The 56,949-nt window shown below is 54.5% G+C and carries 57 protein-coding genes (1 of these 57 only partly in view); 26 read left to right on the plus strand and 31 right to left on the minus strand.

Annotated features, from left to right (window positions below; genetic code table 11):
• Positions 1–144: 144 nt before the first annotated feature.
• The 18 genes from EYY67_RS14415 to msrP all read right to left on the minus strand — a co-directional run bounded on the left by EYY67_RS14415 (position 145) and on the right by msrP (position 16,509).
• A complete protein-coding gene (locus EYY67_RS14415; RefSeq protein WP_013577309.1) occupies positions 145–906 on the minus strand; it encodes an amino acid ABC transporter ATP-binding protein in 762 nt (253 codons plus the stop codon).
• An 8-nt stretch (positions 907–914) separates the two neighbouring features.
• Positions 915–2,024 carry an amino acid ABC transporter permease gene (locus EYY67_RS14420; RefSeq protein WP_408637219.1) on the minus strand — a complete coding sequence of 370 codons (1,110 nt, stop codon included), beginning with the start codon at positions 2,022–2,024 and terminating at the stop codon, positions 915–917.
• 9 nt (positions 2,025–2,033) lie between these two features.
• On the minus strand, positions 2,034–3,212 hold the full coding sequence (locus EYY67_RS14425) for an amino acid ABC transporter permease (RefSeq protein WP_095924377.1): 1,179 nt from the start codon (positions 3,210–3,212) through the stop codon (positions 2,034–2,036).
• Between the two features lie 184 nt (positions 3,213–3,396).
• Positions 3,397–4,422, minus strand: a complete 1,026-nt coding sequence (locus EYY67_RS14430; protein WP_095924378.1) for an amino acid ABC transporter substrate-binding protein — start codon at positions 4,420–4,422, stop codon at positions 3,397–3,399.
• Positions 4,423–4,829: 407 nt separating this feature from the next.
• Positions 4,830–5,015: a hypothetical protein gene (locus EYY67_RS14435; RefSeq protein ID WP_119823090.1), complete on the minus strand. Its 186-nt coding sequence runs from the start codon at positions 5,013–5,015 to the stop codon at positions 4,830–4,832.
• Positions 5,016–5,102: 87 nt separating this feature from the next.
• Complete coding sequence (lpxP, locus tag EYY67_RS14440) at positions 5,103–6,023, minus strand: kdo(2)-lipid IV(A) palmitoleoyltransferase (RefSeq protein WP_095924380.1); 921 nt, start codon at positions 6,021–6,023, stop codon at positions 5,103–5,105.
• 423 nt (positions 6,024–6,446) lie between these two features.
• Positions 6,447–6,878, minus strand: a complete 432-nt coding sequence (locus EYY67_RS14445; RefSeq protein WP_408637229.1) for a DoxX family protein — start codon at positions 6,876–6,878, stop codon at positions 6,447–6,449.
• 197 nt (positions 6,879–7,075) lie between these two features.
• Positions 7,076–7,372: a DNA-binding transcriptional regulator Fis gene (gene fis, locus EYY67_RS14450; RefSeq protein WP_004097144.1), complete on the minus strand. Its 297-nt coding sequence runs from the start codon at positions 7,370–7,372 to the stop codon at positions 7,076–7,078.
• Between the two features lie 21 nt (positions 7,373–7,393).
• A complete protein-coding gene (dusB, locus tag EYY67_RS14455) occupies positions 7,394–8,359 on the minus strand; it encodes a tRNA dihydrouridine synthase DusB (protein WP_095924382.1) in 966 nt (321 codons plus the stop codon).
• 388 nt (positions 8,360–8,747) lie between these two features.
• Entirely contained in the window at positions 8,748–9,500 is a 753-nt protein-coding gene (locus EYY67_RS14460; RefSeq protein ID WP_119823088.1) for a carbonic anhydrase, read from the minus strand.
• Between the two features lie 147 nt (positions 9,501–9,647).
• Entirely contained in the window at positions 9,648–10,532 is an 885-nt protein-coding gene (gene prmA, locus EYY67_RS14465) for a 50S ribosomal protein L11 methyltransferase (RefSeq protein WP_095924384.1), read from the minus strand.
• A gap of 43 nt (positions 10,533–10,575) precedes the next feature.
• Positions 10,576–12,021, minus strand: coding sequence for a sodium/pantothenate symporter (panF, locus tag EYY67_RS14470; protein ID WP_131693779.1), 1,446 nt, complete (start codon positions 12,019–12,021; stop codon positions 10,576–10,578).
• Entirely contained in the window at positions 12,011–12,253 is a 243-nt protein-coding gene (locus tag EYY67_RS14475) for a YhdT family protein (protein WP_119823095.1), read from the minus strand. The genes panF and EYY67_RS14475 overlap by 11 nt, the downstream gene beginning before the upstream one ends.
• A gap of 84 nt (positions 12,254–12,337) precedes the next feature.
• Entirely contained in the window at positions 12,338–13,687 is a 1,350-nt protein-coding gene (accC, locus tag EYY67_RS14480) for an acetyl-CoA carboxylase biotin carboxylase subunit (protein WP_095924386.1), read from the minus strand.
• Positions 13,688–13,698: 11 nt separating this feature from the next.
• On the minus strand, positions 13,699–14,160 hold the full coding sequence (gene accB / locus EYY67_RS14485; RefSeq protein ID WP_095924387.1) for an acetyl-CoA carboxylase biotin carboxyl carrier protein: 462 nt from the start codon (positions 14,158–14,160) through the stop codon (positions 13,699–13,701).
• A 32-nt stretch (positions 14,161–14,192) separates the two neighbouring features.
• A complete protein-coding gene (aroQ, locus tag EYY67_RS14490) occupies positions 14,193–14,645 on the minus strand; it encodes a type II 3-dehydroquinate dehydratase (RefSeq protein WP_095924388.1) in 453 nt (150 codons plus the stop codon).
• Between the two features lie 241 nt (positions 14,646–14,886).
• Positions 14,887–15,489: a protein-methionine-sulfoxide reductase heme-binding subunit MsrQ gene (gene msrQ, locus EYY67_RS14495; RefSeq protein ID WP_095924389.1), complete on the minus strand. Its 603-nt coding sequence runs from the start codon at positions 15,487–15,489 to the stop codon at positions 14,887–14,889.
• A gap of 18 nt (positions 15,490–15,507) precedes the next feature.
• Positions 15,508–16,509, minus strand: coding sequence for a protein-methionine-sulfoxide reductase catalytic subunit MsrP (gene msrP, locus EYY67_RS14500; RefSeq protein WP_131693780.1), 1,002 nt, complete (start codon positions 16,507–16,509; stop codon positions 15,508–15,510).
• Between the two features lie 316 nt (positions 16,510–16,825).
• Between msrP and csrD the strand changes: the two genes are divergently transcribed.
• The 8 genes from csrD (at position 16,826) to tldD (ending at position 29,500) form a co-directional block, all read left to right on the plus strand.
• Positions 16,826–18,760 (plus strand): RNase E specificity factor CsrD, encoded by a 1,935-nt coding sequence (csrD, locus tag EYY67_RS14505; RefSeq protein ID WP_119823082.1) that lies wholly within the window; start codon positions 16,826–16,828, stop codon positions 18,758–18,760.
• A 354-nt stretch (positions 18,761–19,114) separates the two neighbouring features.
• Positions 19,115–20,158 (plus strand): rod shape-determining protein MreB, encoded by a 1,044-nt coding sequence (mreB, locus tag EYY67_RS14510; protein ID WP_013577291.1) that lies wholly within the window; start codon positions 19,115–19,117, stop codon positions 20,156–20,158.
• Positions 20,159–20,432: 274 nt separating this feature from the next.
• Positions 20,433–21,440 carry a rod shape-determining protein MreC gene (gene mreC / locus EYY67_RS14515; RefSeq protein ID WP_095924392.1) on the plus strand — a complete coding sequence of 336 codons (1,008 nt, stop codon included), beginning with the start codon at positions 20,433–20,435 and terminating at the stop codon, positions 21,438–21,440.
• Positions 21,437–21,925: a rod shape-determining protein MreD gene (gene mreD, locus EYY67_RS14520; protein ID WP_095924393.1), complete on the plus strand. Its 489-nt coding sequence runs from the start codon at positions 21,437–21,439 to the stop codon at positions 21,923–21,925. The genes mreC and mreD overlap by 4 nt, the downstream gene beginning before the upstream one ends.
• Before the next feature lie 7 nt (positions 21,926–21,932).
• Entirely contained in the window at positions 21,933–22,526 is a 594-nt protein-coding gene (locus EYY67_RS14525; RefSeq protein ID WP_131693781.1) for a Maf family protein, read from the plus strand.
• Positions 22,516–23,985 carry a ribonuclease G gene (rng, locus tag EYY67_RS14530; RefSeq protein WP_013577287.1) on the plus strand — a complete coding sequence of 490 codons (1,470 nt, stop codon included), beginning with the start codon at positions 22,516–22,518 and terminating at the stop codon, positions 23,983–23,985. The genes EYY67_RS14525 and rng overlap by 11 nt, the downstream gene beginning before the upstream one ends.
• 98 nt (positions 23,986–24,083) lie before the next feature.
• Positions 24,084–27,911, plus strand: a complete 3,828-nt coding sequence (gene yhdP, locus EYY67_RS14535) for an AsmA2 domain-containing protein YhdP (RefSeq protein WP_131693782.1) — start codon at positions 24,084–24,086, stop codon at positions 27,909–27,911.
• Positions 27,912–28,054: 143 nt separating this feature from the next.
• Positions 28,055–29,500, plus strand: a complete 1,446-nt coding sequence (gene tldD, locus EYY67_RS14540; RefSeq protein ID WP_095924396.1) for a metalloprotease TldD — start codon at positions 28,055–28,057, stop codon at positions 29,498–29,500.
• Between the two features lie 46 nt (positions 29,501–29,546).
• Here tldD and aaeR read toward each other — a convergent pair whose 3' ends face one another.
• Positions 29,547–30,485 (minus strand): HTH-type transcriptional activator AaeR, encoded by a 939-nt coding sequence (aaeR, locus tag EYY67_RS14545; protein WP_095924397.1) that lies wholly within the window; start codon positions 30,483–30,485, stop codon positions 29,547–29,549.
• Between the two features lie 274 nt (positions 30,486–30,759).
• On the opposite strand from aaeR, the gene aaeX reads away from it, so the two are divergent.
• The 3 genes from aaeX to aaeB are packed head-to-tail and all read left to right on the plus strand — an operon-like array spanning position 30,760 to position 33,874.
• A complete protein-coding gene (aaeX, locus tag EYY67_RS14550) occupies positions 30,760–30,963 on the plus strand; it encodes a p-hydroxybenzoic acid efflux pump operon protein AaeX (RefSeq protein ID WP_015698919.1) in 204 nt (67 codons plus the stop codon).
• Positions 30,964–30,970: 7 nt separating this feature from the next.
• Positions 30,971–31,906 carry a p-hydroxybenzoic acid efflux pump subunit AaeA gene (gene aaeA, locus EYY67_RS14555; RefSeq protein WP_095924398.1) on the plus strand — a complete coding sequence of 312 codons (936 nt, stop codon included), beginning with the start codon at positions 30,971–30,973 and terminating at the stop codon, positions 31,904–31,906.
• A 9-nt stretch (positions 31,907–31,915) separates the two neighbouring features.
• Positions 31,916–33,874 (plus strand): p-hydroxybenzoic acid efflux pump subunit AaeB, encoded by a 1,959-nt coding sequence (gene aaeB, locus EYY67_RS14560; protein ID WP_131693783.1) that lies wholly within the window; start codon positions 31,916–31,918, stop codon positions 33,872–33,874.
• A 7-nt stretch (positions 33,875–33,881) separates the two neighbouring features.
• Here aaeB and EYY67_RS14565 read toward each other — a convergent pair whose 3' ends face one another.
• Positions 33,882–34,463 carry a DapH/DapD/GlmU-related protein gene (locus EYY67_RS14565; RefSeq protein ID WP_131693784.1) on the minus strand — a complete coding sequence of 194 codons (582 nt, stop codon included), beginning with the start codon at positions 34,461–34,463 and terminating at the stop codon, positions 33,882–33,884.
• A 93-nt stretch (positions 34,464–34,556) separates the two neighbouring features.
• Positions 34,557–36,155: an APC family permease gene (locus EYY67_RS14570; RefSeq protein ID WP_015698916.1), complete on the minus strand. Its 1,599-nt coding sequence runs from the start codon at positions 36,153–36,155 to the stop codon at positions 34,557–34,559.
• 413 nt (positions 36,156–36,568) lie between these two features.
• Here EYY67_RS14570 and EYY67_RS14575 point away from each other — a divergent pair, with 413 nt between their 5' ends.
• The 3 genes from EYY67_RS14575 (at position 36,569) to EYY67_RS14585 (ending at position 38,855) form a co-directional block, all read left to right on the plus strand.
• Positions 36,569–38,029: an NAD-dependent succinate-semialdehyde dehydrogenase gene (locus EYY67_RS14575; RefSeq protein ID WP_131693785.1), complete on the plus strand. Its 1,461-nt coding sequence runs from the start codon at positions 36,569–36,571 to the stop codon at positions 38,027–38,029.
• 77 nt (positions 38,030–38,106) lie between these two features.
• On the plus strand, positions 38,107–38,556 hold the full coding sequence (locus EYY67_RS14580) for a ribonuclease domain-containing protein (protein ID WP_131693786.1): 450 nt from the start codon (positions 38,107–38,109) through the stop codon (positions 38,554–38,556).
• A 5-nt stretch (positions 38,557–38,561) separates the two neighbouring features.
• Complete coding sequence (locus EYY67_RS14585; RefSeq protein ID WP_131693787.1) at positions 38,562–38,855, plus strand: barstar family protein; 294 nt, start codon at positions 38,562–38,564, stop codon at positions 38,853–38,855.
• 37 nt (positions 38,856–38,892) lie between these two features.
• Here the strand turns inward: EYY67_RS14585 and yjgA are convergent, their stop codons facing one another.
• Positions 38,893–39,444, minus strand: coding sequence for a ribosome biogenesis factor YjgA (yjgA, locus tag EYY67_RS14590; protein WP_015698912.1), 552 nt, complete (start codon positions 39,442–39,444; stop codon positions 38,893–38,895).
• Positions 39,445–39,671: 227 nt separating this feature from the next.
• Here yjgA and pmbA point away from each other — a divergent pair, with 227 nt between their 5' ends.
• Together pmbA and cybC are read left to right on the plus strand one after the other, a co-directional pair.
• Positions 39,672–41,012: a metalloprotease PmbA gene (gene pmbA / locus EYY67_RS14595; protein WP_095924404.1), complete on the plus strand. Its 1,341-nt coding sequence runs from the start codon at positions 39,672–39,674 to the stop codon at positions 41,010–41,012.
• 159 nt (positions 41,013–41,171) lie between these two features.
• Positions 41,172–41,558, plus strand: a complete 387-nt coding sequence (gene cybC, locus EYY67_RS14600) for a cytochrome b562 (protein ID WP_131693788.1) — start codon at positions 41,172–41,174, stop codon at positions 41,556–41,558.
• A 274-nt stretch (positions 41,559–41,832) separates the two neighbouring features.
• On the opposite strand, the gene rnk is transcribed toward cybC, so the two are convergent.
• The gene (gene rnk / locus EYY67_RS14605) at positions 41,833–42,243 is read right to left on the minus strand and encodes a nucleoside diphosphate kinase regulator (protein ID WP_095924406.1); all 411 of its coding nucleotides are present in this window, start codon (positions 42,241–42,243) and stop codon (positions 41,833–41,835) included.
• 399 nt (positions 42,244–42,642) lie between these two features.
• On the opposite strand from rnk, the gene EYY67_RS14610 reads away from it, so the two are divergent.
• The 10 genes from EYY67_RS14610 (at position 42,643) to EYY67_RS14655 (ending at position 51,494) form a co-directional block, all read left to right on the plus strand.
• Positions 42,643–42,993: a PRD domain-containing protein gene (locus tag EYY67_RS14610; RefSeq protein WP_131693789.1), complete on the plus strand. Its 351-nt coding sequence runs from the start codon at positions 42,643–42,645 to the stop codon at positions 42,991–42,993.
• A gap of 46 nt (positions 42,994–43,039) precedes the next feature.
• Entirely contained in the window at positions 43,040–43,405 is a 366-nt protein-coding gene (locus EYY67_RS14615; protein WP_013577270.1) for an SFCGS family glycine-rich protein, read from the plus strand.
• Positions 43,405–43,704 (plus strand): DUF4312 family protein, encoded by a 300-nt coding sequence (locus tag EYY67_RS14620; RefSeq protein WP_047605601.1) that lies wholly within the window; start codon positions 43,405–43,407, stop codon positions 43,702–43,704. Before EYY67_RS14615 ends, EYY67_RS14620 begins: the two co-directional genes overlap by 1 nt.
• Before the next feature lie 32 nt (positions 43,705–43,736).
• Positions 43,737–44,513, plus strand: a complete 777-nt coding sequence (locus EYY67_RS14625; protein WP_013577268.1) for a DUF4311 domain-containing protein — start codon at positions 43,737–43,739, stop codon at positions 44,511–44,513.
• Positions 44,514–44,526: 13 nt separating this feature from the next.
• Positions 44,527–45,174, plus strand: coding sequence for a DUF4310 family protein (locus EYY67_RS14630; protein WP_047605604.1), 648 nt, complete (start codon positions 44,527–44,529; stop codon positions 45,172–45,174).
• A gap of 69 nt (positions 45,175–45,243) precedes the next feature.
• A complete protein-coding gene (locus EYY67_RS14635) occupies positions 45,244–46,377 on the plus strand; it encodes an amidohydrolase/deacetylase family metallohydrolase (RefSeq protein WP_131693790.1) in 1,134 nt (377 codons plus the stop codon).
• Complete coding sequence (locus EYY67_RS14640) at positions 46,367–47,494, plus strand: DgaE family pyridoxal phosphate-dependent ammonia lyase (RefSeq protein WP_131693791.1); 1,128 nt, start codon at positions 46,367–46,369, stop codon at positions 47,492–47,494. Before EYY67_RS14635 ends, EYY67_RS14640 begins: the two co-directional genes overlap by 11 nt.
• Positions 47,491–48,231 (plus strand): 2-dehydro-3-deoxy-phosphogluconate aldolase, encoded by a 741-nt coding sequence (gene dagF / locus EYY67_RS14645; RefSeq protein ID WP_119822415.1) that lies wholly within the window; start codon positions 47,491–47,493, stop codon positions 48,229–48,231. Before EYY67_RS14640 ends, dagF begins: the two co-directional genes overlap by 4 nt.
• Positions 48,232–48,353: 122 nt before the next feature.
• Entirely contained in the window at positions 48,354–49,562 is a 1,209-nt protein-coding gene (locus EYY67_RS14650) for a lactonase family protein (RefSeq protein WP_131693792.1), read from the plus strand.
• Positions 49,563–49,574: 12 nt separating this feature from the next.
• On the plus strand, positions 49,575–51,494 hold the full coding sequence (locus EYY67_RS14655; protein ID WP_165497966.1) for a BglG family transcription antiterminator: 1,920 nt from the start codon (positions 49,575–49,577) through the stop codon (positions 51,492–51,494).
• A gap of 86 nt (positions 51,495–51,580) precedes the next feature.
• Here EYY67_RS14655 and npr read toward each other — a convergent pair whose 3' ends face one another.
• The 8 genes from npr to lptC all read right to left on the minus strand — a co-directional run.
• Positions 51,581–51,853 carry a PTS phosphocarrier protein NPr gene (gene npr, locus EYY67_RS14660; protein WP_056776243.1) on the minus strand — a complete coding sequence of 91 codons (273 nt, stop codon included), beginning with the start codon at positions 51,851–51,853 and terminating at the stop codon, positions 51,581–51,583.
• Positions 51,850–52,701, minus strand: a complete 852-nt coding sequence (gene rapZ / locus EYY67_RS14665; RefSeq protein ID WP_095925264.1) for an RNase adapter RapZ — start codon at positions 52,699–52,701, stop codon at positions 51,850–51,852. Before rapZ ends, npr begins: the two co-directional genes overlap by 4 nt.
• Positions 52,702–52,767: 66 nt before the next feature.
• Positions 52,768–53,250 carry a PTS IIA-like nitrogen regulatory protein PtsN gene (gene ptsN / locus EYY67_RS14670; RefSeq protein WP_173362074.1) on the minus strand — a complete coding sequence of 161 codons (483 nt, stop codon included), beginning with the start codon at positions 53,248–53,250 and terminating at the stop codon, positions 52,768–52,770.
• 98 nt (positions 53,251–53,348) lie between these two features.
• A complete protein-coding gene (hpf, locus tag EYY67_RS14675; RefSeq protein ID WP_013577259.1) occupies positions 53,349–53,636 on the minus strand; it encodes a ribosome hibernation promoting factor in 288 nt (95 codons plus the stop codon).
• Between the two features lie 23 nt (positions 53,637–53,659).
• On the minus strand, positions 53,660–55,093 hold the full coding sequence (gene rpoN / locus EYY67_RS14680; RefSeq protein WP_131693793.1) for an RNA polymerase factor sigma-54: 1,434 nt from the start codon (positions 55,091–55,093) through the stop codon (positions 53,660–53,662).
• A 101-nt stretch (positions 55,094–55,194) separates the two neighbouring features.
• Positions 55,195–55,920 (minus strand): LPS export ABC transporter ATP-binding protein, encoded by a 726-nt coding sequence (gene lptB / locus EYY67_RS14685; protein ID WP_095924414.1) that lies wholly within the window; start codon positions 55,918–55,920, stop codon positions 55,195–55,197.
• A 6-nt stretch (positions 55,921–55,926) separates the two neighbouring features.
• Complete coding sequence (gene lptA / locus EYY67_RS14690) at positions 55,927–56,484, minus strand: lipopolysaccharide ABC transporter substrate-binding protein LptA (protein WP_095924415.1); 558 nt, start codon at positions 56,482–56,484, stop codon at positions 55,927–55,929.
• Positions 56,462–56,949: the 3' portion of an LPS export ABC transporter periplasmic protein LptC gene (lptC, locus tag EYY67_RS14695; RefSeq protein WP_095924416.1), read on the minus strand. The gene runs 82 nt beyond the window's last position; only the last 488 of its 570 coding nucleotides appear in the window; its start codon lies beyond the right edge, outside the window — the gene reads right to left on this strand; the stop codon is at positions 56,462–56,464. The genes lptA and lptC overlap by 23 nt, the downstream gene beginning before the upstream one ends.

Raw genomic sequence — 56,949 nt, forward strand, 5'->3', positions numbered from 1 at the left:
GTGTTAAGGTCAAAAACTACATTCAAAGTATGCTTTAACTTATTGTTTTGTATTTAAAACCCCCTCCCAGCCTCCCCCTTCGCAGGGGGAGGAGCAAAAGCCAAACCTTTAATGGTTCCCCTTTTGTGAAGGGGAGGAGCAAGCTCAATGAATCACCTGTGACAAGAACTCCCGCGTCCTGGCGGATTTCGGATTGGCAAAGAATTCCAGCGGCGGCGCCTGCTCGACGATTTCCCCGCGATCCATAAAGATCACCCGGTCGGCGACGGTTCTCGCAAAGCCCATTTCATGCGTTACACACAACATGGTCATGCCTTCTTCCGCCAGCGTGATCATGGTGTCCAGCACCTCTTTCACCATTTCCGGATCCAGCGCAGAAGTCGGTTCGTCGAACAGCATGATTTTCGGCTTCATACACAGCGAGCGGGCGATCGCCACACGCTGTTGCTGACCGCCGGAAAGCTGTCCGGGAAATTTATGCGCATGTTCGGCGATACGGACGCGTTTCAGATAATGCATCGCCAGTTCTTCTGCCTCTTTCTTCGGCATCTTGCGCACCCAGCACGGGGCCAGGGTGCAGTTCTGCAACACGGTCAGATGCGGGAACAGATTGAAGTGCTGGAACACCATGCCGACTTCAGTTCGCACGCGTTCGATGTTACGCAGATCGTCGTTCAGTTCGGTGCCGTCCACCACGATGCGCCCTTGCTGGTGCTCTTCAAGATGGTTGATGCAACGAATGGTCGTTGATTTCCCTGAGCCGGAAGGGCCGCACAGCACGATGCGCTCGCGCGGTTTGACGCTCAGATTAATGTCTTTCAATACGTGGAATTGTCCGTACCACTTATTCACGTTTTCCAGCGTGATCATCATATTTTGGTTTTCAGTGACTTGATGGTCGCTCATGGTTTACCTCAGTGTGCGGAACGTCCGGTGTGAAAGCGTCTTTCCAAATGCTGGCTATAACGCGACATGCTAAAACAGAAAATCCAGTAGACGGCGGCGGCGAAGACGTAGCCTTCGGTCGACATACCGAGCCATTCAGGATCGACGGTGGCTTGCTGGACGCTGCTGAACAGGTCGAACAGGCCGATGATGATCACCAGACTGGTGTCCTTGAACAGCGCGATGATGGTGTTCACCAGACCCGGTATCACCATTTTCAGCGCCTGCGGCAGAATGACTAATCCCTGCGTTTTCCAGTAACCGAGTGCCAGTGATTCGGCAGCTTCGGTCTGGCCCTTCGGCAGCGCCTGTAATCCGCCGCGCACCACTTCCGCAACATACGCTGACTGGAACAGCACCACCCCCACCAGCGCACGCACCAGTTTGTCGATACTTGTCCCTTCGGTCATAAACAGCGGCAGCATCACCGACGACATGAACAGCACGGTGATCAACGGCACGCCGCGCCAGAACTCGATGAAAATCACCGAGAGAATGCGCACGACAGGCAGACGTGAACGACGTGCCAGCGCCAGCATAATGCCCAGCGGTAACGCACCTGCGATGCCGACCGCAGCGATAATCAGGGTCAGCGTCAGGCCGCCCCACTGGCGGGTTTCGACACGGCTCAGACCGAAGAATCCACCGTACAACATGAACCAGGTGAAAATCGGGAAGAGCACCATCCAGCAGGCGATATAACGTCCGCGGTGTGGCGTGGCTTTAAAGAAGATCGGCGCAAGAGTCAGCAGGCCGACAATCAGCGTGACGTTGATGCGCCAGCGTTGATCGAACGGATACAACCCGTACATGAACTGGCCGAAACGTGCGTGGATAAACACCCAGCAGGCCCCGGCTTTGGTGCAGTCAGTGCGTGCGGTGCCTACCCAGTTGGCCTGAAAAATCACCCAGTTCAGCAGCGGAGGAATAATCAGCCACATCAGCCATACACAGAACAGCGTCAGCAGGCTGTTAAACCAGCTCGAGAACAGATTTTTACGCGCCCACAGCACGGCGGTACCCAGTGGCGTTCCGGGCTTCACGGCTCTGACTCCCGGAGGAAGTGTTGTCATTGTCATGGGGTTCCCTTAACGCTCGACCAGCGCAATACGCCGGTTGTAAATGTTCATCAGGAACGAAATGCCCAGGCTGATGATCAGGTAAACCGACATGGTGATGGCAATGGTTTCAATCGCCTGACCGGTCTGATTCAGCACCGTACCGGCGAACAGCGAAACCATATCCGGATAACCAATTGCGGCAGCCAGAGAGGAGTTTTTAACGATATTGAGATACTGACTGGTCAGCGGCGGAATGATCACCCGCATCGCCTGCGGCAAAATCACCTGACGCAGCGTGACCGGATTCGGCAAGCCTAACGAACGGGCGGCTTCATGCTGACCGTGCGAAACAGACTGAATACCGGAGCGGATCACTTCGGCGATAAACGTCGAGGTATACACCGATAACGCCAGCGTTAACGCCGCCAGTTCCGGGATCAGCACCATGCCGCCACGGAAGTTAAATCCACGCAATGCCGGTACATCCCAGTGCAGCGCTGGCCCGAAGAACAGATGCGCTATGGCCGGAAAGACCACCAGCATGGCAATCGCCCACGGCCAGATATGCCAGACGCGTCCGGTGTGGATCTGACGGAAATGGTTGTAGCGTTGCAGTGCGATGATGCCAAAAATCGCCAGCAGAACGGCGATAAATCCCGCCAGACTGCCCGGTGACAGTTCCGGCGACGGCAGATACAGACCACGGTTACTGACGAACGCCAGATCAAACGCATTCAGGCTCTGACGCGGTCCCGGCAGGTTGCGCAGTACGGCGAAGTACCAGAAAAAGATTTGCAGCAGCGGAGGAATATTACGGAACGTCTCGATATACACCGTCGAGACTTTACGGATCAGCCAGTTATCGGAGAGACGTCCTAAGCCGATAATGAAACCGAGAATGGAGGCAAAAACGATACACAGCGCGGAAACCAGCAGTGTATTCAGCAAACCGATAACAAATACGCGGGCGTAAGTGTCGCCTTCCTGGTAGTCGATAAGATGCTGAACAATGCCGAAACCGGCACCTTTCTCAAGAAACGCAAATCCCGAGGTGATCCCTCGTGTAGTCAGATTGGTAATGGTGTTGTGGAGCAGGTAACCCAGACAGGCTACCAGCAACACCACCGCGACAATTTGGTAAATCCAGGCGCGTACCGCTGGGTTGGTCAGCGAGAACGAAGCCTTTACGGTTGGGCGTTGCGACATAGTAATGACCTCGAAATCCCCGTCGTACTTGACGCCGCAGCTGCGTTGGCTGCACGTGCTCACCCGAATCACTTACCTGAGTAAGCTCATCGGGATTCACTTGTTTGCCGCCTTGCTGCAACGCCAATTACTTTGGGGATTTTGTATGCAATTTCTTAAACAAATCTTATTTTAAAAAACTGGATCAACGGACGGGTGGTGCGTACTGGATCCCGCCTTTATTCCACAATGCGTTCTGACCCCGTTTGATTTTCAATTCGCTGCCCTGACCGACGTTACGTTCGAAGCTTTCGCCGTAGTTGCCGACTTGTTTAACGATTTTAACCACCCAGTCGTTAGGCACTTTCAGGTCAGCACCGTAGGTACCGGTTTTGCCCAGCAGGTTGCTCATATCCGGTGTGGTCGGGCTGGCGGCCAGCTGATCGACGTTGGCAGAGGTCACGCCCATTTCTTCGGCGTTCAGCATGGCGAACAGTGACCAGCGGACGATCGCCAGCCAGTCTTCATCACCACGGCGAACCACCGGACCCAGAGGCTCTTTAGAGATCACTTCTGGCAGTACGATGAATTCGTTTGGTTTGCCCAGTTTGATACGCAGGGCATACAGCTGAGACTGGTCAGACGCCAGCGTATCGCAACGGCCTGAGTCCAGGGCTTTGGCACTTTCGTCTGAACGGTCGAAGGTCACCGGGGTGTAAGTCATTTTGTTGGCTTTGAAGTAGTCAGCGACGTTCAGCTCGGTATCCGTACCGGCCTGCAGACAGACGGTGGCGCCATCAAGTTCTTTGGCGCTTTTCAGGCCCGCTTTCTGGTGAGTCAGGAAGCCGATACCGTCGTAGTAGTTTACGCCGGCGAAAATCATCCCCATGCCTGCGTCGCGGGAAGAGGTCCAGGTGGTGTTACGGGACAGGATATCCACTTCGCCAGACTGCAGCGCGGTGAAACGCTCTTTCGCCGTCAGCGGGGTGTATTTCACTTTTTCAGAATCACCAAACACGGCTGCTGCCACCGCGCGGCAGACGTCAACGTCGATACCGGTGAATTTGCCTTTGGAGTCAGCGTAAGAGAAGCCCGGCAGGCCGTCGCTGATACCGCATTGAACAAATCCTTTCTTTTTAACTGCATCCAGAGTGGTACCTGCATGAGCCTGACCAGCCAGTGTCACGAAGCTTGCTGCGGCAATCAGCGTTGAGAGCAATATTTTTTTCATAAAGCGTCCTGTGAGACAAAACTGAAAATTATTATTGTATGAGTGCCGGAGCACCCTGTCTGTTTATGGGGCAACGCCCTCTGCACCTGTCTTTGCAAAGGGAGTGCCAACATCGAAAACGCCCCGTCAATCAAGTCACGTAGAGGAATTGCACAGTAACATTGACGGGGCTTATAAAATTTATTGCCCCGTTTCAGTGCGCGGTCAATGTGGCTGCTTTAAAAGAGTGCGGAATATTTCAATATTGGAGTGCAGATCGCGCAGTTTGCAGCGAAGTGAAATGTACGGTCATATTTGGAAAAAAATTGAGGCGAAACGATGAGTAAATCTCTCAGACCGGCGGGTCTGAGAGAGATATCGGTATGACGGGATCGGGAACAGGGACGTTATCAGTGCAGCGGGGCGACTTATTTGGTCTGGTCTTTACTGCCCTGGATCAGTTTGCGGGCGGCAGCAATCTGGTCGTTGTCCGGCGCTTTCGGTTTGGCTTTATTGAGTGCCGTGCTGAGGCCGGAACGGCCCCAAAGGTCAAAGCCGTCATCTTCTTTCAGATGATCAAAGATGGAAGGGGTCGCATCGGTTTTTTTAGCCATGAGGATTACCGGTCTCTTAGTGGAGGTTATGAAAAGAAAAAGCCCGACGCGGTGGCATCGGGCTGGGTGTTTTATCACATCGGGCGCTTATCGATAAAGCGAAGGCGCACCCGCCGGGCGGGTTTTAAAGCGGCGGTGCAGCCAGAGGTACTGATCCGGCGCGCGCATGATCTCTTTTTCGATCACGCGGTTCATGTAGGCCGCTGCGGCCATTTCGTCATCGATAGGGTAATCCTGCAATTGCGGCTGAATGACCAGCTCGTAACCTTTACCGCAGGCTTTACGCACCAGCACCACAGTCACCAGCGCCGGTTTTGCCAGACGGGCCAGCATGAACGTGCCGCTGGTGGTGGCGGCCTGATCAACGGCAAACAGCGGCGCAAAGACGCTGCCGCGCGGGCCGTAATCCTGATCCGGTGCAAACCAGACGGCTTCGCCCTTTTTCAGCGCGTGAACCATGCCGCGTAAATCTTTGCGATCCAGCATCGCTTTGTTGGAACGCATACGGCCCCAGGTCTGCACGAATTCCATCGCTTTATTGTTGTGCGGACGGTACATCGCCATCATCGGCTGGCACAGACCCATCGCGCGGCCTCCCAGTTCGAGAGACATAAAGTGCACGCCAATCACCAGCACGCCTTTATTGTTTTCCTGCGCCTTTTTCAGGTTGTGCAGGCCGCTGACATCAAACCAGCGTTTTACCCGGGCGTCCGACCAGAACCAGGCCATGCCGGTTTCCAGCAGACCCATACCGAGGGATTCAAAGTTGCTGATAATACGGGCTTCAACCTGATCGGCGCTCAGATCCGGGAAGCACAGTTGCAGGTTGCGACGTGTAATAGACACGCGGCGTTTCAGAAAACGCATCGACGTGCGGCCGAGCCAGTTCCCCAGACGGTATAACACCGGATAAGGAAGCTGAACCAGCAGGAACAAGACGCCAAGGCCAAACCAGGTCAGCCAGTAACGTGGATGTAAAAATGATGCGCGAAAACGAGGAGAGGTCATAAAAGCCTAATCATCTGCATTTAAAAAAACCGGGGTAACGCGTCAGGAGTTGGCTCAGTCGCGATACGGATTGTCTGTCAAAGAGTGGGACAACAGGGGTGTGTAAACGTTTTCGGTAACACACAAATTGACTCACTTTTACCTTATCGAGACACAATTAAAAGGCGGGATCGCGAAGCTGAAGGGCTGTCCGTAGGCGTTGAGCGAGGCGAATACGACTCTTGTCACAAGTATAACATGCAGCGTGATCGAACCGCAGAGGGTAATTGTCCGATAAACGCACTATTTACTGTTTATTTACGTGTGGGTTTGCACAAAAAAACGAAAAGGTTACGGAAAGAAGGGATTAGCTTTTGGAACCCGAAACCTCCCCAGTATGATATTTCAGCATGCTCCTTTCGCAAAGCATGCTGAACAGGCATATCAGCGGTAGAGCGGGTTGCTCATCACGGAATAGCGGCCACTGCCATACAGCGCAATCACGACGGCTGCCATAAAGTAGTAGATGATATCTTCAATCGCCCACGCCCCGACCGGAGACAGCGCGAAGGTATGATGAATACCCACCATCAGCCAGGCGACGATCATGGTCGCGGCCGCCGAAAGTGCCGCGAGACGGGTGAAAATGCCCAGCATCATCATAACCGGGGCGATGACTTCGCCGATAATCACGCCATAAGCGACAAACGCCGGAATGCCATAACCTGCCAGCATGCCCTGAATACCGCCCAGCCCGTCATGCAGTTTATGCCAGCCATGAAAAATCAGCAGGCCGTAGGTGAGCCGCAGCAGCAAAATGGCCAGATCCGGTTTGTTCAGCGCCGCGGTAAAACGGAGATAAAGTTGCTTCATCAGTGTGACTCCAGGAGACGTATTATTGTCTCTATAAGGTAATTCTTAATCACTGAATGCGGCGGATAATTATTCTCATTTGGGTTGATCTGCGTTAGGTTTTGCGCAAATTTTCGGCTAAAGGTTTGCGGGTAAAGCAGAAAACAAAAAGGCGCTCCCCTTGCGGAAAAGCGCCTTTTTAAGACATCGACTGATTAGTATCAGTTCATGCCGTATTTTTTCAATTTCTTACGCAGCGTACCGCGGTTGATACCCATCATCAGGGCCGCACGAGTCTGGTTGCCACGGGTGTACTGCATCACCATGTCTAACAGTGGCTGTTCAACTTCAGCCAATACCAACTCATACAGGTCATTCACGTCCTGACCATTCAATTGAGCAAAATAGCCCTTAAGTGCTTGTTTTACCGAGTCACGCAGGGGTTTTTGGGTTACCTGATCCTGAGAATTAACGGTAGAAACGGTCAGTACGTCAGAATTCACGCGTTGTTCGAACATAGTTCTGTCAGCTCTTTTTTGTTACGCAAGATTTTCGAAATATGCTTCCAACGCCTCCAGCTGTTCGCTGGCATCCTCTATGGCGTTGAAGGAGCGCCGAAACTGGTCATTTGGGGCATGCTCCTGGAGATACCAGGAAACGTGCTTACGGGCGATACGGAATCCCTTGCCTTGACCGTAAAAGTCGTGCAATTCCCGTACGTGCCCTAGTAACAAGCGCTGAACCTCACCCATAGGAGGTGGAGGTAACAGCTCCCCTGTGTCCAGATAATGCTGGATTTCCCGGAAGATCCAGGGTCTCCCCTGAGCGGCACGTCCTATCATCAGAGCATCAGCTCCGGTGTAGTCGAGCACCGCTCTGGCTTTATGCGGGTCAGTTATGTCGCCATTCGCGATAATCGGAATGGAAACACTCTGCTTAACTGTCCGAATACTGTCGTACTCTGCTTCTCCATTGAAGAGGCAGGCACGGGTTCGGCCATGAATCGTCAGGGCCTGAATTCCACAGTCTTCAGCCAATTGGGCAATTTGTACACAGTTACGGTGTTCCGGTGCCCATCCAGTACGAATTTTCAACGTGACTGGCACATCTACCGCATTCACAACGGTAGTCAGGATTTGTTTCACCAAATCCGGATACTGCAATAATGCAGAACCTGCCAGTTTGCGGTTCACTTTCTTGGCCGGGCAGCCCATATTGATATCAATGATTTGCGCACCGCTTTCCACGTTAATTCGTGCAGCAGCCGCCATATCGTCGGGGTCACAACCGGCAATTTGCACGGCGCGGATCCCCGGTTCATCGTTATGTACCATGCGCAAACGTGACTTATCCGTCCGCCACACCTCCGGATTGGAGGAGAGCATTTCAGATACTGCCATTCCAGCCCCCATCGCATGACATAAGGCACGAAATGGTCGGTCTGTGATACCGGCCATCGGGGCCGCAATCAGGCAATTTGTAAGCTGGTGGTGTCCGATGCGCATGAACTAGGAATGACCATACTGATGTCCGCAAGGGCGCGTATATTACGCATTTTCGCCACGATATGAAAGGCCAAACTTTGAGCAATTCATGAAGAAAAACCCTTGCCAGGGGTGAAATACAGCGGGATTTGTTTTTTTATCGAGGTTTTACATTGAGTTATGTGATGGCGGTCAAATTGTGCGCTTCAGCAAATTCCTAATATCTCTCTGAAACATCCTGTTATATCAGTTGATTCTAAGGGTAGATTTGTCGTTTTAAGCAGCAACAACCACAAAAATCCGTGATGCGGATCTCTTTTTGTTCAAAAAGTGACTCATTTTCAGAAAGCTTAACAAGCGGCAGAAAGAAGCGCAGAAAGGGTATCTGCGCCTCTTCACTCAGAGCAGATTATTCGGCGACAACCACGCGACCGTGCAGACCCTGTACAGGGCGGTTATTTGCATGATGCATCGCATGCCGGAATTTCTCCAGTTGCGCTTCAGACAGCGTCTGAGGCTGTTTAACGACCAGCCAGCGAACGCCTTCCGTGCAGGGAGGCGTGGTCAGCGAACCGCTGAACCGGTAATGGGTCAGATCTTTTGGCAGCAGGCCATCAAGACTGACTTTTTGTTTCAGCGCGACAGGCTCGCCCGCCTTTTCCGGCATCTGCTGCCAGATTTTTTCCAGTTCAGCATTGGCCTTGCCGGTTTCAAACATCACGGCAATCACCGCAATTTCACCGTCCGCATCCATATGAACAAAGTGCGCTTCCATCGGGAAGGATTTCCCGTTGAGGGTATTTTCGCTCGGGGAATGGAAGTGGAATTGCTGAAGGACGAATTTTTCGCCGTCGAGGGTGACGAAATCTCCCTCCCGGACGTTCACCTGCACGCTGTGGCCGTTATTGATGACGCCGACCGGCGGCAGCTGATAGCTGAGGTTCAGCGGGCGAGGGTGCACTTCCAGTGCATCTTTGATATCGATAGGTGACTGCGCTTTGCCTTGCTCACACAGATGGAAGTCGGGGCTGAGTTTCGACCAGTTTTGCGGGGCAGCCTCGCCATCATAGGACCAGTGTGGCGCTTCATTTGCGAAGACGGGCAGGGCGGTCACTGACAGCGTGAGGGCGGCCAGCGCGGCAGAGAGAATTGTTCCTTTCACGAGATATCCCTTTCATTTAATGAGTAATAAAACCTCGCGAAGTGTAAGGGTTTTGTGCGACAGGAGAAATATGAGAAAAGGCCGGAATTGGACTTTAGGGGAAAACCCGCTCTTTCTGCACAAGCAGAAAAAGCGGGAGACGATAAATCAGGCTTTTTTAACCCCGGTAATGCGGCACCATTCTTCTTTCTCGGCCACCGCATCCAGTTCAAATTTATCGTTGTAGGCATCCGCCACGCTTTGCGCCTGGCTGGCCAGTACGCCGGAAAGCCCCAGATGGCCGCCCGCGACCGGCAATACGCTGATAAGCGGTGCCAGTTCACGCAGAGGACCGGCCAGAATGTTAGCGACGACCACGTCGGCTGACAGGTTCTCTGGCTGATCTTTCGGCAGATACAGCGACAGACGCTCTGAAACGCCATTACGCTCTGCGTTATCACGGCTGGCCTGAATCGCCTGCGGATCGATGTCGATCCCGACCACGTGTTTTGCGCCGAGCTTCAGGGCCGCGATCGCCAGAATGCCGGAGCCGCAACCGAAGTCGATCACCGTTTTATCGGTCAGATCCAGACTGTCGAGCCATTGCAGGCACATCGCGGTGGTCGGATGGGTGCCGGTACCAAACGCCAGACCCGGATCCAGCATCACGTTCACCGCATCCGGATCCGGCACATCGCGCCAGCTCGGGCAAATCCACAGACGTTCGCCAAAACGCATCGGGTGGAAGTTATCCATCCATTCGCGTTCCCAGTCTTTGTCTTCGAGTTGCTCAATTTTGTGCACAAACCCTTTACCCAGCAGCGGTTCGTTTTCCAGCATGGCGACCACTTCGGCCATGTCGGTTTCTGCATCGTAAAGGCCGATAGCATCGGTATCGCCCCACAGCAGGGTTTCGCCCGGCAGGGGTTCGAAGACCGGATTATCGTGTGTGTCCTGGAAAGTCACGGACACGGCGCCACTTTCGATAAGCGCGTCGCTCAGCGTTTCCGCGTCGTTACCGGTGGTATTAATTTTCAGTTGGATCCAAGGCATAGCCATTCTCTTCTTAACAATCTGTAAAATCAGTGCCGCCCGGTCAGGACGGCTTGAATGCGGTTTCGCGTGGCGGTTTGCCAAAGGTATTGCCGACATAAAACGCCAGCAGACTCAGCAACAGCGACGGCACAATCGGGTGCAGACCGGCAATATGCAGGTCGATGCTGGCGAGCAGGGTATAACAAACCGCGCCAACAATCATTGAGCTGAGCGCGCCCGTGGCATTGGCCCGTTCCCAGTACAGACCGAGCACCAGCGGCCACAGGAACACCGCTTCCAGCCCGCCGAACGCCAGCAGGTTAAGCCAGATAATCATTTCCGGCGGGCGCCATGCGGCCAGCAGCACCAGTAAACCCAGCACAAAGGTTGCCCAGCTTGAGAAGCGTTTTAACTTGCGCTCGTTGGTCAGCTGTTCCGGTTTCACGCCGAGGTATAAGTCTTTAACGATAGTCGCAGATGACTGCAAAAGCTGTGCATTGATGGTCGACATAATGGCGGCCATCGGCGCGGCAAGGAAGATACCGGCGGCGTAAGGCGGCAGCACGGTGATCATCAGCGTCGGGATCACCTGATCGGGAATTTTCAGATCAGGCAAAACCGCGCGCCCGAGTGCCCCCGCCAGATGCATACCGAACATCAGCACCGCGACCACCAGCGTGCCGAGCACAATGCCCCGGTGCACAGCCTTGCTGTCTTTGTAGGAGATACAGCGCACGGCGGTATGCGGCAGGCCAATCACGCCAAAGCAAACCAATACCCAGAAAGACGCCATAAACGGCAGCGAAAGGACGTCACCTCCGCCATGCACGGACACCAGTTTAGGGTCGATTTGCTGGAGTTTATTCACTGCGCTGTGCAGGCCACCGGCGGCGTGGATCACCGCTACCAGCAGCAAAATGGTGCCCAGAAGCATCACCAGCCCCTGCATGGCGTCGTTCAGCACGCTGGCACGGAAGCCGCCAAACGCGGTATACAGCGCAATGCTGACACCGAAAATCAGCAGACCGGTGTCGTAAGGAATCCCCGCAGCGGTTTCCAGCAGGCGTGCGCCACCGATGAACTGTACGGTCATCGCCCCCAGAAACGCCACCAGCAGGCTCAGGCTGGCCAGCCAGACCAGCAGACGGCTCTGATAGCGGGCAAACAGCATGTCATTCAATGTGACCGCGTTGTAGCGGCGCGCCAGAATAGCGAATTTTTTACCCAGTACGCCCAGCGAAAGCCAGACAGCAGGCAGCTGGATCATCGCCAGTAATACCCAGCCCAGCCCAAATTTGTACGCTGCGCCGGGGCCGCCAATAAACGAGCTGGCGCTGATATAGGTTGCGGTCAGGGTCATGGCCAGCACGAAACCGCCCATCGACCGGTTACCGAGGAAATATTCGGTCAGGAAGTTGCCCTGTTCGCGGCGGGTATAGGCATAAACCGACAGCCCGAATACCAGCAGCAGATAGGCGATCAACGGTAATAAGACTTCAGTCTGCATCACTGTCCTCCAGCGGAATTTCGCGGTAAATCACGCGAACCATCAGCCAGCTTAAAAGAACGAATATCAGCGGAACCAGCAGGCAGGCCATTTCAAACCAGTGCGGCAGGCCGGTGATGCCCTGTTTATCGTCAGGAATATAAGCCGCACAGCCCCAGGCCAGCAGATAGGCGATTGTCAGCCCAAATGCCCAGCGGGCCTCGCGGTTAGCCTGTAAGAAACGTGTATCCAACGCCATTTACTTGTCTCCCCTCTGAACGTAAAAAAGGCCGGAATATCCGGCCTTGATAAGAGAGTACGCAACGGTACGGTCTTTTTATTTTTCCTGCAAACCGAGTTTTTTCTCGAGATAGTGGATGTTAGTCCCACCGTGCTCGAAGTTCTCGTCGTTCATAATGCGCATTTGCAGGTCAATGTTGGTTTTGATGCCGTCGATGATCAGTTCTGCCAGCGCATTTTTCATGCGGGCGATGGCCACTTCACGGGTTTCACCGTAAGTGATCAGTTTACCGATCATGGAATCGTAGTACGGAGGCACCGTGTAGCCTGCGTAAATGTGCGATTCCCAACGAACACCGAAGCCGCCAGGTGCGTGGAAGCGGGTGATTTTGCCCGGGCTTGGCAGGAAGGTGTTTGGGTCTTCCGCGTTAATACGGCATTCCACCGCGTGGCCTTTGACTTTCACTTCGCTTTGTTTGATCGACAGAGGCTGGCCGGACGCAATGCGCAGCTGTTCTTTGATCAAATCCACACCGGTGATCATCTCGGTAACCGGATGCTCAACCTGGATACGGGTGTTCATTTCGATGAAGAAGAACTCACCGTTTTCATACAGGAACTCGAAAGTCCCTGCACCACGGTAGCCGATATCCACACAGGCTTTGGCGCAACGTTCGCCGATGAAACGACGAAGTTCTTCCGTAATGCCCGGTGCCGGCGCTTCTTCCACGACTTTCTGGTGACGACGCTGCATGGAGCAGTCACGTTCTGCCAGATAAACCGCGTTGCCCTGACCATCGGCCAGTACCTGAATTTCCACGTGACGTGGGTTTTCCAGGTATTTTTCCATATAAACCATGTCGTTGTTGAAGGCCGCTTTGGCTTCAGCACGGGTCATGTTGATGGACTGCTCGAGATCTTTGTCGCTGCGCACCACACGCATACCACGACCACCGCCGCCGCCAGAGGCTTTGATGATGACCGGATAGCCGATGCGTTTTGCGAAGCCACGGTTTTGATCCATGTCGTCGCCCAGCGGGCCGTCAGAGCCAGGTACACAAGGTACGCCAGCCGCTTTCATCGCGTGGATCGCAGAAACTTTATCGCCCATCAGACGGATAGTTTCCGCTTTCGGGCCGATGAAGATAAAACCAGAACGCTCAACCTGCTCTGCAAAATCCGCATTCTCGGACAGGAAACCGTAGCCCGGGTGGATAGCCACCGCGCCAGTGATTTCCGCCGCAGCGATAATGGCAGGGATGTTCAGATAGCTTTTTACTGAAGGTGCAGGGCCGATACAGACGGTTTCGTCTGCCAGCAGCACGTGTTTCAGGTCACGGTCAGCGGTGGAGTGCACAGCAACGGTTTTGATGCCCATTTCTTTACAGGCACGCAAAATACGCAGGGCAATCTCGCCGCGGTTCGCGATAACAATTTTATCTACCATGGTACGCCTCGTTATTCGATGACGACCAGCGGCTCGTCGAATTCAACCGGTTGGCCGCTTTCTACCAGAATTGCTTTAACAACACCGGATTTGTCTGCTTCGATTTGGTTCATCATTTTCATCGCTTCAACGATACACAGGGTATCGCCGGCGTTCACTTTCTGACCCACTTCGATGAAGGCTTTTGCGTCCGGGCTTGGCGTACGGTAGAAGGTCCCTACCATCGGTGAACGGACGATATGACCGCTGATGGCAGCCGGTGCAGCTTCTGCGGGTGCAGCCGCTGGCGCAACCGCAGCAGCCAGACCTGGCTGTTGGACAGGCATAGCATAAGCCTGTTGCATCATAGGATAAGCCTGCGCAGGTGCAGCACGGCTGATACGAACTGACTCTTCACCTTCAGAAATTTCCAGTTCAGAAATACCTGATTCTTCAACCAGTTCGATCAGTTTTTTGATTTTACGAATATCCATGGGTGTGATTCCGTACTCTTTTTGCGTAGAAATTAGTGGGTTTTTGACAAGCGGTTAACCGCTGCCTGTAATGCAAAGTGGTAGCCATCTGCGCCAAGTCCGCAAATAACGCCCACTGCGATGTCGGAAAGATAAGAATGGTGCCGGAACGCTTCGCGGGCATGTACATTCGACAGATGGATCTCGATAAACGGAATCGATACCCCCAGTAATGCATCGCGCAGCGCCACGCTGGTATGGGTAAAGGCCGCGGGATTGATCAGAATAAAATCGACGTTTCCGCGTGCCTGATGAATACGTTCAATCAGGACATGTTCTGCGTTGGATTGCAGATGGCTCAGTGCCACACCGGCAGCGGCAGCCTGAACTTCCAAACCTTTAACAATATCGTTGAGCGTGGTGTGTCCGTACGTTTCAGGCTCACGGGTACCTAACAAATTCAGGTTAGGACCGTTCAGTAGCAAAATGTCAAACTTATGCGCCATTGTGAGCCTATCTCCGGCAATTAGACAAAGATTGTAGAAAATACCCTGATGTCACCGATTTGTCACCTATTTCGCGGCAAATCGACCCGTCTCTTCGGCATGAGGTCGGGCATTATAATGATATCGTGGCAATTCGCAGCTAAATACTGGTCTTATCAGCGAAGATAATCAACCCTCGGCCGGTGAATGCGCGCGCAATTGGCACTATTCTGAGAGGCAACGCCCGCCTGTTTCCCCCGGTTTATCGCAGCCACTGGCGGAATTTTTTATAGCGAAAGGCCAGCAGGATCACGGCAAGTGTTGCGTAGATGATCGGTTGCGGTGACAACACTTTGACCGACCAAAGGTAGTGGATCGGTGCCAGTATGGCGATCAGATAGATGAGATTATGTAACTTTTGCCAGCCAGCGCCCATTTTCCGCTGCGCCCACAATGTCGAGGTGCAGGCCAGCGCCAGCAGCAGGATCCAGCAAATAATGCCGAGCGTCAGATACGGGCGGGAAATCAGTTCATTGCCCAGCAGGCGAAGGTTGCTGATACCCAGTTCGAGGAACGAATAGCTGAGAAGATGCAGGGTTCCCCACGCAAAACACCATAAACCCAGCAGACGGCGGGTGCGGATCAGCAGCGGTTGTTTGCCATAGCGCGCAACCGGCGTCACCAGCAGCGTGACCAGCAGGAATTTCAGCGTCATCCGGCCGGTAAAATGCTGAATATCTTTTGCCGGATCGGCGCTGAACCAGCCCTGATCGACGGAAAGTATCAGCCAGAAGAAGGGCAGAATGGCGGCAAGGTAAATGATCACCTTCAGCCAGGTAATGTTGGCAGGGCTTAAACGACGCATAGCTGAGCGGCCTCTTCCTTAATAGAACTTACGTAAATCCATACCGTGATACAGCGAGGCCACCTGTTCCGCGTAGCCGTTGAACAGCAGTGTCGGCTGGCGTTGCACATCCAGCAAACCGCCGGAACCAATAAAGCGTTCCGTGGCCTGTGACCAGCGCGGGTGATCGACGTGCGGATTCACATTGGCGTAAAACCCGTATTCGTTGGCGGCAATCTGGTTCCAGGTGGTCGGCGGCTCATCATGGGTGAATTTAATGTTCACGATCGACTTGATGCCTTTGAAACCGTATTTCCACGGGATCGTCAGACGAATGGGCGCGCCGTTTTGCGGCGGCAGTGCTTTGCCATAAACACCGACCGTCAGCATCGCCAGCGGGTTCATCGCTTCATCTATACGCAGCCCTTCGACATAGGGATAATCCAGCCCGCCGCCGATAAACCGGTCTTTTTGCCCCGGCATATGTTCAGGGTCATATAAGGTGGTAAACGCCACATATCGCGCATTACTGGTCGGTTCGGCCAGTTTCAGGATTTCACTGAGCTGGAATCCGACCCACGGCACCACCATTGACCAGGCTTCAACGCATCGCATGCGGTAGATCCGCTGTTCGAGCGGGAAACGCTTCATGATGTCGTCCATATCCAGCGTCATCGGTTTAGCGACTTCGCCTTCTATTTTTAACTTCCACGGAGACGTCACCAGTTGCCCGGCGTTCGCAGCGGGATCGGCTTTATCCAGCCCGAATTCATAGAAATTGTTATAGCCGGAGACTTTGTCTTCCGGCGTCAGCGGCAGATCATTTTGATAAGCGGGGGGTTTGGTGAAATCCAGGGGTTTACCGGCGGGCGCAGGGGCGCGGTCGTGGCCTTTAAACCAGGAAAGCAGATCCGCCTGCGCGTTTTGCGGCAGGGCGAGTGCGGCGGCGCTGATCCCCAGCGCCTGCAACACTTTGCGCCGGTCATGGAAAAGACTTTCGGGAGTGACATCGGCTTCGGTCAGTTTGCGGGGTTTGAACATAGCATTCTCCGGCATTCTCATTTTATGGTTCATTATTATGGTTATAGACAGAGCATGGCGTGAAACTGACCGCTTTGCGAGACGTAGTCTTAAAATACCGCGTTTTGTGGCAGAGAAGGGCGGCCGCGTTTATCGTTTGTATAAGAATTCTGAATTGATGGGCTGTTGGATTGCTATGCTATGAATGTAAGCAAAGGTCTCTTTGGTAAATTTCTCCTTTCAGCGTGTTTTTCTGTTTTATAGTAGCGGCGCATTTTCGTAACAGGCCCAGAGAACGGGTTTGTTTCCACCCCACCGTAGCGAGTAAGGCACAGGGATGCGATTTACTACCAGACTCTCGGCACTGATGACGATGTTAGTCGCGCTGGCAATGTTACTGATGTTGCTCGGCGTCACTTTCAGCTTTATCTACCTGAACAAACAAGACACTGAACAACATCTTCAGGCACTTGCCACGACCTATGATCAGGCATTGCTGACCCATACGCCTGCCGAAGCCCGGCGCTGGATGCCGCAGGCGATGCGCATGCTCGACATCACGGATATCGACGTCAAACTCGATAACGCCACCATTTATGAATACCACGAGCGTCCGGATTTACACCGTTCGTGGGACAGCGTGATGCCGGAATATGACACCGCCATTATCCCGCTGATGCAAAACCACGCCATGACGCTGCATATTTCCTATGTCGATCCGGTCAGCAGCTATATCCGCTCCCTGCGTTCTACCTTCACGATTGGTCTCGCCATTCTGGCCATGCTCGCCATGCTGCTGCTCAGTTTCCGTTGGCTGAGAAAAGAAACGGACGGCGTGGAAAAACTGGAAGACCGTGCAGTGCGGATTTTGCGCGGTGAACGTGAAGGTTTAACCGGCGATGTGGGCGAATGGCCGCATTCTGCCAGCAGCGCGATCGACCGTCTGCTGGGGGATCTGAATGAAGCGCGCGAACAGCGCAGCCGGGTGGATACCCTGATCCGCGCGTACGCCCAGCAGGATGCCCAAACCGGACTGAGCAACCGCCTGTTCTTTGATAATCAGCTGGCGACGCAACTGGAAGAAAAGGGCGCGCACGGCGTGCTGATGTTATTACGCCTGCCTGATTTCGACACCATGCGCGAAACGCACGGTCAGACGATCGTCGAGGAACTGCGTTCGGCGATGGTCAATCTGTTATCCACCTTTGTCATGCGTCATGTTGATGCCTTGCTGGCGCGCTATTTCCACAGTGATTTTGCCGTGCTGTTACCCCACCGCACATTAAAAGAAGCGGAAGTGATGGCCGGTCAGCTGGTCAATGCGCTTGGTGTTTTGCCCACGTCTTCGCTGATCGACCGTGAAGCTCTGATGTACATCGGGATCAGTGCTTATCGTTTTGGCCAGACGCCGGATCAGGTGATGGACATGGCGGAACAGGCCACGCGGCATGCGGCTTTCCAGGGCAGCAACAGCTGGTTTATCTACGACAAAAATGTGCCGGAAAAAGGCCGCGGCAGTGTGCGCTGGCGGACCTTGCTGGAAAATACCCTGGCGCGCGGCGGCCCGCGCCTTTATCAGAAACCGGCCTTCACCCGCGATCACAAACAAGATCACCGTGAGATCCAGCGACGCGTCTTCGACGGTGAGCAGGAGCTGCTGGCCGCCGAGTTTATTCCGCTGGTGGTGCAGTTCGGCTTATCGCAAAGTTTCGACCGGGTGATGTTAAGTCAGATTATTCCGTTACTTAACCGCTGGCCGGACGAAACGTTGGCATTTCACCTGACGGTTGATTCATTATTGCAGCGCTCATTTGTACGCTGGTTACGCGATACCTTGCTGCAATGCGAAAGAACTCAACGAAATCGAATATTGATTGAACTTGCAGAGGCGGATCTCTGTCAACATACCGACCGGCTGCGTCCTGCGATCAGATTGCTGCAGGGTTTAGGCTGTCGTCTGGCGGTTTCACAGGCCGGACTGACGGTGGTCAGCACCTCTTATCTGAAAACTTTCCCGGTGGAGAGAGTCAAACTTCACCCCGGCTTAGTGCGCGATATTGATAAAAGGGTAGAGAATCAACTTTTTGTCCAAAGCCTGCTCAGTGCATGCGAAGGGACTCAGGCGCTGGTATTTGCCTCCGGCGTGCGGACAAAAGAGGAGTGGGCCGTCCTGCTGAAAAGCGGGATCCACGGCGGTCAGGGCGATTTCTTTGCCGGTCCGGAGCCTGTTGAACCGGTCGGTAAAAAATATTCACACAACCGCGATGTTTAAGTGACCGTTAATGCATTATTTAACGTAGAATGAGCCAGCTTTTGACCTACGCCCTTGTCTGGTAACCGGTGCTTGTGCTCTGACCGCAGATAGACGGAAAATGTCGGTAAAAGTGTAAGAATTTATGTGCGGTGTTGCTACTTCGCCTGGGTGCCTGCCCGAGGTAAACCGAGCCTGCGAGACAGATTTTCTCACAGTGCCATCAGCCTCAAAAAGACACAGCAAGTGAATGGCGACATCGCGGACAATTTTCACGGAAGCAGGACGTTTTTGCGCCTTGTCGCTGCTTCGCGTGGTTGGTAAAGTAGGCGGATTTTATTTTCCGCCCCCAGCTAGCAGGATTATCCCTTCGTTATGTTTAAGAAATTTCGTGGCATGTTTTCCAACGACTTGTCCATCGACCTGGGTACCGCCAATACCCTCATCTATGTAAAAGGACAAGGCATCGTGCTGAATGAGCCATCAGTTGTGGCTATTCGTCAGGATCGTGCTGGTTCACCTAAAAGCGTTGCTGCTGTTGGTCACGACGCGAAACAGATGCTGGGTCGTACTCCTGGCAATATCGCAGCCATTCGTCCAATGAAAGACGGCGTTATCGCTGACTTCTTCGTGACTGAAAAAATGCTGCAACACTTCATCAAGCAAGTTCACAGCAACAGCTTCATGCGCCCAAGTCCGCGCGTGCTGGTGTGTGTGCCGGTCGGCGCAACGCAGGTTGAACGCCGCGCGATCCGTGAATCTGCACAAGGTGCAGGCGCGCGTGAAGTGTTCCTGATTGAAGAACCGATGGCTGCGGCGATCGGTGCAGGTCTGCCCGTCTCCGAAGCAACCGGTTCAATGGTGGTGGATATCGGTGGTGGTACCACAGAAGTGGCCGTGATTTCCCTGAACGGCGTGGTGTACTCCTCTTCTGTACGTATTGGTGGTGACCGTTTCGACGAAGCGATCATTAACTACGTTCGTCGTAACTACGGTTCACTGATCGGTGAAGCGACTGCTGAGCGTATCAAGCACAGCATCGGTTCTGCGTATCCGGGCGATGAAGTGCACGAAATTGAAGTGCGTGGCCGTAACCTGGCTGAAGGCGTTCCGCGTGGTTTCACGCTGAATTCCAACGAAATTCTGGAAGCCCTGCAAGAGCCGCTGACCGGTATTGTCAGCGCGGTCATGGTCGCACTGGAACAGTGTCCGCCAGAGCTGGCTTCCGACATTTCCGAGCGCGGTATGGTGCTGACCGGCGGTGGCGCATTGCTGCGTAACCTCGATCGTCTGCTGATGGAAGAAACCGGTATTCCGGTGGTTGTCGCAGAAGATCCGCTGACCTGCGTTGCACGCGGCGGCGGTAAAGCATTAGAAATGATCGACATGCACGGCGGCGACTTATTCAGCGAAGAGTAATCCCAGCGAAGACGTGTGGTTTTGAATAAGGCTTGTTTGAAGCAAGCCTTATTGCTGTAAACGACATCAGTCTGTCCGGGAAGGTGGTTGTCCGTCAGGTAAAACCTGCAACGTGAAGTGTGCAGTGTTCAATGTGGATCCGCGCAAACACTGGCTGAGCGATGATGCTTTGCCGGTGCTTTGGCTATCCCATGAGATTGCCGCCTTTTCTGTCAGGTGAAGTCTTTACTTCGACTGGCTGAAACCTTCTGTTGCCGAGGAACTCGCATATTTTATGAAGCCAATTTTTAGCAGGGGACCTTCCCTGCAGCTGCGACTTTTTTTGGCTATTCTCACGGCCATTGTCCTGATTGTTGCCGACAGTAAAATAGGTACGTTTGTTAAAATTCGCACCTATATGGATACTGCCGTCAGTCCCTTCTATTTTTTGTCGAATGCCCCGCGTGAATTTTTAGATCAGGTCTCCTCGACCTTTGCCACACGTGGTCAGCTGGAACTGGAAAACCGTGCCCTGCGCCAGGAATTGTTGCTGAAAAACAGCGACCTGATGCTGCTCGGCCAGTACAAACAGGAAAATGCCCGTTTGCGTGAACTGCTGGGATCACCGCTGCGTCAGGATGAGCACAAAATGGTGACGCAGGTTCTGTCGACCAGCAATGACCCGTACAGCGATCAGGTGGTGATCGACAAAGGCAGCAATAACGGCGTGTATATCGGGCAACCGGTGATCAGCGACAAAGGCGTTGTCGGTCAGGTGGTGGCTGTGGCCGCGCTGACCAGCCGTGTTTTGCTGATTTGTGATGCGTCACATGCGCTGCCGATTCAGGTACTGCGTAACGACATTCGCGTTATCGCGGCCGGCAGCGGTTGTGCTGATGATCTGCAACTCGAGCATCTGCCAAGCAATACCGATATTCGTGTCGGCGATGTGCTGGTGACCTCAGGTCTGGGCGGACGTTTCCCGGAAGGTTATCCGGTGGGCGTGGTGTCTTCGGTGAAAGTCGATAACCAGCGTGCTTACACCGTGATTCAGGCGCGTCCGACCGCCGGTCTGCAACGTCTGCGTTATCTGTTGTTGCTGTGGGGTTCTGACCGTAACGGCGAGCATCCGCTGCCGCCGGATGAAGTCCATCGCGTGGCGAACGAACGCCTGATGCAGATGATGCCGCAGGTATTGCCGCCTCCGGGCGATATGGGGCCGCCTGCGCCGGTTCCTCCTCCGGCAACCGGCACCGTGACGGCGCCAGTCAGCGCTCCGGCAGTACAGGGAGCGACGCAATGAACAGTTACCGGAGCCACGGACGTTGGATTATTTGGCTATCCTTCTTAATAGCCATGCTGCTGCAGGTGATGCCGTGGCCCGAACAGCTCTATATGTTCAGGCCGTCATGGCTGATGCTGATCCTGATTTACTGGGTGATGGCGTTACCGCATCGCGTCAACGTGGGTACCGGTTTTATTGTCGGTTTCATTATGGATCTGATCCTGGGATCGACTCTGGGCATCCGGGCATTGGCGTTTGCCATCACGGCCTATCTGGTCGCGTTCAAATTCCAGTTATTCCGTAATCTGGCGCTGTGGCAACAAGCACTGATTGTCATGGTGCTTTCGCTGGCGGTGGACGTCATGGTGTTCTGGGGTGAATTTCTGGTGGTCAACGTGTCGTTCCGCCCGGAAGTTTTCTGGAGCAGTGTGGTTGATGGCGTTCTCTGGCCGTGGCTGTTCCTGCTGATGCGTAAAATTCGCCGTCAGTTTGCTGTGCAATGAGGATGTTATGACCGCACTTTATCTGGCTTCCGGTTCGCCGCGCCGCCGTGAATTACTGGCCCTGCTGGAGCAGCCTTTTGAACGTCTGGTCACCGACGTTGCCGAAGAGCGCCAGCCTGATGAAGCGCCGCAAGCTTACGTATTACGGCTGGCGAAAGAGAAAGCGCAGGCCGGTGTGGCGGTAGCAACAGAGGATCTGCCGGTGCTCGGCGCCGATACGATTGTGGTCCTCGACGGTAAAGTGTTGGAAAAGCCGCGTGACGAAGCGCAAGCCGCTGTTATGCTTAACTCATTGTCCGGCAGACAGCATCAGGTGATGACCGCCATTGCGTTTGCCGACAGGCGGGATTGCCTCAATACGTTGGTTGTGACCGATGTCACCTTCCGTTCACTATCCCCGGATGACATTGCACATTATATTCTGAGCGGTGAGCCCATGGATAAAGCGGGCGCTTATGGTATTCAGGGAAAGGGCGGTTGTTTCGTCCGTGAAATTCGCGGCAGTTACTATGCAGTGGTGGGTCTTCCTCTGGTGGAAACCCAGGAACTGCTAAATGAATTTTCTGCCTTACGCGAGCTTAGGAGAAAACATGACAGCTGAATTACTGGTCAATGTCACCCCGTCTGAAACCCGCGTGGCCTACATTGACGGTGGCATTCTGCAGGAAATCCATATTGAGCGTGAGACCAAGCGCGGGATTGCCGGCAACATTTATAAAGGACGTATCAGCCGGGTTTTGCCTGGCATGCAGGCCGCTTTTGTCGATATCGGCCTTGAAAAAGCGGCGTTTTTGCACGCGTCCGACATCATGCCGCACACCGAATGCGTGGCGCGTGATGAGCAGAAAAATTTCCATGTGCGTGATATCGCCGAGCTGGTGCATCAGGGACAGGATCTGATGGTGCAGGTGGTGAAAGATCCGCTCGGCACCAAAGGCGCACGCCTGACCACTGACATTACGCTGCCTTCCCGCTATCTGGTGTTTATGCCCGGCGCGTCACACGTGGGTGTGTCGCAGCGTATAGAAAGCGAAGCGGAGCGCGACCGCCTTAAACGTATCGTCTCGGAATATTGTGATGAGCACGGCGGCTATATTATCCGCACGGCGGCCGAAGGCGTGGGCGAAGAAGAACTTAAGCAGGATGCGGCCTACCTGAAACGCTTGTGGACCAAGGTGATGGAGCGCAAACGTCGCAACAAAACCAAGTGCAAGCTGTATGGCGAACTGGCGCTGGCGCACCGTGTGCTGCGTGATTTTGCCGGTGAAGCACTGGATCGTATCCGCGTGGACTCCCGCCTGACCTATGAATTGCTGGTGGAGTTCACCAGCGAATACATGCCTGAAATGACCAGTAAGCTGGAGCATTACAGCGGCAAGCAGCCCATTTTCGATTTGTTCGATGTGGAGAACGAGATCCAGCGCGCGCTCGAGCGCAAGGTGGAACTCAAGTCCGGCGGTTATCTGATTATCGACCAGACCGAAGCCATGACCACCGTGGATATCAACACCGGTGCGTTTGTCGGCCATCGCAATCTGGAAGACACCATTTTTAACACCAACACCGAAGCGACACAGGCTATTGCCCGTCAGCTGCGACTGCGCAATCTCGGCGGCATCATCATCATCGACTTCATTGATATGTCGAATGAAGATCACCGCCGTCGCGTGTTGCACAGCCTTGAGCAGGCGCTGTCGAAAGACCGCGTGAAAACCGGCATTCATGGTTTCTCGGCGCTCGGTCTGGTGGAAATGACCCGTAAACGCACCCGTGAAAGCGTCGAACATGTGTTGTGCAGCGATTGCCCGACCTGTCATGCGCGCGGCACGGTGAAAACCGTGGAAACCGTCTGCTATGAAATTCTGCGTGAAATCGTGCGTGTGCATCATGCGTATGATTCCGACCGTTTCCTGGTCTATGCGTCTGCGGCCGTCGGTGAGGCGCTCAAGGGAGAGGAATCCCATGCACTGGCCGAAGTGGAAATCTTCGTCGGTAAGCAGGTCAAAGTGCAGATTGAGCCGCTCTACAGTCAGGAACAGTTCGACGTCGTCATGATGTGATCAGATGGCTATTCGCCTGAAGCATCAGGAAGTTAAAGGTTTCCATTGCCGTCTGTGCGGGTGAAAACCGGCATGGAATGGAAAACAAGGAGAGAGGTTTGAGGCGACTGCCCGGTATCTTATTAACCACCAGCGCAACCCTTGTCGTGATAGTGGCTTTGGTGATCAGTGGCCTGCGTCTGGCATTGCCTCAGCTGACCCGCTTTCAGGATCAGCTGGTCGGGAAAGTCGAGGCGGTCACCGGCGTACCGATCGAATTGTCGCAAGTCAGCGCGAGCTGGAAAACCTTTGGCCCGGTTATGGAGATCCGTGGCCTGCAGGTGACCTTACCGGACGCCAAATGGCAGGTTCAGCGCATCACCATGGCGCTGGACGTCTGGCAATCGCTGCTGCACCTGCGCTGGCAGTTCCGCGATCTCACCTTCTACAATCTGCAACTCGATCTCAACACCCCGCTGGGTGGCGATGCCAATAAAGGCAGCGGCATCAAGCCGGGGCGTGTCAGCGATATTTTCCTGCGGCAGGTCGACCATTTCGATCTGCGCAACAGCCGCATTTCTTTCCCGACGCCTTCCGGCCCGCGTGCAGAATTTGATATTCCGCAGCTCACCTGGCTGAACAGTCACAACCGTCACCGTGCCGAAGGGCAGCTTAGCCTGTCGAGTTTCAACGGGCAGCACGGTGTTGTGCAATTGCGTATGGATCTCAATGACACCAACGGTCTGCTCAATAACGGTAAAATTTACCTGCAGGCGGACGACATTGATATGAAGCCGTGGTTCAGCCGCTGGCTGCGCAGCAATACCGGTCTGGAGAATGCCAACTTCAGCCTGGCGGCGTGGCTGACCGTGCGCAACGGCGAGATTTTTGCCGGAGACGCCTTGCTGAAAAACGGTTCCGCCATCTGGAAAACCGGCACGGATGAACACCGGCTGGATGTGGATAATCTGACGCTGCACGGTAATCGTCAGGGTAATGGCTGGCAGGTCGGTACGCAGCAGCTGAACCTGAAAACCGATGGCGTGGCCTGGCCGAAAGGTCGCCTTGAGGCGCTCTATCTGCCGGAAAATACAGATTTTCTCGGGCCGACGCAGGGTGAAGAGTTACGTATCCGCGGCACGAATTTGCAGCTGGAACGTTTAGGGCCGGTGATCCCGACGTTTTCCTTCCTGACACCGGCGCTGCTGGAACGCTGGCAGGATTTAAAACCCGCCGGTAACGTCAATCGCCTCGCGCTGGATATTCCGCTCAAACAATTGGATCAGACCCGCTTTGATGTGAACTGGCACGATGTCAGCTGGCAGCGCTGGAAACTGCTGCCGGGCATCAACCATTTCAGCGGTGGCCTGAAAGGCAGTGTGGCAGGCGGTCAGATGACCGTGAAATTGCAGGACAGCCTGCTGCCGTACGGCGAAATGTTCCGCGCACCGCTGGATGTCAGCGCCGCGACCGGAACCTTTAACTGGACCAACGGCAAGGATGGCTGGATGCTGTCGGGCAAAGACGTGGATATACAGGCCAATGCGCTGTGGGCCAAAGGGGATTTCCGCTACAACCAGCCAGTCAAAGGCGAACCCTGGCTGAATATTCTGGCCGGTATCCGCCTGTATGATGCGGGGCAGGCGTGGCGCTATTTCCCTGAACCGCTGATGGGCAAACATCTGGTGGATTATCTGAGCGGCGCCATTCAGGGCGGTCAGGTGGATAATGCCACGCTGACCTTTAACGGCAATCCGCATCATTTCCCGTTCAAAAAGAATGAAGGGCAGTTTGAAGTCTGGGTGCCGCTGCGCCATTCGACCTTCCAGTACCAGCCAAAATGGCCTGCGCTGACCGATCTGGATATCGATCTCGATTTCCTTAACGACGGCCTGTTTATGAAAGCCGCGCATACCAAACTGGGCAACGTTGATGGCAATAACGTGGTCGCCAATATCCCTGACTACCTGAAAGAAAAACTGTTTATCGATGCCGATCTGCACGGCTCAGGTAAAGATATCGGCGATTACTTCATGAATACGCCGCTGCACGACTCGCTGGGTTCGGCTTTACAGGAACTGCAAATCGGCGGCGATGTGAATGGTCGCTTACATCTGGATATCCCGCTGGATGGCGAGCTGGTGCGCGCCTCCGGGGGCGTCACGCTCAATGACAACAGCCTGTTTATCAAACCGCTGAACAGCAAAATCAACAATCTCAGCGGCCAGTTCAGTTATGACAATGGCAACCTGCAAAGTAACCGGCTCACCGGCAACTGGTTCGGGCAACCGGTTAACGTGATGTTCAGTACGCAGGAACTGCCGGATGATTTCAGGGTTCAGGTCGGGCTGGATGCCAACTGGCAATTGTCCAAAATTCCGGGTCTGCCTGCGGCGGCAGCCAGCAAGATTTCCGGCGGTACGCCGTGGAAAGGCGACGTCAATATTACCCTGCCGCACAAAGGCACGCCGACATACACCGTCGATGTGAACGCCGATCTGAAAGATGTAAGCAGTCACTTACCTGATCCACTGAGTAAGAAAGCCGGGCAAGCGATGCCGCTGGTGGTGAATGTCAAAGGCGATCTTCACAGCTTTACCCTGCAAGGCGTGCTGGCGGGCAAGGACCATTTCAACAGCCGCTGGCTGCTGGGTAAACAGCTGAAACTGGACCGTGCGGCATGGCAGGCAAACAGCAAAAAAACGCCGCCGTTGCCGGAGGACAGCAGCCTGACGCTGCATCTGCCTGCGCTGGATGGCGAGAACTGGCTGGGCCTGCTGTCGCCGGAAAAAGCGACACAGGATACCAAAAGCAAAGTGGCCGGTTTCAGCTTCCCGCACCAGATTATCCTGACCACACCGGCACTGACGCTGGCCGGACAGGTCTGGAACGATCTGACCCTCACCTCGGTTCAGGGGCATCAGGGCATGGAAGTGACGGCCAAAGGGAAGGAAATCGACGGCAAGCTGAACATGAATGACAACGGCCCGTGGCTGGCGAATCTGAAATATGTCTATTTCAATCCGCAATGGACCGTGGCGGATGTCGCCAGCAGCGACCAGCCGGCGGGCAATCCGCTGGCAGGCGATAAGATTTCGTTCTCGGGCTGGCCTGCATTGCAGCTGCGTTGTGAAGCCTGCTGGTTCCTCGGACAGAACTTCCGCAAAGTGAACGCTGACCTGACGCCGCAGGGCGATAAGCTGATGTTGCGTAACGGTCTGATTGATACCGGCGTGGCGCGCCTTGATGTGCAGGGTGACTGGACGCAGAACGGACAGGGCGAGAATACCGGCCTGAAAGGCAAAGTTGCCGGTAAAGATATTGAGCAGGCCATGTCATTCTTTGGCGTGACCACGCCACTGAAAGGCGCGCCGTTTGACGTCAACTTTGACCTGCACTGGAAATCCTTGCCGTGGAAACCGGATATCAGCACGCTGAACGGCACGCTGAAAAACACGCTGGGCAAAGGCGAAATTGCGGATGTCGGCACCGGCCGCGCCGGACAATTACTGCGTCTGGTCAGCTTCGATGCCTTACTGCGTAAATTGCGCCTCGATTTCAGCGATACCTTTGGTCAGGGCTTCTACTTTGACTCGATCAAATCGACCGCCTGGATTAAAGACGGTGTGATGCACACGGACGACCTGCTGATAGATGGTCTGGAAGCGGATATCGCCATCACCGGCAAGGTCAACTTCGTGAATCAGCAGCTGGATCTGGAAGCGGTGATTGCACCGGAAATTTCCGCCACGGTTGGCGTGGCGACCGCCTTCGTCATCAACCCGGTGGTCGGCGTCGCCGTCTTTGCCGCCAGTAAAGTGCTGGCGCCGCTGTGGAATAAAATCTCGCTGATCCGTTATCAGATCAGCGGCACCATTGCGGATCCGCACATCAACGAAATTCTGCGCAAACCCGTGGAGCATCCGAAAGCCGCCGCGGCACAGTAATCTCAGCGGCGAAGGTGGCAGGAAACCTCGTGCGGGCTGTGTTAGGCTGTAAATAACCTTGTCACAATGGATTGTCTGGCAGGCTGACCGTTTTTATCACGGTCAGCCCGCCGGATTGTCGTCTAAAAAGAGAGTGAACATCTATGAGTCTGGCCTTAGTCAGTGAGCAGTTACTAACTGCCAATAATCTGAGTCATCAGGATCTGTTTTCGGTGTTGGGCCAGTTGTCTGAACGTCGTCTTGATTATGCCGATCTCTTTTTCCAGTCCAGTTTCCATGAAGCCTGGGTGATCGAAGACAGCATCATCAAAGATGGTTCTTACAATATCGATCAGGGTGTGGGCGTCCGTGCGATAAGCGGCGAAAAGACCGGTTTTGCTTACGCCGACCAGATCACCCTGAATGCCCTGAACCAGAGCGCGACAGCCGCCCGCAGCATTGTCCGTGAACAGGGCAATGGCAAAGCGCATACGCTGGGCGAAATTGCCTATAAATCTCTTTATTCTCCGCTGGATCCGCTGCAAAGCCTGCCCCGCGAAGCGAAAATCGAACTGTTGCACCGCGTCGACAAAATTGCCCGTGCGGCAGATAAACGCGTGCAGGAAGTCAGCGCCAGCATTACCGGCGTGTATGAAACCGTGCTGGTGGCGGCGACCGACGGGACGCTGGCGGCGGATATCCGTCCGCTGGTGCGTTTGTCTGTCAGCGTGCTGGTCGAGCAGGATGGTCGTCGTGAGCGTGGCTCAAGCGGCGGCGGCGGTCGTGTCGGTTATGACTATTTCCTCGAAACGGTTAACGGTGAAGTCCGTGCTGAAGCCTTTGCCCGTGATGCGGTGCGGATGGCATTACTGAATCTGACCGCAGTGGCGGCGCCTGCGGGCGGCATGCCGGTGGTTCTGGGCGCGGGCTGGCCGGGCGTGCTGTTGCACGAAGCGGTCGGACACGGTCTGGAAGGCGACTTCAACCGTCGCGGCACCTCGGTCTTCAGCGGTCAGATGGGCAAGCTGGTGGCGTCTGAACTCTGCACAGTGGTGGATGACGGTACGATCCCGAATCTGCGCGGTTCGCTGGCGATTGATGATGAAGGTGTGCCGGGTCAGTACAACATGCTGATCGAAAATGGCGTGCTGAAAGGCTATATGCAGGACAAACTGAATGCGCGCCTGATGGGTGTTGCGCCGACCGGCAACGGCCGCCGTGAATCCTATGCCCATCTGCCGATGCCGCGTATGACCAACACCTATATGCTCGGCGGCAAATCCACGCCGGAAGAGATCATCAGCAGCGTGGAGTATGGCCTGTATGCGCCAAACTTCGGCGGCGGCCAGGTGGATATCACGTCCGGTAAATTCGTGTTCTCCACCTCTGAAGCGTACCTGATCGAAAAAGGCCGGATCACCAAACCGGTGAAAGGCGCGACGCTGATCGGCTCCGGTATTGAAGCGATGCAGCAGATTTCCATGGTCGGTAACGATCTGGCGCTCGATAAAGGCGTCGGCGTATGCGGTAAAGAAGGCCAGAGCCTGCCGGTCGGGGTCGGTCAGCCAACCCTGAAACTGGATAATCTGACCGTCGGCGGTACTGCGTAACAGAAGATGATTTCGGTGTTTTCCCTCCTCTTTGATAAGGGGAGGGTTAATTCCACTGCGTGACTTTTTTGCCCTGCCTGTAGCCCTGATATACCTTGCTCACCCGTTTGAAATAATCCGTCAGATAATCAATGCACACCTGCACTTTCAGCGGCAGCTTGTCCTTTTCGGTATACAGCGCGTAGACCGGACGGGGATCCGACTGATAGCTCCTGAACAGGATTTCCACCTCACCGTTATTGATCTCCTCAATCACCCACATCAGCGGCACATAGGCGATACCGACCCCGGCTTTCAGCCAGCGGATCATGGTCTGCGAATCGTTGGTGACGAAACGGCCCTGCGGCGTAATGCGTGTCGAAATACCCTCGGGGGCGATCAGCTCAAATTCGCTGTCGGGACGGACGCTGTATTCCAGCCACGAGAAATTCACCATATCGGCGGGTTTTTCCGGGGTACCGTGTTGCGCCAGATAACTGCGCGCCGCGCACACCACCATCGGCATCGATCCTAAGCGGGTGCAGAACAGGCTGGAATCCTGCAACGCACCGACGCGGATCACCACGTCCAGCCCGTCGGCGATCAAATCCGGTGCCGGAATGCCGGTGACCAGATTGACGGTCAGTCCGGGGTATTCGGAGAGCATTTCCGCCGTCATCGCAGCAAGAACATTTTGTGCCATTGTGGAGGAGCTGCCGATGCGTAATGTACCGGTCGGGGTGTTATTGAAGGCATACAATTGTTCATGCACTTCACGCACGTCATGCAGCATTTTCCGGCAGCCCTGATAGTACAGTTTACCGGCTTCGGTCAGGCCGATACTGCGGGTGCTTCGGTTTAATAATTTGATTTGTAAATCATTTTCCAGTTTTGAGACAGTCTGGCTGATGGCGGAAACGCTCATGTCGAGACGTCGTGCGGCCGCAGTGAAGGAGCCGCTTTCCACCACCTGAGCAAAGATCGACATGCGTTTTAATCGGTCCATTGTTAACTCTGGCTTAAAAGTGATTTAGATCACAGAACGTTGATTACTTGATAATAAGCACGCTAATATACCCTTCCGGGTGATAAACCTCAGGTTTCAGTATTCCTGACTGACTGCTTACCTTCGCACACTTCCCTGGCAACCCCATGGTTTTACCGTTCACTTCCGCTGAATTTATTTTTCAACGGGGTCGCGTGCCGTTGCCTAAAATAATGAATAATGCGTGCGCGGGACGATACTGGTTTGTCCGTCGTAATAATGTAAGGAATTTTTGATGAGTTTGCTTCCGGTAATGGTGATTTTCGGATTGTCGTTTCCTCCGGTGTTTTTTGAAATACTGCTGGCGCTGGTGGTGTTTTTCCTGCTGCGGCGCGTATTGCAACCTACCGGGATCTACGACTTTGTCTGGCACCCGGCGTTGTTCAACACAGCGTTGTACTGCTGTCTTTTTTACCTGATCTCCTGCATGTTCGTCTGAGGGCGTTGTGAAAAATTTCTCCATAAAAATAATACGTTATGCAATAACGTTGATTCTTGTCGTGCTGGCTGTCATCGCAATCTTCAAAGCCTGGGCGTTCTATACCGAATCTCCGTGGACCCGTGATGCCAAATTTACCGCAGATGTCGTGTCTATCGCGCCCGACGTCACCGGTCTTATCACCGATGTGCCGGTGATTGATAACCAACTGGTGAAGAAAGGCCAGGTGCTGTTCAAAATCGACCAGCCGCGCTACCAGCAGGCGCTGGACGAAGCGAGTGCTGACGTCGCCTATTACCAGGCGCTGGCAGCCGAGAAAAAACGCGAAGCCGGACGTCGTGTGAAACTGGGCGTGCAGGCCATGTCACAGGAAGAGATCGACCAGGCCAATAACGTGCTGCAAACCGCCCAACATCAGCTGGCGAAAGCGCAGGCTGCGCGGGATCTGGCGGTGCTGGATCTGGAACGTACCGTGGTGGTTGCGCCTGCCGATGGCTGGGTGACGAACCTCACCGTGCATCCGGGCAACTACATCAACCGTGGCTCTACCGCCGTGGCGCTGGTGAAGAAAAATTCTTTCTACATTCTGGCTTATCTGGAAGAAACCAAATTGCCTGGGCTGAAAAAAGGTGACCGTGCGGAAATCACGCCGCTGGGCAGCAACCGCATCATGCACGGTACGGTTGACAGTGTGGCAGCCGCAGTGACCAACAGCTCTTCCTCTGCGGCGACCAACGGTCTGGCGACCATCGACAGTAACCTGGAATGGGTGCGTCTGGCGCAGCGTGTGCCGGTGAAAATCGTGCTCGACGATGAAGATCAGCAACATCCGTATCCGGCAGGCACCACGGCCACCGTGGTTATCACGGGTCAGCATGACCGTAAACAAGATGAAGGATCTCCGTTCCTCCGCCTCCTGCATCGCCTGAGAGAGTTTGGTTAAGGCCGGAAAATGAATAGCGTACTTATCCCGCGCGTCCGTTTTGCCTGCAAGCTGACATTCGCCATCCTCGGCGCGCTGGTTCTCGGGTTCTATTTGCAACTCGAAACCCCGCGCTGGTCAGCCATGACCGCCGCCATTGTCACCTCCGGCCCTGCGCTGGTGGCGGGTGGCGAACCCTTTGCCGGGGCTATTCGTCACCGTGGTTTCCTGCGCGTGATCGGCACTTTTATCGGCTGTATCGCGGCGCTGGTGATTGTTATCGCCACCGCCCGCGCGCCGGTGGTGATGTTGCTGTTGTGCTGTATCTGGGCCGGTGTCTGCACCTGGTGGTCTTCACTGGTGCGCGTTGAGAATTCCTATGCACTGGGGCTGGCCGGTTATACCGCGCTGATTATTGTGGTGACCTCCGCCAGTGCGCCGTTACAGACACCGCAGTTTGCGGTGGAACGTTGCAGTGAAATCGTTATCGGGATTTGCTGCGCCATTGTCGCCGACCTGCTGTTTTCTCCCCGTTCCATCAAAAAAGATATCGACCGTGCGGTCAGTCAGCTGGTGCTGGATCAGTTTGCGCTGATGCGGATTTGCGTGAATGTCGGCACCCGCGAAGAAATTGATAAGTCGTGGAATAATCTGGTGAAAAGCACCACGGCGCTGAACGGCATGCGTGGCAGCCTGATGATGGAATCCTCGCGCTGGCAGCGGGTCAACCGTCGTCTGAAAGCGCTGCACAGCACGTCGCTGAGTATGATTACTCAGGCGTGCGAAACCTACCTGATCATGCAAAACACGCCGGAACGGCTGTCTCCTGAGCTGAAAGCGATGTTTGCGGAACCGGCTGAAAACGTGGCGGATGTGCATCGCAGGCTGAAACAGTTGCGTCAGATCATCACCGGCACGCACAGCGACAACGTGCTGATGACCCTCAGCGCGTGGACCGGCGCCGGTACCCGTGCGCTGTTGCTGATGAAAGGCATCCATACCAACAGCAGCATTAACAATGTTGAAAGCGGTGTGCTCGACGGTGAAGTGGTGGTGCGTCCTGTTTCTGCGGAACGCCATCATGCGCTGGTCAACGGCCTGCGTACCTTTACGGCGACCGCCATCGGCTGCCTGATGTGGTTGTGGACCGGCTGGACGTCGGCCAGCGGCTGCGTGATTATCATCGCCGTCGTGACCTCGCTGGCGATGCGTACGCCGAACCCGAAAGGCATGGCGATGGACTTTATCGTCGGCATGTTGCTGGCGATCCCGGTCGGCTCGATGATGTTTATGCTGATCATGCCCGCGACGCAGCAAAGCCTGTTTTTGCTCTGTCTGATGCTGGGGATTTTCACCTTCTTTATCGGTATCGAAGTCACCAAGCGCCGCCTCGGCATGCTTGGCCTGCTGGCGGGCACCATCAACATTCTGGTGCTCAGCAACCCGATGGTCTTTAACGTGACGTCGTTTCTCGACAACGCGCTGGGGCAGGCGATTGGTACGGTGATCGCCATGGCGGTGTTGCTGATTATTCGCGATAAATCCCGCGAGAAAACCGGTCGTACGCTGCTAAACCGCTTCATGAGCAGCGCGGTGTCGGCGCTGACCACCAAAGCGTACCGTCGTCGGGAAAACCATCTTCCGGCGCTGTACCATCAGTTGAACCAGTTGCTGGTGATGTTCCCGAATGACATCGGTAAGTACCGTCTGGCGCTGTTGTTGATCATCGCCCATCAGCGCATGAAACTGGCCGAAGTGCCGGTGAATGACGAGCTGTCAGCGTTCCACAAGAAAATCCGTAACACCGCCGATCATGTGGTGTCGTCCTCAGGCGAAGGCAAACGCACCTATTACTATCAGCGTTTACTGAAAGAGCTGGGCGAATATCAGGAAAAACTGGTTGAGTACGACGCACCGCTGAAAGTGACCGAGCCGGTGCGGCGTCTGACTGACATGCTGCACCGTTATCAGCATGCGTTCCTTGCCTGACCGGCGGCTATTTCAGGAAAGCCTCACGGTCGCTGGCGGTGATCGGACGTAATACGCGGCAGGGTACACCTGCCGCGACCACATCCGGGGGAATGGATTTGGTCACCACACTGCCAGCTCCAATCACGCTGTTACGCCCAATCGTCACCCCCGGATTGACTATCACGCCGGTGCCCAGCCAGACATTATCTTCAATGACGATAGGCAGCGAGAATTGCTGACCGGTGATGCGGATGTCAGGATCGATGGGATGTCCGGCGGTGGCGAGGGTGACGTTCGGTGCGAACATCACGTTATCGCCAATGGTCACGGTGGCGTCATCCACCACCGTGAGATTGAAGTTAGCGTAGAAGTGATTGCCGATATGAATATGCGTGCCGTAGGCGACACGCAGCGGCGGCTCTATCCAGCAGGACTCCCCCAGACTGCCCATAATACTTTTGAGCAATTGCAGGCGCTTTGCCTCTTCATAAGGGCGCGTGAGATTGAAATCATACACCCGCTCTTTTCCGGCACAGCGTTCCTCCGGCAATCCTTCGCCCATGTCCGTATACAGCTCACCCTTATTCATCTTTTCGCGCGTCGACATTGCGTGTTCCTTTGTCAGAGAATGGCGGAGTAAAACCCGCAGTCTACTGACAAAGAAACGCAATGTGAACGTACGACAATTTCATTACATCAACTATGCGACACGGGTCTCGCGGCGCGGGCTGACCGGTGTGTCGTCTTCCTCGTCATCCTGCGGGATTTCCAGTTTTTCATGCCCGGAAGCCACGCCCCAATAATAGCAAACCAGCGTCACGACCACGACCAGCACCATGTCCAGCGGGCTGGAAATCGCACCCGTTCCGCCGTAGGTGCCGAAGTAAGAGAGAATGAAAATCGCGATGTAATAAGCCAGCAACCACCACGCGCTCTGCACATCACGTTTGAAATGCTGATCTTTCTTGCCGAACAAAACGTACGCCACCCACGCAATGACCAGGATCGGGATCAGCAATTCGTTCACCGACCAGCCGCTCCAGTAAATCAGCAGGGTACTGGCGACAAACGCCAGCGGGCTGAGCAGGCCAAACACCGGCAACCGGAACGGACGTGGCAGATTTGGTAACCGTGAGCGCATAACACCGGCGTTGACCGGACCGGGCATATAGGTGAACACGGTCGCGGACGTCACTGCACCGATCAGCCCGCCCCAGACCTGAAATTCAGACGGCAGCGTCCAGGCAATGGCCAGAATCAGCGACAGCCAGAGTGCGCCGCGCGGTACGCCGGATTTCGGATCGACTTTGGCGAAAATCGAGAACAGATGGCCGTTCTTCGCCCAGGCAAACAGCACGCGGGAAGCCCCGGCGAGATAGATATTCCCGGTCCCTGCCGGAGAAATGACGGCGTCGATCAGGATCAGGTTAATCAGCCACGTAATGCCCAGACTGCGCGCCAGATCGGCATATGGGGACTGGAAGATCGTTTTCAGCCCGACCCAGCCATGTGCGCTGAGGATGTCGGCGGGCACTGCGCCCATAAAGGCGAACTGCAACAGAATGTAGATCACGAAGCTGATGCCAATGGCCAGCATGATGGCGATCGGGATATTGCGCTGCGGGTTTTTCGCCTCGCTGGCGAAATCTACCGCCTGACGGAAACCGAGATACGCAAACACAATGCCAGCGCCGGTCAGCGACGAGAAGATACCGTGCACGCCGCCCGGTGCAGTGCCCGGTACGCTCAGGTTACCGCCGTGGAAATAGCCGAACAGCGTCACAATTACCATCAGCGGGACGATGAATTTGAAGGTCGTAATAATGGTATTGATGCGCCCGAAGAAACTGACGCTCCAGTAGTTCAGCAGGAAGAAACCCACCAGCAGAACGATTTGCATCACAAAGCCGAGACCGGTCGGGCTGCCGTCGGTCTGGCCCAGCGCGGGCCACCAGTACATCGCATACTGACGCACGGCTTCCACTTCCACGCCAGCAGTACTGGTGTACGCCAGCAGCGAACTCACGCCGATAACAAAACCCACCACATTACCGTGCGTGTAATTCGGATAGCGGACAAAACCCCCGGCACGCGGAATGGCGGCGGCAAGCTCGGCGAACACCAGCCCAATCAGCAGCACCATCACTGCGCCGAGCAGCCACGCCCAGCCGGTTAATCCGCCCGCATAGCCGGAACTGGTGAGTGCCGCATAAAGCCATCCGGAACCGATCATGGAGCCGACACCAAGTAATGTCAGATCCACCAGTCCTAATTTCTTTTTCAACGTCCCCTGAGTCATAGGATCCTCTTTAGGGTTGAAGAGTTGGGAAGACGGCAGAAACCTTCACTGCCAAAAAGGGAATTTGCACCGGCGCAGGAATTGCGCGGTCGGAAGGTATTGAGCAGGAACCATGCCAGTCATGTGATTTGCATCACATTCTGTCCCTGACGGCGCAAATCACACTCTGCTTATGGTTTGCATGCTATCTGATGGCGCAAAAAGACACCGGGAAGGTCACGTCATGCACCTGCGGGGTGCAGCTGACGCCTCATGGTTATGCGGAGGTTTTGGCTAATCTCAGCAGAAAAGCCTGGTGTAACTGAATGTTACAAGCACAGAACGCTAAATGTCCTGTGCCTTCGCCTTCCTTTTTAGAGTCTATACTTACTGCCATATCCCGTGTTGAACGGCATAAATCAGGAGGATCCCCTATGTCTGCCCAATCAGAAAAGCTGTCTGCGCATCCTTTATTCAAGACCGGTTACTTTGCCGGGGGTAAATGGCATGAGGCCAGAGAAACGTTTGATGTGCTGAATCCGGCCACCGGCGAGGTGGTGGCTAAAGTGGCAAAAGCCGGTAAAGCAGAGACGGAAGCTGCGGTGAAGGCGGCCAGCGACGCGTTCCCTGAATGGCGCAAAACCACGGCAAAAGCCCGTTCTGAAATTCTGCATCGCTGGTATGAGCTGATGCTGGAAAACAAACAATTCCTCGGCGAGCTGATGGTGGCCGAACAGGGCAAGCCGCTGAAAGAGGCGCTGGGCGAAGTCGATTACGCCGCCAGCTATCTGCAATGGTTCAGCGAAGAAGCCAAACGCGCCAACGGCGAAATCATCCCTCCGGCCAAAGCCGGCTCGCGCATTCTGGCGACCCGCGAACCGGTCGGGGTTGTCGCGGCAATCACGCCATGGAATTTCCCCCTGGCGATGCTGACCCGCAAACTGGGTCCGGCGCTGGCGGCAGGCTGTACCGGCCTGATCAAACCGGCCAGTAACACGCCGTTGTCGGCCTTTGCCTTGTTGCAACTGGCGCAGGACGCCGGTGTACCGGATGGCGTGATCAACGGCGTGGCCGGGGACACGGCGGCGATCAGCGACGTGATCATGGCGAGCGACGCGGTGCGCAAAGTCTCCTTTACCGGATCGACCGCCATCGGTAAAACGCTGGTGCGTAACAGCGCCGACACCATGAAAAAAGTGTCGATGGAACTGGGCGGCAACGCGCCGTACATCGTGTTTGACGATGCCGATATTGAGGCGGCGGTGCAGGGCGCGATCACCTGTAAATTCCGCAACAGCGGACAGGTTTGCGTGTGCATCAACCGGATTTACGTGCAGGACGGCGTGTACGAGGCATTCACCTCGCGTCTGGTGGAAGAGGTGCGCAAGCTTAAAGTCGGCAACGGCATGGACGAGGGTGTGATTGTCGGGCCGCTGATCAATATTCAGGGGCTTGAGAAAGTCGAAGAGCACGTCAAAGACGCGCTGGAGAAAGGCGGACGGCTGATGGAAGGCGGCCAGCGTCATAAACTCGGCGGTAACTTCTTCCAGCCGACGGTCATTATCGATGCGACGGATGACATGAAAGTGGCGCACGAAGAAACCTTCGGCCCGCTGGCAGCCTGTTTCCGTTTCAGCACGGAAGAAGAGGTGATTAAACGCGCCAATGACACGCCTTTCGGGCTGGCGGCGTATTTCTACAGCCAGAACCTGAAACGCATTTTCCGCGTCGCGGACGCCATCGAAAGCGGCATGATCGGCGTTAACGAATGTGCGATTTCCAATGAAGCCGCGCCGTTCGGCGGGGTGAAAGAATCCGGCCTGGGACGCGAAGGCTCGGTGCTGGGGCTGGAAGAGTATTTGCAGGTGAAAACGCTGCATTTAGGAAATCTTTAAGTCAGCTTTCCAGATACGGCGTTTTAAGAAACAATAAACAGGAACAGATCGATGCGGGCTAAACACAAAGGACGCCAATGACGGTATTTAACGGGCTACGGCCGCGCAAACTGATGATGGCGGTCGCCGTGATCGCGGGACTGTGTGGCATCGCAGGGCCGATTGTCGCGAAAACGACACACAACCCGGGCACTATCGTGACGGGGACGGAAGAGAAAACGGTGATCAGCTATTTGCGCCAGAATCATCAATTGCCGGAAAACTACATCACCAAGAAAAAGGCGCGGGAAGCCGGATGGGATGCACGCGCCGGGAATCTGTGTGATGTCTTGCCGGGCAAAGCCATCGGCGGCGACCGTTTCTCTAACCGGGAAGGGCGGCTGCCTTCGGCCTCAAAACGGGTCTGGCGTGAAGCGGATATCAACTATCGCTGCGGACGCCGCGGCGCTGACCGCGTGCTGTTTGCCAGCGACGGGCTGATTTACGTCAGTAAAGATCATTATCAAAATTTCGTTCGGGTGGAGTAACGTCGATGAATAAAGTGAGCTTCGATTTTAATCACATCCCGGATTTACCCGCATTCTACCGCGAGTTTGCCCGTCAGTTTGCGCTGACCGACAGCTTCGGCGCGAATCTGGACGCACTCTGGGACGAGGTAACGGGCGGAATTGCACTGCCGGTTGAGATAAATTTCATGAACCTGAATGCCAGCCGTAAACGACGTTTCGGCGCATTAATTTTGCTGTTTGAAGAAGCGGAAGAAGAACTGGAAGGCGCGCTGCGTCTTAACCTGCCGGAGAAACCGGCGGCGAAGGCCAAAGGCTGAAAAGAAAAAACCCGCCATCAAAGCGGGTTTTTGTTTTTTAGTCCTGACCTTCAGCCAGTTCGCGCAGATACTGGAAGATCTGGCGGTAAGATTTTGGCGGCTTGTTGGCGGCTTTCTCTTTCTGTGCGTTGCGGATCAGCGCACGCAGCTGCTGGCGGTCGGCTTCCGGATACAGTTCCAGCACCGGCGGGATCGCATCGTCACCTTCTTCCACCAGACGGTCACGCAGCATTTCCAGTTTATGGAACAGCGACACCTGCTGGTTGTGGCGGTTTTTCAGCTTATCCAGCGCAGTCTGGATTGGCTCGACATCGCGGGAACGCAGCATTTTACCGATCAGCTGAAGCTGACGGCGGCGGCCTTCTTTCTTGATCTTCTGCGCTAAGTCGATCGCCGCGCGCAGATCGTCGTCCAGCGGCAGTTTGTCCAGCGAGTTTTTACCCAGCTCAACCATTTCTGCACCGAGATCTTTCAGCGCCTCGGCGTCACGTTTGATTTCACTTTTACTGACCCAGATGATTTCATCATCATCGTCGTTCTCGTTGGTGTCGGGAACGTCGTCGTGCCAGTCGTCAATTTTCTTTGTCATGGGCGCTTCCTCTTAACGAGGTAATCCTGTCAGTTTGATTGTGCTTTATTGCTTCGGCGGCATTATGCAGGGTTATGCCGCATACATCCATGTTCTGTTGCAACTTTGGGCATAACAACGCCGGAGTGAATGCGAAATTGTGGCGAGTCTCTGTTAGACTCAAAGGTAAGCGTTTCTGTATATCAGTGTAGAACAAACCCTTTAATCTCATAAGCGATGGCATGCCGATGAACGTAGTGAATCAAGTAGCGCAACAGCGTAAAACCCTGGAACAGGCCGTATCTCAGGCGCTGGAACTGGCGAAAGCCGGTTCAGATGCTGCCGAAGTGGCGGTCAGCAAAACCACCGGTATCGGCGTCAGTACCCGTTTTGGCGAAGTGGAAAACGTTGAATTCAACAGCGACGGCGCGCTGGGCATTACCGTTTATTATCAGAACCGTAAGGGCAGCGCCTCTTCTACCGATTTAAGCCCGGACGCCATTTCCCGCACCGTGCAGGCGGCGCTGGATATCGCCCGTTACACCTCGCCGGATCCGTTCGCGGGCGTGGCTGACAAAGAGATGCTGGCATTCGACGCGCCGGATCTGGACCTCTTCCACCCGGAAGAACTCGATGCCGATCGCAGTATCGAACTGGCCGCCCGTGCTGAACAGGCGGCGCTGAAAGCCGATAAGCGCATCACCAACACCGAAGGCGGCAGTTTCAACAGCCATTATGGCATCCGCGTGTTCGGCAACAGCCACGGCATGTTGCAGAGCTATTGCTCGACGCGCCATTCGATTTCCGCCTCGGTTATCGCGGAACACCAGGGCGACATGGAACGCGACTACGCTTATTCCATCGCGCGTAAAATCAGCGACCTGAAAGATCCGGAATGGGTCGGCGCAGAATGTGCACGCCGCACCTTATCGCGTCTGGCTCCGCGTAAATTACCGACCATGCAGGCTCCGGTGTTGTTCGCTTCCGAAGTGGCGACCGGCCTGTTCGGGCATCTGGTCGGGGCGATCAGCGGCGGCAGCATTTACCGTAAATCGTCCTTCCTGCTCGACAGCCTCGGCAAGCAGATCCTGCCGGAGTGGCTGACCATCGAAGAGCATCCGCATCTGTTACAGGGGCTGGCATCCACGCCGTTCGACAGCGAAGGTGTGCGCACTGAGCGTCGCGATATCGTTAAAGACGGCATCCTGCAAAGCTGGCTGATGACCTGTTATTCCGCACGTAAACTCGGTCTGCAAACCACCGGTCACGCGGGCGGCATCCATAACTGGCGCATCGCCGGTCAGGGTGATGATTTCGCCGGTATGCTGCGTAAGCTCGATAAAGGTCTGGTCGTGACGGAACTGATGGGTCAGGGCGTCAGCGGCGTCACCGGTGACTACTCACGCGGCGCGGCCGGTTTCTGGGTCGAGAATGGCGAAATCCAGTATCCGGTCAGTGAAATCACCATCGCCGGAAACCTGAAAGACATGTGGCGCAACATGGTCGCCATCGGCAGCGATATCGAAACCCGCAGTAATATCCAGTGCGGTTCCGTGCTGTTACCGGCAATGAAAATCGCCGGCGAGTAATTTTCCTGCAAAGCAGCGGTCGCCCGATCGCTGCTTCTCACCTGCCACCCTTCTTTACAAAAAATTCATCCCGTTTTCCTCTCTCTCAGCCTATTTTTATAAAGCCTTACAAGCAATGTCGTTTTATCTAACAAATAAATAACAATAGAGAGAAAGATCATGCGTAAAAAACTGATGGCGTTAGCGGTAGTCGCAATGCTGGGAAGCAGCACGGTGGCACTGGCAGCAGATTTAGAAACGGACATGGACACCATTTCTGATAATTACAGCAAGGTGCTGAAAACCAACGATCAGGCCGAACTGACCACCGGTCTGGCGAACATGAAAGCCGCAGCGGAAGACGCGAAAAAAGCCACGCCACCGAAACTGGAAGGCAAAGCCCCTGACAGCCCGGAAATGCAGGATTACCACAAAGGGCTGGATACGCTGATCGGCCAGATTGATAAAGCTTCTGCTTTAGCGAAAGCGGGTAAAGTGGATGAAGCGAAGAAAGAAGCCGAAGGGTTCAAGGCGACAAGGAATGAGAACCACAAGAAGTTTAAGTAAGCAGATGGCGGGTGTCTTGCTCCTCCCCCTGCGAAGGGTAGGGAGTAAACCCCACATTATTTCATGGTGAGAAATAGCCGGAATTGATCGCTGTCCTGCTCCTCCCCCTGCGAAGGGGGAGGCGGGGAGGGGGTTTTAAAGGCAAAACCAATGTCAGTGCAAACTTCAACTTATTGATTCGCCATTAATACCCCACCCCAACCCTCCCCTTCGCAGGGGAGGGAGCCGTTCAGCGCGTTGCCTCCCACCTTCGCAGAAAAAGGAGTTAACTGCCTTAACGTCTCAACTCCCCCGCCGCCTCCGGCTGAAACAACAACTCCAGCACGGTGATGTGGCTTTCCTCGCCATTGGGCATTTCCCACGTGATACTTGCGCCCACGCGCAGCCCCAGCAGGGCAGCGCCCAGCGGGGCCATCACCGACAGTTGCTCGTTGCTGTCTTTCAGCGCCGCCGGATAGACCAGCGTGCGGATGTGTTCTTCGCCGTCTTTACCTTCAGTAAAGCGAACCTTGCTGTTCATCGTCACTACGTCGGCAGGGATTTCCTCGGGCGGCAAAATCTCGGCGCGATCTAACTCGTCATTCAGTGCGTCGGCGACCGGGCTGCTGGCAAACGCCGGTTGCGCCAGCAGTGTGTCCAGGCGTTCTGCGTCAAGTTCATTGATGATCAGTGTCGGTTTACTCATAACATTCTCCATGGTTCCTTTTGCATCACCCGCTTCATGCGAGTGGGGTGCCGGTCGGCAAAAAATAACACCCCTGCGGGTAAGCGCAGGGGTGTCGGTAATTTGCATGTGTTCTTTGATACTAGGCACTCTTAAGCGGAAATGAAAGCGTTGTGAGGGAATTAATCCGCATTGCGAAAAATCCGATTACCAGTGTAATACGCTGCTACACCCTGCAATATTCAGTGATATGGCGACTTAACTTTTCGTTTTGCGAATTGGATCTGCTCAGCGCATCGTATTTCCACTTCGAACTGGAAAAAGACCCTCTACACAGGAAATCTTACCGGGGTTAGGGTAAAGACAGACGAAATACACGGCTGAAAATAGTGGGCCGGGCAAGGAGAGAGGTAACCGCGAGTGAATAACGCAAGCGCATCTGTGAATGGGACCGGGCGGATTGAATTGAAAGATGCTGCGGCGATAACAGAGCAAGTATTAAAAGATATTCAGACAATGCAAAGTGCGAAGAATATCTACACCACCGATGTTCAGTTGCAGATGTTAACGTCACACGTTAAAGCCATGGTATTACGCTCGATTACCGGTGAGCCGTTGCCTGAAGTCGAAAAAGAGTTATTTGATGAAATCTCTGCCGACTCCATGCAAATGGCAGAGGACGTGGTGAGCTGGTTCGGGAATTTACCGATTGAGGAAGCGTATTTGCTCTCGGTACATTTTGAAGTGGCCAGAGACAACGAGCAGAAATAATTTTTATTGAAATTTTAATACATTAATTAATGTGGAGATGTGAATCATGGGACAAGTATTAGTTGTGATCGGCGACCGTTTAGGTAAAGGCCAGAAAGTGGCAGCAGGCGTGGAAGCGGCTGGCGGAAAAGCCATTGTTGTCCCCGGTATGGCGGCAGACATGAAACTCGGCGACGTGATGAAAGCAGAAGGCGCGACCTTTGGTATTTCTTTCTGCGGCAGTGGCGGTGCAGGTGCGATTACCGCACAAAACAAATACGGATATAAAGCGAAGTACGGGATGCGTTCAGTTGATGAAGGTGTCACGGCGATTAACGAAGGCTGTTTAGTATTAGGGTTCGGATTTATGGATAAAGAAGAACTGGGTCAGCGTCTGGTTGAAGCTTATAACAAGAAGTATGGTCAGGCGTAATGAAGCAACAATTAACCACAACAGTCCGGGTTGAAGGAAAGGGCGAAAATAAGGCTGCCGCCTTTTCTTCCGCACTGAGTCAGGTTCAGAGAACGGTTCTCAAATCGTCTGCTAATAATGTCTTGCTGCGCATTGAACCGCAGGACGTCAAGGTAATAAAGGCAGAGGAGTCGGTTAAAAGAGAAAAGTTTCTGTTCTTTTTTCTGGCCAGGGAAAGAAAGAGTTATTACGTGGCGTTAGACATTACCGTCAACCTGACTGTTATTAATACGGAACAGGTAGTTTTTGTCACGAAATAAAAACGTTAGCTATAAATGACAAGGATATACTGATGTTTTTAATTATTTTATTTAAGTCGCTTATTATCGGCGGACTGGTTGGGGTGGGCGTAGGTGCGGGTGCCGCACGTATGTTCCATGCGCCAACCGTGCAAGGAATGGGGGCTTTTCGTACGCTTGGGGAATTAAACTCCTGTGAAGGCGATCCGGCTTCGCATTTCTCATTCGGTCTGGGCTTCTTCTTTAACGCCTGGGCATCTTCCGTGGCGGCAGGTTCTTTCACTCAGGACGTTGACCACCGCATCATTCCTCACTGGGCCACCGCTGCCCTGATGTTCAAAAACCGCAATGTCACTGAAACCCTGCACGACCCGCGCAAGATGGCGATTGCGGGCGGCATCATCGGCATGATTGTGGTGGCCTTCCTCAACACCACCGCGTCTGCCGTGCCTGCGGCGTTGCAGGTCACGGCCATTAAAGTGCTGGTGCCTGCGGCTAACCTGCTGGTGAACACCGTCATGCCGGTGATTTTCTGGCTGGCGGCGATCGATGCAGGACGTCGTTCCGGTTTCTGGGCCACCATTTTTGGCGGTCTGGCGCAGATGATCATGGGGAACGCCGTGCCGGGTCTGGTACTGGGTATCCTGATCGGTAAAGGCGTCGAAGAGAGCGGCTGGAACCACGTCACCAAAGTGATGATGGCGGCGATTATCGCGCTGTTCGTTCTCAGCGGTTTCTTCCGTGGTTTCGACGTCAAGCTGTTGCAATCCTTCATGCTGGACGTCCCGACATGGCTGAACGGCATTCACAACTCACTCAGCGGTAAGTAAGGGGAACATGACAATGGAAGAACAAGCCAAACGTGGTTTCTGGTACGCCGAGTGGTCGTTCCCGATTTTTGTCGGACTGCTGTCTTCCGGCGTTTTCGCCGGGACACACATGTATTACCTGTACGGCATCGGTGCATTTAACGAAGTGGCCTTTGTGTCGATGCTGCGTTCCGGCATGGATACCGGCGTGTACGGCGCAGTGGCGGCCTTTGGTGCCAGCTTCCTGTTTGCCCGCATCATCGAAGGTTCGCTGGTCGGTATTCTCGATATCGGCGGCGCGATCCAGACCGGTATCGGCCTGGGCGTTCCTGCAATGCTGCTGGGCGCCGGGATTATCTTCCCGGTGGCGAACTTTGCCGCCTCGCTGGTGACCGGCCTGATCCTCGGGTTAGCCGTCGGTTACATCATCATTCTGGCGCGTAAATTCACCATCAATCAGAGCAACTCCACCTACGGCGCTGACGTGATGATGGGCGCGGGTAATGCCTCCGGCCGCTTCCTCGGGCCGTTGATTATCCTCTCCGCAATGGCCGCATCGATTCCAATCGGTCTTGGCTCGCTGATTGGCGCACTGGGTTTCTATCTGTGGCAGAAGCCGATTACCGGTGGTGCCATTCTCGGTGCGATGGTGCTGGGCGCCATCTTCCCGGTTTCACTGTAAGAAGCAGTACATAAGCAGTAAACGGGCGTCAGGAACACTCCTGACGCCCGAGATTATGGAGAACGTCGTATGTATGACTTAATCATCCGCCAGGCATTACGCGCAGACGGCAGCCTGACTGATATTGCAATTCGCGACGGCAAATTCGCCGCCATTGGCACGCTGGCTTCCGATGCCACCGCCCGCCAGACCCTCGATCTTCAGGGCAAGGTTTACGCCAGCGCAGGCTGGATCGACTCCCATGTTCACTGTTATCCCAAATCGCCGATTTATCATGACGATGCTGACCTGATTGGCGTCGCCTGCGGTGTCACCACCGTGGCGGATGCCGGCAGCACCGGTGCCAATGATGTCGACGATTTTTATCAGCTCACCCGTGCGGCGAAAACCAACGTTTACGCGTTTCTGAATATCGCGCGTACCGGCATTGTCACGCAGAACGAACTGGCGGACATGACGCAGATCGACAAGGTCGGCGTGCGTGACGCCATCGCGCGAAATCCCGGTTTTATTATCGGTATCAAGGCGCGGATGAGCAGCAGCGTGGTCGGCCAGAACGGCATCAAACCGCTGGTGCGCGCCAAAGAAATTCAGCACGAAAACAACGACCTGCCGCTGATGGTGCATATCGGCAATAATCCGCCGAACCTCGATGAAATCGCGGATTTACTGACCTCCGGCGACATTATTACTCACTGCTATAACGGTAAACCGAACCGCATTCTTTCGCCGGAAGGCGTGCTGCGCGATGCCATCAAACGTGCGCTGAGCCGCGGCGTGTTGCTGGATGTCGGTCACGGCACCGCGAGTTTTAGCTTCGACGTGGCGGAACGGGCGATTAAGCAGGGCATTTTGCCGCACACCATCAGCTCCGATATTTATTGCCGCAACCGCATGAACGGGCCGGTGCACAGCCTGGCGACCGTGATGTCGAAATTCTTCAGCGTCGGCATGACCCTGCCGCAGGTGATTGACTGCGTCACCTCGCACGCCGCCGACGCGCTGCGCCTGCCTGCCAAAGGCCGTCTGGAAGTCGGTGCTGACGCCGACCTGACCCTGTTTGAATGCCGTCAGACGCCGCAGGTGTTTGTCGATTCCGAAGGACAGTCCGTGAAGGGCGAAAGTTTGCTGGTGCCTCTGGCCGCTGTGGTCGCGGGCGTCACCCTGTTAACCGAAGAAGGGAAATCTGCTCATGTCTTCTGAACACTCTTTATATGAAAAATATGATTTAAAACAGGTTATTAACGCCTCAGGTCGCATGACGGCGCTGGGTGTGTCCACGCCGCGTGAAGAAGTGGCGGCAGTGGTGAATACCGGCCTGAATCATTACTTCGAGATGAAAGATCTGGTGAACAAAACCGGCGCTTATATCGCGAAACTGCTTAACGTCGAAAATGCCGTGGTGGTGTCCTGCGCCTCTGCCGGGATCGCGCAGTCCGTTGCGGCGGTGATCGTCAAAGATGACGCCTGGCTGCTGGAAAACCTGCACGCTGCGCCGCTGGAGATCCCGCACGATATCGTGCTGCCAAAAGGCCATAACGTGAACTTCGGCGCGCCGGTCGCCACCATGGTCACGATGGGCGGCGGCAAAGTGGTGGAAGCCGGTTACGCCAACGAATGTTCTGCCGCGCAACTCGCCGCCTGCATCACGCCGCGTACGGCCGCCATTCTGTACATCAAATCGCATCACAGCGTGCAGAAAAGTATTTTGTCGGTGGCCGAAGCCGCAGAAGTGGCGCGTGCGCATAACCTGCCGCTGATTGTTGATGCCGCCGCAGAAGAAGATCTGACCTGCTATTACGAGATGGGCGCGGATCTGGTGATTTACAGCGGCGCAAAAGCCATCGAAGGGCCGACCAGCGGTCTGGTGCTCGGCAAGAAACAGTACGTTGAATGGGTAAAACTGCAATCCGGCGGCATTGGCCGTGCGATGAAAGTCGGCAAGGAAGGCATTCTCGGCCTGACGCAGGCGATCGAAAGCTATCTCACTTTGCCGAAAACCACCGGGCAGGAAATGGTCGACAAGATGACGCCATTCATCGCCAGCCTGAATGAGATCAACGGCGTGACCGGTCGTGTGGTCTGGGACAGTGCCGGACGCGATATTGCCCGCACGGAAATTACTTTCGATGAAGCGGTGCTCGGCTGGAAAACCAAAGACATTGTGGATGCCATGAAGAACGGCGATATCGCCATTTACTTCCGTGGCTACCGCGCCAACGAAGGCAAGATTGAAGTCGATGTGCGCAGCGTGACGCCGCCGCAGCTCGCCATCGTCGCACAACGTTTTAAACACCTTTTCAGCGGAGATAAAGCATGAAGCTGACCCCGAATTTCTACCGTGACCGCGTGTGCCTGAATGTGCTGGCCGGTTCTAAAGACAATGCCCGTGACATTTACGCCGCCGCAGAGGGCCACGTGCTGGTCGGCGTGCTGTCGAAAAATTACGCCGATGTGACGAGCGCGGTCGCGGACATGAAGGAATACGCGGCGCTGATTGAAAACGCCTTGTCCGTCGGCTTAGGCGCGGGCGATCCGCGGCAGTCGCTGATGGTCAGCCAGATTTCTGCACAGGTTCAGCCGCAGCACGTCAATCAGGTGTTTACCGGCGTCGGCACCAGCCGTGCGCTGCTCGGGCAAAACGACAGCGTGGTCAACGGTCTGATTTCTCCGACCGGCAAAGTGGGCTTTGTGAAGATCAATACCGGGCCGCTGAGTTCTGCGGCCAGCGATGCGATTGTGCCGGTGGAAACGGCGATTGCGCTGCTGAAAGACATGGGCGGCAGCTCGGTGAAATATTTCCCGATGGGCGGCCTGAAAACCCGTGACGAATTCGCCGCCGTGGCGCGTGCCTGTGCGGAGCAGGATTTCTGGCTGGAGCCAACCGGCGGAATCGATCTGGAAAACTTTGAGCCGATTATGGAAATCGCGCTGGCGGCAGGTGTCACCAAAATCATCCCGCATATCTACAGTTCGATTATCGACAGCGCGTCGGGCAACACCCGTCCTGACGATGTGAGAACGCTGCTGGCCAGTGTTAAAAAACTGGTGGGCTGAAGGTTCTGACCTTTCCTGCGCGGTAAGCCGTCTGCGCGGTTAAACACTCTGCATCCCTCAACCTTCGGGCGGATGCAGAGTTATCTTGTTTGTCTGACAGCCCCCAAATTTTGAGGAAATGTATGAGAAACTGGTTTCTGATTTCAGGTTTAACCTCCGCGATGCTGGCCGTGACCGCCGCGCCGCTTTATGCAGCAGAAAAAACAATGACCTCCACGACTCCGCAGTTTGCTTACGTCGGCACCTACAACCCGAACGGGGAAGGTGTCTACCGCTTTAAATTCGATCCGAAAACCGGCGCACTGAGCGATAAAACCCTCGCCAGCCAGTTGCCCAATCAGGCGCAGATGGTGCTCAGCCACGACGGCAAAACGCTGTTCATCGGCAGTGAAACTGATGATTACAACGGCGGCAAACACGGTGCCGTGGCCGCTTACCGTATTGCGCCGGAAGACGGCAGCCTGACGCTGATCAATCAGGTGGATTCGCAGGGCGCAGGGCCGGTGTATTTGTCGCTGACGCCAAAAGGCGACCATCTGCTGGTGGCGAATTATATCAGCGGCGTGGTGGCGGTATTCCCGGTGGATGCCAGCGGAAAACTGAGTGAGGCCAGCAACAGCCAGCAGGATTCCGGGCCGGCGGGCGCAGGTAAACCGGCGGCGGCGGCAGAAGGCAGCTTTGCCATCAGCGACCATAACGGGCCGCACGCTCACATGATCGCCACCGATCCTTCCGGTAAATTCGTGTTCTCCACGGATCTCGGTCTGGACAGGATTTATCAGTGGAAACTCAACAGCGAAACCGGCGTGCTGGAAGCCAACGATCCGCCGTTTATCAACGCGTCTTCAGAAGGTGCAGGGCCGCGCCATTTTGTGTTTCATCCGAACGGCAAAGTGGTTTTCCTGATCAACGAGGAAGCCTCGACGCTGACCAGTTATCGCCTTGATGCGGCAAAAGGCACGCTGACGCAACTGCACAGCCTTTCATCGCTGCCGGCCGGTTTCAAAGGCACTAACTTTGCCGCAGGCATTGTGCTGAGCAGGGACGGCAAACATCTGTATGTGGCGAACCGTCTGCATAACAGCATTGCGCAGATCAACGTGACCGGCGAAGGCACGATGACCTGGCACGATGACGTCTGGACGCGCGGCGACTACCCGCGCACGCTGACATTGTCACCGGATGGCAAATATATTTACGCAATGAATCAACGAAGCGATAACATCACCCGATTCAAGGTATCTGCTGAAAACGGCACACTGACGTTCGTCGATGGCTATGTTGCGGTCGGCAGTCCGTCGCAAATGGTGATCGCGCCGTCGCCGGAATAATATGGAAAAACAATGGTGAGATTTCCCAATCAACGGCTGGCGCAATTGTTTGATGCGCTGCAAACCGAAACGCTGCCTCAGGATGAACTGGCGAAACGTCTGTCCGTCTCGACGCGGACGGTGCGTGCAGACATCACGGCGCTGAATGAAATCATCGCAGACTATGGCGCGACGTTCGTACACAGCCGTGGCAGCGGTTATCAGTTGCGGATTGACGATCACACCTTGTTCTCCTCATTACAGCAGCCGGTGCAGCGTAAACCGAACCCGACGCCGCGCACGGCGGCTGAGCGGGTAAAGACGTTGCTGATCCGCTTTCTGACCTCGGCCTTTTCTTTGAAGCTGGAAGATCTGGCCGATGAATGGTTTGTCAGCCGGGGCACGCTGCAAAATGATATGGCCGACGTACGCGAGCATCTGGCGCGTTATCACCTGAATATCGAAACCAAACCGCGCTATGGCATGAAGTTGTTTGGCGCGGAGCTGGCGATCCGCGCCTGTCTGACCGATCTCTTGTTCCAGCTTGATGCCGAGGAGCAGGCCAATCCGCTGCTGAAAGCGGAAAGTCTGGAACCTGAGGCGCTGGTGCCGCTGACGCGCTTTATGCATCAGCTGCTGGCGCAGTCTGCCATTCAGCTGACCGACGAAGGCGAGCAGTATTTAATTCTGTATTGCGCGGTGGCGATCAAGCGTATTACCGGCGGTTATCCGCTGACGGATTTCGATGCCGAAGACGGCGATCCGGCGGTGAAGCAGGTGTCCGTGCGTCTGGCGGCGGAACTGAAAAATCTGGTGGGTAAGGAAATCCCGGCCTCCGAAGAAGCCTATCTGCGGGTCAATATCGCCGCCCGCCGGGTGCAGCAGATTTTGCCGACGGATATTAACGCCGACGATGACGAGTCGCTGGTCGATTACATTCTCTCGTATATCAATTCGCACTATAACTATGATTTGCAGGGCGATAAGCAGCTGCGCGCCGACCTGCTGACCCACATCAAGACCATGATTACGCGGGTGAAATACCAGATTAATATCCCCAATCCGCTGCTGAACAACATCAAACAGCATTACCCGATGGCGTATGACGTTACGCTGGCGGCGGTGTCGAGCTGGGGGAAATACACGCCGTACACCCTGAGCGAAAACGAGATCGGTTTTCTGGTGCTGCATATCGGCGTCGGACTGGAGCGGCATTACAACATCGGCTATCAGCGCCATCCGCAGGTGATGCTGGTGTGCGATACCGGTAATTCGACCATCCGCATGATCCAGGCGCAGATTAACCGTAAGTATCCGCAACTGGTGATGAAGCAGATTGTGACGCTGCGCGATTACGAGCAACTGGAACATATCGACGAAGATTTTATTATTTCTAACGCCCGCATCAGCGAGAAGAACAAGCCGGTAGTGGTGTTGTCGCCTTTCCCGACGGAATACCAGATGGAACAGCTCGGCAAGCTGGTGCTGGTCGACCGCACGCGGCCTTATATGCTGGAAAAATTCTTCGACGAAAAACACTTTATGATCGTCAACCAGCCGATGACGCAGGCGGAGTTATTCCGCCATGTGTGCTCACAGCTGGAAGAAGAAGGCTACGTCGATCAGGCGTTTTACCCGTCAGTGGTCGAGCGCGAAGAGATTGTCTCCACCATGCTCGGCGAAGGCATTGCGCTGCCGCACTCGCTGGGGTTGCTGGCGAAGAAAACCGTGGTGATCACCTTGCTTTCGCCGCAGGGCATTGCGTGGGGAGAAGGGGAAACCGCGCACGTGATTTTCCTGCTGGCGATCAGCAAGGCAGATTATGAAGAGGCGATGGCGATTTACGATTTGTTCGTGACGTTTGTGCGGGAACGCTCAATGAGCCGTTTGCTGAGCAGTGAGAACTTTGAAAGCTTTAAGGCCATTGCTATCGACTGTTTAAGCCGTATTTAGCCTGCGTCCCTGACGCCGCAGCGGCGTTAGAGGCGTGCGTTCACCCGAATCACTGACTGATGTCAGCTCATCGGGAGTGAGGCGTATTAGTCTTCGTCAAATCCTGAATTGATCAGATTTACCACTGCCGTCAGTGCCTGTTCTTCGTCGGGGCCGGTGGCCTCGATTTCAATCTGCTGACCTTTCGGCGAATCGAGCATCAGCAGCGCAATCACGCTGCTGGCTTCTGCTTCAATGCCTGTGCCGTTGCGCAGCATCACTTCTGATTCAAAGCTCTGCACCAGTTCAAACAACTTCATCGCCGGACGGGCATGCATGCCTAACCGGTTTTTGATTTCTACCGTTTGTTTCACCGTCATTTGCGTTTTTCCAGCGTGCGATGGCGGGACTGAACATTCTTCCCACGGGAACGGAAATAGTCGGCCAGTTGTTCTGCGATATACACCGAACGGTGTTTACCGCCGGTACAGCCAATGGCGACGGTCAGATAGCTGCGGTTGTTGGTTTCCAGCATCGGCAGCCATTGTTCGAGATAGCTTCGGGTCTGGTAGATAAAGTTGTGTACTTCGGTATGACGGTCAAGGAACGCCGCCACCGGCTTATCAAGGCCGGTCATCGGACGCAGTTTCGGATCCCAGTGCGGGTTCGGCAGGAAACGCACGTCGAAGACGTAATCCGCATCAATCGGAATGCCGTGTTTGAAACCGAAGGACTCGAACACCATCGTCAGTTCGCGCTCGCGTTTCCCCAGCAGGCGGGTACGCAGCATTTCTGCCAGCTCATGTACGGACATTTCGGAGGTGTCGATGATCAGATCCGCCGACGAACGCAGCGGTTCGAGCAGATCGGCTTCTTCATCAATGGCACTTTCGAGGGATAAATTTTTGCTGGAAAGCGGGTGCAGACGACGCGTGTCGCTGTAGCGGCGGATCAGGGTATTGCGGTCAGCATCAAGGAACAACAGCTGCGGTGAGAAGCTCTCCGGCAGTTGTGACATCGCATGCTCATAAACTTCCGGTGTTTCTGGCATGTTACGGACGTCAATGCTGACGGCCGCAGACGTATTGCGTTCAACAAGGGTCTGGGCGAGCTGCGGCAGTAACACCACCGGCAGGTTGTCCACACAGTAAAAACCCATGTCTTCGAGTGCCCTCAGGGCAACCGACTTCCCGGAACCGGAACGGCCGCTGACAATCATCAGCACCATGGTGTCACTCCCCTGGCATTCAGTGTTCAGCATTCATTTTCCCGGCACGAAAACCGGGATCAGACGCTATTCGTTTTCAGTCATTATCTGGAACAGTTCTTCGTCGCTTTGCGCTCCGCGCAGACGGCGACACACTGTTTTATCAGCCAATTTCTTAGCAACTAACGATAAGGTGTGTAAGTGGGTTTTACATTGATCTGCCGGAACCAGCAAGGCAAAAAGTAAATCTACCGGCTGATTATCGATGGCGTCAAAAGCGATCGGCTGTTCCAGCTGAATGAACACCCCGACGGCACGTAAAGTATCTTCTTCCAGCTTTCCGTGCGGGATGGCGATCCCGGCACCGATCCCGGTGCTGCCCATACGTTCACGGGTCAAAATGGCGTCGAAAATCACCTGTGGCGATAAATTTAATTGCTTAGCGGCCAGTTCGCTGATGATTTCCAGTGCGCGTTTCTTGCTGGCGCAATGAACGCCACTTTTGGTGCATTCGGCATTGAGCACCGACGTTAATTGCATTGCAGTATCGTTAATCATGTCATCTTTCACTTTTGCGCTGTTTCACCCTTAAAGCTATATCGGCTCGTTTCCCGAAGGTCACAAGCCGATGCCCGAAGGTTTGTAGCACAGGGTTGGCTACATGAATGTCAGTGCTGTTTCAGTTTGTCTTTATGTTTATTCAGCTGGCGGGCCAGTTTATCAACCAGTCCGTCAATCGCTGCGTACATATCCTGATGTTCCGAGGTGGCATGTAATTCGCCTCCATTCACATGCAAAGTCGCTTCCGCAACTTTTTGCACCTTTTCCACGCTCAACACCACATACACCTGATTAATCCTGTCGAAATACTGCTCGAGCTTGGCCAGCTTCGACGTGATGAATTCTCTCAGGGGATCCGTGATCTCAATGTGATGTCCGGTAATGTTGAGCTGCATAATGTCTTCCTTCTCTGTTGAGGTCAAACTAACTGTTTACGTTGGTTTGAGGGCGGGATGGACAAAGACTCTCGGTATTTGGCGACGGTCCGTCGTGCGACCATGATCCCCTGATCGGAAAGCAGGGTCGCTAACTTACTGTCGCTGAGCGGTTTTACAGGATTCTCCGCTGCGATTAATTTCTTCACCAGCGCCCGGATGGCGGTTGACGATGCCTCGCCGCCGCTGTCTGTACTGACATGGCTGGAGAAGAAATACTTCAGTTCGAAAATGCCACGCGGACTGTGCAGGAACTTCTGCGTCGTCACACGTGAAATTGTCGATTCGTGCATTTCTACGGCACTGGCGATATCGGCCAGCACCATAGGTTTCATAAATTCTTCACCCAGTTCAAAGAACGCCTGCTGCTGCTCAACGATGCAGCGCGTCACTTTTAACAGCGTGTCGTTACGGCTTTCCAGACTTTTGATTAACCACTTGGCTTCCTGCAGATTGCTGCGGATAAACTGGCCGTCGCTGTCGCTGCGTGCGGAATTGCCCATTGCGGCGTACTGCTGGTTAATCTTCAGTCGCGGAATGCTGTCGGAATTCAGTTCGACCGTCCAGACACCTGACACTTTACGCACCAGCACATCCGGGATCACGTATTCGGATTCACCGGTATTGATCGACTGGCCCGGACGCGGATCAAGAGACTGGATCAGGAGCATCGCTCCTTTCAGTGTATCTTCTTTTAACCGGGTTGATCGCATAAGTGCACGGAAATCATGGTTCGCCAGCAAATCGAGATGTTCGCTGATGATCAGACGGGCTTCGGTGATAAACGGGGTGTCAGTAACATATTGAGAAAGCTGGATCAGCAGACAGTCGCGCAGATCACGCGCCGCCACGCCCACCGGGTCAAAGCGTTGAACGCGCTTAAGCACGGCTTCAACTTCGTCCATGGTGATGTTTTCGTCACCCACGCTTTCAAGAATATCTTCAAGGGAAACGGTGAGGTAACCGGTGTCATCCACCGCATCGACGATGGAGGTGGCAATCGCGGCATCGGTATCGGAAAACGGCGTCAGTTCCACCTGCCACATCAGGTAATCCTGCAGGGTCTGGGTGGTTTCGCCCTGGTAAATCGGCAATTCGTCGTCGCTGTAATCATTGCCGGTACCGGACGGCGTGCCTGCGGTGTAAATCTCATCCCAGGTCGCATCCAGCGGCAGCTCTTCGGGCATGTCTTTTTGCTCGAGGGCTTCGCGGGTATCTAATCCTTCGTTGTCGGTGGCTTCCACCGCATCGATTTCATCATGAAGGTCGGTTTGTTCCAGCAGAGGGTTGCTCTCCAGCGCGAGTTGGATCTCCTGCTGGAGCTCGAGCGTGGACAATTGCAACAGGCGGATGGCCTGTTGTAACTGAGGAGTCATTGCCAGTTGTTGGCTGAGTCTGAGTTGCAAACCTTGCTTCATATCTTGGCTTAATTCCGTTGATGAGTGAGAACGGCAACACTTCTGTCAGAGACGGCCTGTTTCAGTTTAAGTTGAAACAGGCACGGTTCCGGCGGCACAGATCACAGACGGAATTCTTCACCAAGATAAACACGTTTAACTTGTTCATCAGCAAGAATGTCGGCTGGCGTGCCGTGGGCGATCAATTTCCCCTGACTGACGATATACGCGCGTTCACACACATCGAGTGTTTCGCGCACGTTATGGTCAGTGATCAGTACGCCGAGGCCGCTGTCACGTAAATGCTCAATGATTTTTTTGATGTCGATAACTGAAATCGGGTCAACCCCGGCGAACGGTTCATCCAGCAGGATGAATTTCGGGTTCGCTGCCAGCGCACGGGCAATTTCTACACGACGGCGTTCACCCCCGGACAGTGACTGACCGAGGTTATCGCGCAAATGAGAAATATGGAACTCTTCCATCAGTTCATTGGCGCGATCGTTACGCTGTTCTTTGTTCAGATCATCACGGATCTGCAACACCGCCATCAGGTTATCAAACACGCTGAGACGACGGAAAATGGACGCTTCCTGCGGAAGGTAGCCAATACCGCGACGGGCGCGGGTATGCAGCGGAAGCAGGCTGATGTCTTCTTCATCGACGACAATACGCCCCGCATCGCGCTGAACGATACCCACCACCATGTAAAAAGTGGTGGTTTTACCGGCACCGTTTGGCCCTAATAATCCGACGATTTCACCTGAGTTGACCATCAGGCTGACATCTTCAACGACCTTGCGGCCTTTGTATGCCTTGGCCAGATTCTCTGCGATTAATTTTGCCATAAAATATCAGTTACTCTTTTTGGTCGGCTGGCCGCCTGCTGCAGGCGTTTTCTGTTGCAGCTGCGAAGGAACCAGTACGGTCGTCACACGGTTACCTTTATCACTAAAAGCTTCCATTTGCTGTTTTTGCACCAGATAGGTGATGCGGTCGCCTTTGACATTGCTGTCCAGCTGTTCAAGGTAAGCATTGCCGGTCAGGGTCACCAGATCGTTTTCCACTTCGTAGCGGACTTTCTGGGCGTGGCCTTTAACCGGTTTACCGTTGTCCTGCATCTGATAGAACGTCACCGGGTTGCCGTAACCTTCCACCACTTCTTTACCGGAAACACCCTGAGGGCGGATCACGACAACTCTATCGGCTTTCACCTGGATCGTCCCCTGATTCACCACCACGTTGCCGGTGAAGGTCGCGGTATTGGTGTTCACATCCAGCGCCTGATTTTGCGAATCAATGGTGATCGGCTTCGTCGTGTCATCTTTTAATGCAAAGGCCGGAATGCTGACGGCTAACAATGAGCTGACGATCAGGAGATCACGGAATTTATTTTTTGCTTTGAATTTCATAAGAGGTCGTTACCTTTTCGATCAGCTCTGCTGTTTTATCACGCAGATTACCACGCATTTTCATGCCATTAGATGTAAAACCTGTGCCATAAAGCGTTACTTCATCGTCTGAGGCAACGTCCTGTGTCGTCAGGTTAACCCGTGCATTGTCCGTTTTGATTCTTTGCAGCTGTGATGTTTCAGGGGTCAGGCTGTCGGCCTGCACATGCCCGTAAAGATAGAGCATCTTATCCTGAGTCAGTTTCGCTTTATCAGAACGCAATACCCAGGTGGCGACTTTGTTCTTGTCATACATGGTGGCTACCGGATTGGTAAACCATGTCACCTGATCAGCGGTGTAATATTTTACCTGATCTGACACCAGTTTATACGTCAGGCTGCCCAGCGGGTCATACACCATCGTGACGGTGTGGGCGCTCTGATAGGTCGGATCCTGATCGTTGACGGCCTGCGGGGCATCATCGC

This window comes from Rahnella victoriana (assembly GCF_004330295.1).
GTDB classification, from domain to species: domain Bacteria; phylum Pseudomonadota; class Gammaproteobacteria; order Enterobacterales; family Enterobacteriaceae; genus Rahnella; species Rahnella victoriana.

Bases quoted from the DNA above. Each gene is read 5' to 3' on its own strand.
- EYY67_RS14580 (WP_131693786.1), top strand. From the start codon at position 38,107: ATGACGGTATTTAACGGGCTACGGCCGCGCAAACTGATGATGGCGGTC.
- rnk (WP_095924406.1), bottom strand. From the start codon at position 42,243: ATGAGTAAACCGACACTGATCATCAATGAACTTGACGCAGAACGCCTG.
- EYY67_RS14565 (WP_131693784.1), bottom strand. From the start codon at position 34,463: ATGTCGACGCGCGAAAAGATGAATAAGGGTGAGCTGTATACGGACATG.
- accC (WP_095924386.1), bottom strand. From the start codon at position 13,687: ATGGTAGATAAAATTGTTATCGCGAACCGCGGCGAGATTGCCCTGCGT.
- mreD (WP_095924393.1), top strand. From the start codon at position 21,437: ATGAACAGTTACCGGAGCCACGGACGTTGGATTATTTGGCTATCCTTC.
- mreB (WP_013577291.1), top strand. From the start codon at position 19,115: ATGTTTAAGAAATTTCGTGGCATGTTTTCCAACGACTTGTCCATCGAC.
- accB (WP_095924387.1), bottom strand. From the start codon at position 14,160: ATGGATATTCGTAAAATCAAAAAACTGATCGAACTGGTTGAAGAATCA.
- hpf (WP_013577259.1), bottom strand. From the start codon at position 53,636: ATGCAGCTCAACATTACCGGACATCACATTGAGATCACGGATCCCCTG.
- EYY67_RS14620 (WP_047605601.1), top strand. From the start codon at position 43,405: ATGAAGCAACAATTAACCACAACAGTCCGGGTTGAAGGAAAGGGCGAA.
- cybC (WP_131693788.1), top strand. From the start codon at position 41,172: ATGCGTAAAAAACTGATGGCGTTAGCGGTAGTCGCAATGCTGGGAAGC.
- aroQ (WP_095924388.1), bottom strand. From the start codon at position 14,645: ATGGCGCATAAGTTTGACATTTTGCTACTGAACGGTCCTAACCTGAAT.
- prmA (WP_095924384.1), bottom strand. From the start codon at position 10,532: ATGCCTTGGATCCAACTGAAAATTAATACCACCGGTAACGACGCGGAA.
- rapZ (WP_095925264.1), bottom strand. From the start codon at position 52,701: ATGGTGCTGATGATTGTCAGCGGCCGTTCCGGTTCCGGGAAGTCGGTT.
- aaeR (WP_095924397.1), bottom strand. From the start codon at position 30,485: ATGGACCGATTAAAACGCATGTCGATCTTTGCTCAGGTGGTGGAAAGC.
- EYY67_RS14640 (WP_131693791.1), top strand. From the start codon at position 46,367: ATGTCTTCTGAACACTCTTTATATGAAAAATATGATTTAAAACAGGTT.
- lptB (WP_095924414.1), bottom strand. From the start codon at position 55,920: ATGGCAAAATTAATCGCAGAGAATCTGGCCAAGGCATACAAAGGCCGC.
- panF (WP_131693779.1), bottom strand. From the start codon at position 12,021: ATGCAGACTGAAGTCTTATTACCGTTGATCGCCTATCTGCTGCTGGTA.
- EYY67_RS14635 (WP_131693790.1), top strand. From the start codon at position 45,244: ATGTATGACTTAATCATCCGCCAGGCATTACGCGCAGACGGCAGCCTG.
- mreC (WP_095924392.1), top strand. From the start codon at position 20,433: ATGAAGCCAATTTTTAGCAGGGGACCTTCCCTGCAGCTGCGACTTTTT.
- aaeX (WP_015698919.1), top strand. From the start codon at position 30,760: ATGAGTTTGCTTCCGGTAATGGTGATTTTCGGATTGTCGTTTCCTCCG.
- EYY67_RS14570 (WP_015698916.1), bottom strand. From the start codon at position 36,155: ATGACTCAGGGGACGTTGAAAAAGAAATTAGGACTGGTGGATCTGACA.
- EYY67_RS14425 (WP_095924377.1), bottom strand. From the start codon at position 3,212: ATGTCGCAACGCCCAACCGTAAAGGCTTCGTTCTCGCTGACCAACCCA.
- csrD (WP_119823082.1), top strand. From the start codon at position 16,826: ATGCGATTTACTACCAGACTCTCGGCACTGATGACGATGTTAGTCGCG.
- EYY67_RS14630 (WP_047605604.1), top strand. From the start codon at position 44,527: ATGGAAGAACAAGCCAAACGTGGTTTCTGGTACGCCGAGTGGTCGTTC.
- EYY67_RS14525 (WP_131693781.1), top strand. From the start codon at position 21,933: ATGACCGCACTTTATCTGGCTTCCGGTTCGCCGCGCCGCCGTGAATTA.
- rpoN (WP_131693793.1), bottom strand. From the start codon at position 55,093: ATGAAGCAAGGTTTGCAACTCAGACTCAGCCAACAACTGGCAATGACT.
- tldD (WP_095924396.1), top strand. From the start codon at position 28,055: ATGAGTCTGGCCTTAGTCAGTGAGCAGTTACTAACTGCCAATAATCTG.
- dagF (WP_119822415.1), top strand. From the start codon at position 47,491: ATGAAGCTGACCCCGAATTTCTACCGTGACCGCGTGTGCCTGAATGTG.
- dusB (WP_095924382.1), bottom strand. From the start codon at position 8,359: ATGCGCATCGGACACCACCAGCTTACAAATTGCCTGATTGCGGCCCCG.
- rng (WP_013577287.1), top strand. From the start codon at position 22,516: ATGACAGCTGAATTACTGGTCAATGTCACCCCGTCTGAAACCCGCGTG.
- lpxP (WP_095924380.1), bottom strand. From the start codon at position 6,023: ATGACCTCTCCTCGTTTTCGCGCATCATTTTTACATCCACGTTACTGG.
- EYY67_RS14420 (WP_408637219.1), bottom strand. From the start codon at position 2,024: ATGACAATGACAACACTTCCTCCGGGAGTCAGAGCCGTGAAGCCCGGA.
- fis (WP_004097144.1), bottom strand. From the start codon at position 7,372: ATGTTCGAACAACGCGTGAATTCTGACGTACTGACCGTTTCTACCGTT.
- yjgA (WP_015698912.1), bottom strand. From the start codon at position 39,444: ATGACAAAGAAAATTGACGACTGGCACGACGACGTTCCCGACACCAAC.
- EYY67_RS14655 (WP_165497966.1), top strand. From the start codon at position 49,575: ATGGTGAGATTTCCCAATCAACGGCTGGCGCAATTGTTTGATGCGCTG.
- EYY67_RS14615 (WP_013577270.1), top strand. From the start codon at position 43,040: ATGGGACAAGTATTAGTTGTGATCGGCGACCGTTTAGGTAAAGGCCAG.
- EYY67_RS14575 (WP_131693785.1), top strand. From the start codon at position 36,569: ATGTCTGCCCAATCAGAAAAGCTGTCTGCGCATCCTTTATTCAAGACC.
- EYY67_RS14430 (WP_095924378.1), bottom strand. From the start codon at position 4,422: ATGAAAAAAATATTGCTCTCAACGCTGATTGCCGCAGCAAGCTTCGTG.
- lptA (WP_095924415.1), bottom strand. From the start codon at position 56,484: ATGAAATTCAAAGCAAAAAATAAATTCCGTGATCTCCTGATCGTCAGC.
- aaeB (WP_131693783.1), top strand. From the start codon at position 31,916: ATGAATAGCGTACTTATCCCGCGCGTCCGTTTTGCCTGCAAGCTGACA.
- EYY67_RS14625 (WP_013577268.1), top strand. From the start codon at position 43,737: ATGTTTTTAATTATTTTATTTAAGTCGCTTATTATCGGCGGACTGGTT.
- EYY67_RS14435 (WP_119823090.1), bottom strand. From the start codon at position 5,015: ATGGCTAAAAAAACCGATGCGACCCCTTCCATCTTTGATCATCTGAAA.
- EYY67_RS14415 (WP_013577309.1), bottom strand. From the start codon at position 906: ATGAGCGACCATCAAGTCACTGAAAACCAAAATATGATGATCACGCTG.
- npr (WP_056776243.1), bottom strand. From the start codon at position 51,853: ATGACGGTGAAACAAACGGTAGAAATCAAAAACCGGTTAGGCATGCAT.
- msrP (WP_131693780.1), bottom strand. From the start codon at position 16,509: ATGTTCAAACCCCGCAAACTGACCGAAGCCGATGTCACTCCCGAAAGT.
- EYY67_RS14585 (WP_131693787.1), top strand. From the start codon at position 38,562: ATGAATAAAGTGAGCTTCGATTTTAATCACATCCCGGATTTACCCGCA.
- EYY67_RS14650 (WP_131693792.1), top strand. From the start codon at position 48,354: ATGAGAAACTGGTTTCTGATTTCAGGTTTAACCTCCGCGATGCTGGCC.
- pmbA (WP_095924404.1), top strand. From the start codon at position 39,672: ATGAACGTAGTGAATCAAGTAGCGCAACAGCGTAAAACCCTGGAACAG.
- msrQ (WP_095924389.1), bottom strand. From the start codon at position 15,489: ATGCGTCGTTTAAGCCCTGCCAACATTACCTGGCTGAAGGTGATCATT.